We start from the raw sequence: 57,671 nt of genomic DNA on the forward strand, positions 1-57,671 counted from the left end.
TTACGTCGTCGAGGGCCTGGGCGCCGCCCAGTTCGCGATGGACGGCGCCGTGGACCGCCTCCGCGCGGTGTCCAACGCCCGCGAACGCAACGAGCCCGTTCCGAGCCAGACCCCGTACCCCTTCGCCGACGAGGCCCACCCCACGACACAGCCCCAGGACCAGACCCAGGACCAGGACCCGTGGGACACCTTCCCCGACGCCTCCGGCACCCCCTTCCCCGCAGTCGGCTCCGGACTTCCCGACCTCGAACCCGGTCTCGACTCCCCGTACACCCCGGACGACATCCCCGACGGCCACCACACGTCCGCCCAAGCCGACCCGTACGCCCGCACCGGCCGCCCCCCGCACCGCACCCGCCCCACGCCTTCCCCGCGAGCCGTCGTCCTGGCCGCCGCCGACCCCGCGAACGCCTACGGGGCCGCCCTCCCCTGGCCCGACCCGCCCACCGAGGCCGGACACAAACCGGGCCGCAAGGCGGGCTCCCTGGTCGTCCTGGTCGACGGCGAGCTGACCCTCTACATGGAACGCGGCGGCAAGACCCTCCTGGCCTGGCCCGCCGATCCCGACGCCAGACCGCTCGACGACCCCCGCCTGCGCCCGGCCGCCGAGGCCCTCTCCGCGGCGGCCCGCGCGGGCTCCCTGGGCACAGTCACGGTGGAACGCGTGAACGGCACCTCCGCCCTCACCTCCCCCCACGGCCCGCTCCTGGAGGGAGCAGGCTTCATCGCGACCCCCCGCGGTCTGCGCATCCGCGCGTGAACGACGACCCCGCTCTCAGGGAAGCATGACCGTCCGCCACACGCCCCCGCCACGAAGGCACGCCCAGCCAGACCCCACCCCCGACCCCCGACCCCCGGCCCACGTACGCCCCCACAACCAGACACCCCATCCCATCCGCCCCCAGGCACCCGATCCCACCGACATGCCACCCTTGACCCATGCCCGAAGGTGACACCGTCTGGCAGACGGCGAGACGACTCCACACCGCCCTCGCCGGCAAGGTCCTGTTCCGCTCCGACCTGAGGGTCCCGAGGTTCGCCACGGCCGACCTCACCGGCCGCACCGTCCTGGACGTCACCCCCCGGGGCAAACATCTCCTCACCCGTATCGAAGGGGACCTGACCCTCCACTCCCACCTGCGGATGGACGGCTCCTGGAAGGTGTACGCAAACGACGAGCGCTGGCGCGGCGGCCCGGCGCACCAGATCCGCGCCATCCTGGGCACCGTCGACCGCACGGCCGTCGGCTACCGCCTCCCCGTGCTGGAGCTGATGCGCACCGCCGACGAGCAGCGCGTGGTGGGCCACCTCGGCCCCGACCTGCTCGGTCCGGACTGGGACCCCGACCGCGCCCTCGCCAACCTCCTGAGCGACCCCGCGCGCCCCCTCGGCGAGGCGCTGCTGGACCAGCGCAATCTCGCCGGCATCGGCAACGTCTACAAGAGCGAGCTCTGCTTCCTGCTCCGGGTCACCCCCTGGCTCCCTGTCGGCGCCCTCCCGGAGGAGCTCGCCGCCCTGTTGCCCGGCCTCGCCAAGAAGCTCCTCGAAGCCAACCGCGACCGCCCGATCCGCAGCACCACCGGCCACCGCCACCACGACCTGTTCGTCTACGGCCGGGCCCCCCGCCCGTGCCTGCGCTGTCAGACCCCCGTCCGCGTGGCCGACCAGGGTGACGGCTCCCGGGAACGTCCCACGTACTGGTGCCCCACCTGCCAGTCGGGGCCGGCCCCGGCCCCCGGTAGCGCCAGAACGCCCCGCCCGAGCCCCCGTGGCCGCACGTCGAACCCGAGGTCGAACCCGAGGTCGTACCCGTAGGCCGTCACACCCGAGGCGACTCCACTAATTGACGGACCGTCAGAAACGCTCGTACCGTCGCCTCATGCCCATCCCGGCGTACGACCTCACCGGCCGCACCGCGTTCGTCACCGGCGCCGGCAGCGGTATCGGCCGCGCCTCGGCGGTACTGCTCGCCGAGGCGGGTGCCTCGGTGCACTGCGCGGACCGTGACGCGCAGGGCCTGCACGAGACGGCGACGCTGATCAAGGCCAGGAACGGAACCGCCCACGTCCACCACCTCGACGTCACCGACCGCGCCCAGCTCGCGCGGGCGGTGGCCGCCTGCGAGCGGCTCCATGTGATGGCGGCGATCGCCGGGATCATGCACAGCAGCCCGGTGCTGGAGACCCGCGACGAGGACCTGGAGCGGGTGTGGAGCGTCAACTTCAAGGGAGTGCTGCACGCCTGCCAGGAAGCGGCCCGCCGAATGATCACCGACGGGACGCGGGGCAGCATCGTCACCATGGCCTCCGGCGCCGTCGACACCGGCGGTCCGGGACTCCTCTGCTACGGCGTGACCAAGGCGGCGGTGGTCCAGCTGACGAAGACCCTGGCGACCGAGGTCGGCCCGCACGGCATCCGCGTCAACGCCGTGGCCCCGGGCTGGATCCGCACACCCATGACCGACCGCCACGACCACGAGGCACAGGCGCGGACCGAGTCCCTCATGGCCCGGCTGTCACCGCTGGGCCGGGTCGGCGAGCCCGACGACATCGCCCACGCCGTGCTGCACCTCGCCTCCGACGCCTCGGCGTTCACGACGGGCCAGATCCTCCGCCCGAACGGCGGGGTGGCCATGCCCTGGTGACCACGGCCCCCACCGCGCCCCCCAGAACAGGACCACCCCTCGCGCCCCCTGACGCGCCCCCCGACCGTTCGTGAGCCCGACCCTTCGGCACACAGTGGACAGGCAGGAGACTCAGCCCCCACCCCCCGGCCGCGACCGCCCCCTCCACCGCGCCGGCGTCCGGCACCAGCGCGAGTCGCAGCACACCCCACCACCACAGCGCACCGAGCCCCAGAGCCGCCCCCCAGCGAACTATTCGCATGGCCGCCACCTCCAAGGCCTTCGGGCCCCCAGAACGACGCTAGACGGCCCTCGTCACGGCCGGAGAGGGCGCATCACCGGCACAGGGACGCACGGCCCCCTCATACGGACCGCGCCCCCGGTGCGCCCGGTGCGCCCCGCAGCCACTCACCGCCGTCCTCACGCCCTCACCGGCCACCCACGCCGCACTACCCGTTCTCCGCCTGGAACATCCAGTGGTGCTTCTCGAGATCCGCCGTGATCTGGATGAAGATGTCCTGGCTCACCGGATCCGGCTCCGCGGTGCTCTCCACCCGCGTCCGCATCCGAGTGATCACCGCGCCGAGCGCGTCCACCAGGATCCCCACGGCGTCCGCGTCCTTGACCCAGCCGTCCGGCACCCTGCCGATACCGCTGCTCCCGGCGACCGTCCCGGCCCGCCCGTCCGGCGGGACACCGAGGGTGGAGGCACGTTCGGCGACCGTGTCGGAGTGCAGCCGTGCGGTGTCCACAACCTCGTCGAGCTGGAGATGGACGGAGCGGAAACGCGGCCCGACGACGTTCCAGTGGATCTGTTTGGCCACCAGGGAGAGGTCGACAAGATCGACCAGGGCACCTTGCAGCGCCTCGGAGACGGTCCTGAGATCGGCCTCGGACAGCGGGCTCTTCACCACGTTCATCAGCACGCTCCGGATTCTTGAGACGACCGTACGACCACCATGACCGCACACCGCCACCCCGGCAAACGGGAGCCCCAGGCAACACAAAAGCCCCGGCCGACGCCCCCCAGGTCTCCCTGGAGGCCCCGACCGGGGCTTCCGCTTCGCTTCTACCGCTTCACCGGCGCGTGCCGGTGCATGCACCCAGGTCGCGACAGGTCACGCCGCGACGACGTCCACCGCTTCGGCGGGCGCCTTGATCGTGACCCGCTCCGGTGGCACACCGGCCACCGAGACGGAGTTGAGCATGGGTCGGCGCACTGGTGCTGGCACCGGCTCGGTGGCCGCTGCGGACTGGGCCAGCTCGGCAAGGGCGAGCTCGTCACTCACTTCCCGCATGAGCTCGGACATCCGTACGTCCAGCGCGTCGCAAATGGCGGAGAGCAGCTCGGAGGAAGCCTCCTTCTGCCCCCGCTCCACCTCGGAGAGATAGCCGAGTGAGACTCGGGCGGACGAGGAGACTTCGCGCAGAGTACGGCCCTGGCGCTGGCGCTGCCGACGCAGCACGTCACCCAGCAGGCGACGGAGCAGAATCATCGGTGGCTCCCTCCTCGGACCGCGTAGCCGCATCCTTCACGCCCCACCGTACCGCCTTGCGCTGCGGCCGTGCGGGGAGCGCTGTTGTGTTCACTCAGGGCTGCAAACATCAAGTCCCCCCGTTCTGTTCCGTATCCTGTGCCCGCTCATTCCCGGTCTGTTCGCCCGCAAGCTCCTCAAGGAGCAGTGCGAGTACGCTCCGTACACTCTCCATACGGATTTCCGTCCGGCCGCCGTTCAACCGCAACGACGACACTTTCCCGCCACCTGATACGCCGGATTCGGCTGTGGAGGGTCCGGCGACGGCCACATAGACCGTGCCGACGGGCCGTCCGTCCTGGGGTTCCGGGCCCGCCACACCGGTGGTCGAAATCCCCCAGTCGGCGCCGAGCGCCGTGCGGACGCCCCGCGCCATCTCCACCGCGACCTGCGGATCCACCGCTCCCCGCTGGTCCAGGAGGGTGGCATCGACATCCAGCAAACTGTGCTTCAGCTCGGTGGCGTACGCGGTGACCGAGCCCCGGAAGGCCTGGGAGGAGCCGGGGGCCGCGGTGAGGGCGGCCGCGACCAGACCACCGGTCAGCGACTCCGCGACGGCGAGCGTCTCTCCCCTCACGGTCAGTAGTCGCAGCACTTCGGCGGCCGTGGAAGTCAACGTTCCGCTCCCTCCGCCGCGGCTTCGCGCTCGGCTGTTCCGCGCCGGCGCAGCACAATGGCCTGTCTCACATAGTCGAGCCCGGTGACCACGGTCAGGACGACCGCCGCGGCCATCACCCACCACCTCATGGTGGCCAGGGGCCCCTCCAGTACCAGCACGTACATCCCGACGGCGATGCCCTGGGTCAGGGTCTTCAGCTTGCCTCCCCGGCTCGCGGGGATGACTCCGTACCGGATGACGACGAACCGCAGGAGGGTGATGCCCAGCTCCCGGCCGAGGATGACGCCGGTCACCCACCACGGCAGATCACCGAGATAGGACAGACAGATCAGGGCGGCGCCCATGATCGCCTTGTCGGCGATGGGGTCGGCGATCTTCCCGAAGTCGGTGACGAGGTCGTACGTCCGGGCCAGATGGCCGTCGAAGACGTCGGTGATCATGGCGACGGCGAAGGCGGCCCACGCCCATGCCCGCCAGACCGGGTCGTATCCGCCGTCCATGAGCATCAGGACGACGAAGCCCGGCACGAGGACCAGGCGGACCATGGTCAGGATGTTCGCGATGTTCCAGAGGCTGGCCTGGTTGACGGCGGCAGCTCCCAGCTTCCCGCCACGGACGGGTCGCGTCTCCCCGGCAGCGCTGGGGGCGGCGGCGCTCGGGGCGCCGGGAACGCCTGGGGCGCTCGCCGCGCTCTTGGCGCCGGAGGTGCCGCCCGCCGCGGATGCCGGGACTCCCGTCATCTGGCCGCCTCCTCAGTACACGCGGGAGAGGCGAGCGAGCCCGGAAGCACCTCGGCCACCAGGTCGACGCCTTCCGTGCCGACCACCTTCGCCTCGACCATAAGGCCGACGCTCAGGTCCTCGCCGTTCGTGAACAGCACCTGGCCGTCCGTCTCGGGCGCCTGGTGCGCGCCGCGGCCGTAGGCACCCTCGTCGCCGTCGACCGACTCGACCAGGACACGCACGGTCTGTCCGACACGCTCCTCGGCGCGCTGCGAGACCAGTTCCTCGGCCAGTCGTGAGACCCGCGCGAGACGCTCGGCGACGACGTCCTCGGCCAGCTTGTTGTCGTACGTCGCCGCTTCGGTGCCCTCCTCGTCGGAGTACCCGAAGACGCCGATGGCGTCCAGTCTCGCGCCGTTCAGGAACCGCTCCAGCTCCGCGAGGTCCGCCTCGGTCTCACCGGGGAAGCCCACGATGAAGTTGGACCGGACGCCGGCCTCGGGGGCCTTGCCGCGGATGGTGTCCAGCAGCTCCAGGAACCGGTCGGTGTCGCCGAAGCGGCGCATCGAGCGGAGCACCGCGGGGGCGGAGTGCTGGAAGGAGAGGTCGAAGTAGGGCGCGACCTTGGGGGTGGAGGTGAGCACGTCGATGAGGCCGGGCCGCATCTCGGCGGGCTGGAGGTAGCTGACGCGCACCCGCTCGATGCCGTCGACCTCGGCGAGCTCGGGCAGCAGGGACTCCAGCAGCCGGATGTCGCCGAGGTCCTTGCCGTACGAGGTGTTGTTCTCGGAGACCAGCATGACCTCCTTGACGCCCTGCTCGGCGAGCCAGCGCGTCTCGTTCAGCACGTCCGAGGGGCGGCGCGAGATGAAGGAGCCGCGGAAGGAGGGGATGGCGCAGAAGGAGCAGCGACGGTCGCAGCCGGAGGCGAGCTTCACGGAGGCGACGGGCGAGCCGTCCAGCCGGCGGCGCAGCGGGGACCGCGGCCCCGAAGCCGGAGCGAGCCCTTCCGGAAGATCGACGGGGGCATGCCCCGGAAGCGCGACCTCGGCCGCGGACTCCTGCCGCTGGGCCGGGCTGATCGGCAGCAGCTTGCGCCGGTCGCGCGGGGTGTGCGAGGCGTGGATGCCGCCGTTCAGAATGGTCTGGAGTCGGTCGGAGATGTCGGCGTAGTCGTCGAAGCCGAGGACGCCGTCGGCCTCGGGCAGCGCCTCGGCCAGTTCCTTGCCGTACCGCTCCGCCATGCAGCCGACCGCCACGACGGCCTGGGTTCTGCCGTGTCCCTTGAGGTCATTGGCCTCCAGGAGGGCGTCGACGGAGTCCTTCTTGGCGGCTTCGACGAAGCCACAGGTGTTGACGACCGCGACGTCCGCTTCCTCGGCGTCCTCGACGAGCTCCCAGCCGTCCGCCTCCAAGCGGCCTGCGAGCTCCTCCGAGTCCACCTCGTTACGGGCGCAGCCAAGAGTGACGAGTGCGACGGTACGGCGTTCAGGCATGGGCTCAAGACTACTTCGTCCCGGTGACAGCCCACGTCGACGGGGTTGGCCGAACCCGGCCAACCCCGTACCCGCGTTTCCCTGTGCGTCGTGTGTACGTCCGCCCCGGGCGGACTGAAGGCTCAGCCGACCTCCGGGTCGCCCTTCGTGTACGTCAGACGTTCGACCTGGCCGGGCTGGAAGTCGTCCTTGATCTTCTTGCCGTTGACGTAGAGCTGGACGGCCCCGGCGTCACCGAGGACGAGGTCGATCCGGGAGCTGTCCTGGAAGGTCTTGGACTGCCCCTGCTTGAGCAGGCCGTCCCACAGGAACCGCCCGTTGTGGTCCTTGGCGGAGATCCAGCTGCGCCCGTCGGAGGCGCTGACCTGCACGGTCACCTTGTCACGGGGCGCGGCCGCGATGGCGCTGTCGGTCGGGTCGGGCTTCGGGTCGGCGTCGGGCTTGTCGGCCTTGGGCGTCGGCGAGGGGGACTTTCCGGTGGTCGGGGTGGAGCCCTCGGCGACCTGGGTGGTGGAGCCGTCGTCGTCTCCACCGTTGAACGCGGTGAAGCCGACGAAGCCGATCACCGCGACGATCGCGGCGACCATGGCGGCGGTCCAGTTGGGGCCGCGCCGTTCGGGACGGATCCGCTCCGCCTCGAACAGCGGGGCCGCCGGGGTCGGCGCGGGCCGCCCGCCGTGTGCCTCCGCGAACTGTTCGAGGAGCGGGGCGGGGTCGATGCGCACCGCGCGCGCGAGGGTGCGGATGTGACCGCGCGCGTAGACGTCGCCACCGCAGGGGGCGAAGTCGTCCTGCTCGATCGCGTGCACGATGGCGATGCGGACCCGGGTGGCGTTGCTGACGTCGTCGACGGTCAGCCCGGCCGCGATGCGTGCCTGCTGGAGGGCACGACCGATCGAGGGGCGTTCCGCCGAGCGTTCGTCACGGTCGTCTTCGAACGGACGCTCGTCTTCGGGGAAGTTGCCGTCAGGGGAGTTGCCGATGGACACGGGGGCGCCTTTCGAGCGTGTAGCCACCTGTGCTGGAGGTTCAGTCTAGGGGGGGTACGAAAGGGTGGGGCAACCGGGCGGTGGGACTTTGTACGCCATCAGAATGGCCGGACATCCTGCTGGTGGTGAGGGTGCGGGCACGGGGCTGTCCCCTCGTCCAACTTGACGTACGACGAAGGGAAACGGTTGCTCACCATTTCCTTACGGGTGAGTCACGTTCGAATACCCGGATGCCGTAATCCCACCCGTGTTCCGCCCGCCGGACAACCGGTTTTCTCCTGCCGTGCGCCTCTGTCGCGCCCCTCCGCGATACCGCTGCGGCCCTTACGCCTCAGTCTCCCCCCGGATCACGGCGAGCACGCCGTCCAGCTCATCGGGTTTCACAAGAACGTCACGCGCCTTGGAGCCCTCGCTCGGTCCGACCACGCCCCGGGACTCCATGAGGTCCATCAGCCGCCCGGCCTTGGCGAAGCCGACGCGCAGCTTGCGCTGGAGCATGGAGGTCGAGCCGAACTGTGTGGAGACGACCAGTTCGGCCGCCTGGCACAGCAGGTCGAGGTCGTCGCCGATCTCCTCGTCGATCTCCTTCTTCTGCTTGGTGCCCACGGTGACGTCGTCCCGGAAGACGGGCGCCATCTGGTCCTTGCAGTGCTGGACGACGGCCGCGACCTCGCCCTCGGTCACGAACGCGCCCTGCATACGGGTCGGTTTGTTCGCCCCCATCGGCAGGAACAGCCCGTCGCCCTTGCCGATCAGCTTCTCGGCGCCGGGCTGGTCGAGGATGACGCGCGAGTCGGCGAGCGAGGAGGTGGCGAAGGCGAGCCGTGAGGGCACGTTCGCCTTGATGAGACCGGTGACGACGTCCACGGACGGCCGCTGGGTGGCGAGCACCAGATGGATGCCGGCCGCGCGCGCGAGCTGGGTGATGCGGACGATCGCGTCCTCGACGTCCCTCGGCGCGACCATCATCAGGTCGGCCAGCTCGTCCACGATGACCAGCAGATACGGGTACGGCTGGAGCTCTCGCTCACTGCCCTCGGGCAGCTTCACCTTGCCGTTCCTGATGGCCTCGTTGAAGTCGTCGATGTGCCGGTAGCCGAACGCGGCCAGGTCGTCGTAGCGCAGGTCCATCTCGCGCACGACCCACTGGAGCGCCTCGGCGGCCCGCTTGGGGTTGGTGATGATCGGCGTGATGAGGTGCGGGATGCCCTCATAGGCCGTCAGCTCGACGCGCTTGGGGTCGACGAGGACCATGCGGACGTCCTCGGGCGTCGCACGGACCATGATCGACGTGATCAGGCAGTTGATGCACGACGATTTACCGGAGCCGGTCGCACCCGCGACGAGCACATGCGGCATCTTCGCCAGATTGGCCATCACATAGCCGCCCTCGACGTCCTTGCCGAGCGCGACCAGCATCGGGTGGTCGTCCTCGGCCGCGTCCGCGAGGCGCAGGACGTCGCCGAGGTTGACCATCTCGCGGTCGGTGTTGGGGATCTCGATGCCGACGGCCGACTTGCCGGGAATCGGGCTGATGATCCGTACGTCCGGGCTGGCGACGGCGTAGGCGATGTTCTTGGTGAGCGCGGTGATCCGCTCGACCTTGACCGCCGGCCCCAGCTCGACCTCGTAGCGGGTGACCGTCGGCCCGCGGGTGAAGCCGGTGACCGAGGCATCGACCTTGAACTCGGAGAACACGTTCGACAGGGAGGCCACTATGGCGTCGTTCGCGGCGCTGCGCGTCTTGCCGGGGCCGCCCCGCTCCAGGAGGTCGAGCGAGGGCAGCGCGTAGGTGATGTCGCCGGAGAGCTGGAGCTGCTCGGCTCGCGCCGGCAGCTCGCGGGGCTCGTCCGGTGCCTTCTTGGTCAGGTCCGGCACCAGGGCGTCCTGCCGGGCACCCTTGGGCGGCTTGGCGGCCGGGGGCTCCTGCTGGGTCGGCTTGCTGCGCGCGGCCGGGACGGGCGTGGTCTCCTCCCGGTCCCCCGCGGTGACGCCCTGTGTGAGGTCGGCGACCACCGGCGAGGGCGGCATGCCGTGCAGCACCGCCCCGTCGAGCGCGGCGGCTGCCGCCGCGGCCACGTCCACGGCGTCCAGCGGCCGGTCCGGATCGGGCTGCCGTACGGCGGAGCGCCTCGGGCGGCGCCGGGTGAGGGCCTCCTGCTCGGCGCCGTCGGGGTCGTACGCCTCGGGGGCGGAGCCGCGCCGGCGGGAGCGCGCGGGCAGGCTGTCGCGCCACTGCTCCTCGTAGCGTGCGTCGTCCTCGCCGTACTCGTCGTCGTCCTCGTCGTCGGCGATGATGCCCAGCTTCTGGCCGAGCAGCCGCAGTCGTTGCGGGATCGCGTTGACCGGCGTGGCGGTGACGACGAGCAGTCCGAAGACCGTGAGCAGCACCAGCATCGCCACGGCGAGGGCCTCGCCCATGGTGTACGTCAGCGGGGTGGCCGTGCCCCAGCCGATGAGTCCTCCGGCGTCCCTTATCGCCTGCATGCCGACACTGCGGGCGGGCGAGCCGCAGGCGATGTGGACCTGGCCGAGGATGCCGATGACGAGTGCGGACAGGCCGATGACGATCCGGCCGTTGGCCTCGGGCTTCTCGGGGTGCCGGATGAACCGCACGGCGATGACCGCGAGCAGTATCGGCACCAGCAGGTCGAGCCGTCCGAAGGCGCCGGTGACCAGCATCTCGACGAGATCACCGACCGGGCCGCGCAGGTTCGACCAGGTGCCGGCGGCGACGATCAGGGCGAGCGCGAGCAGCAGCAGCGCGACGCCGTCCTTGCGGTGCGCCGGGTCGAGATTCCGCGCGCCCTGCCCTATGCCGCGGAAGACGGCGCCGACGGCGTGCGCGGCACCGAGCCAGATGGCGCGTACCAGTCGGTACACACCTCCGGTCGGATTGGGCGCCGGCTTCGGAGGGGCCGTCTTCTTCGCCGTCGCCTTCTTGGCGGGTGCCTTCTTGGCGGCGGCTTTTTTCGCGGGGGCCTTCTTCGCCGGAGCCTTCGTCGTAGCGGCCGCCCTCTTCGCGGGCGGCTTCTTCGCTGCGGACTGACGTGAGGCCATGGGTGTGAGGTTACCGGTGGAGGCCACGGCCGACACGTGTGCCTACTGCTTCACCCGTTCGTGTCGCGCGCGCGTCGCCCTGAAGCTGACGCGACCTGACGGGCCGTCAACCGCGTGGGCGCACCAGTAGCGGCTGTCACCGTCACCGGCCCCGGCAAATGGCACCCGGTCGCAACGAGGCGCGGGCCCGGGCCACTTGCGTGACCGGGCCCGCGCCCTGATGTGTGCTCAGTTCTGTGACGGCATGGGCGAGGGTCCGCCCGTGCCCGGCTCCAACGCGTCCAGCGCCCTGCGCAGGCCGGTGAGTTTACGTTCGAGATGGGCCGCGGTGGCCACCGCCGCGGCGTCCGCGGAGTCGTCGTCGAGCTGTTTGGAGAGCGCCTCCGCCTGCTCCTCGACGGCCGCGAGGCGCGCCGAGAGCTCGGCGAGGATGCCGCCGGAGGGCTCCTTGGAACCGCCCGCCGTACCCTTGCCACCGCCCTCCAACTGGAGCCGCAGTAGCGCCGCCTGCTCCCTGAGCTGGCAGTTCTTCATGTACAGCTCGACGAAGACGGAGACCTTGGCGCGCAGCACCCAGGGGTCGAACGGCTTCGAGATGTAGTCGACCGCACCCGCCGCGTACCCACGGAACGTGTGGTGCGGTCCGTGGTTGATGGCGGTGAGGAAAATGATCGGGATGTCCCGGGTCCGTTCACGCCGCTTGATGTGCGCGGCCGTCTCGAAACCGTCCATGCCCGGCATCTGGACGTCCAGCAGAATGACCGCGAAGTCGTCCGTCAACAGCGCCTTGAGCGCTTCCTCCCCGGACGATGCCCGCACCAGTGTCTGATCGAGCGCGGAGAGGATGGCCTCCAGCGCCAACAGATTCTCCGGCCGGTCATCGACCAGGAGGATCTTGGCCTTCTGCACCATGGCCCGCCCTCCTCGCCCCGGCTTGGGGCCTCCCCTGTCCGCAGGACTCGGCATGACGCCGCTCGGCGTCACCCCAGGGGACGACTCCCTCGCGCCACCCGTCCTTGTGCCGGTCATCGTAGCCGCACCCCGCCCGTCGCCACACCCTGTCACCGTGATGTCACTGTGCTCGTAGCAGAAACGCAAGCGGAGACCAGAAGGTTCCCCGAATCCCGCGTTTCTACACGGCCTCGGGCACACTCCGTCAGCAACTCCGTGCGCCCCCCGACGGGTTGTGACCAGGGGCCGTACCGCCTGTCACTCATTCCGCATCCACTGCTCCATCACCGCCAGCAGATGATCCGGATCGACCGGCTTCGTCACATAGTCGGAGGCACCCGAGTCGATCGCCTTCTCCCGGTCGCCCTTCATCGCCTTCGCCGTCAGCGCGATGATCGGCAACCCGGCGAACTGCGGCATCCGGCGGATCGCCGTGGTCGTCGCGTACCCGTCCATCTCGGGCATCATGATGTCCATCAGCACGACCGTCACGTCGTCGTGCTGCTCCAGGACCTCGATGCCCTCGCGTCCGTTCTCGGCGTACAGCACGGACAGGCCGTGCTGCTCCAGGACGCTGGTGAGCGCGAAGACGTTACGGATGTCGTCGTCGACGATGAGCACCTTCTCGCCGTCGAACCTGGCCGCCGTCCGGCGCGCCCGCGACGCCGCCTCCTGAGCCGCCTGCTGCGCCCAGTGCTCCTGCGCCTGCCCGTTGCCCTGCGCGGAGGACGGGGAACCGGCCGACACGGACCGGCGGCGCCGCCTGAAGAGCGCGGCGGCCCCGTTCTGGGTCTCGCGGTAGGACTTCACCTCGGCCGGCGTCTCGGCGCGCTGGGCCAGCTCCTCCTCGGAGGCCAGCAGCTCGCCCGCCTCCAGCGCCGCGGGCGCGTTGTGCGCGTAGCCCTGCGGGGGCAGTTCGCTGGGGTGCAGCGGCAGGTACAGGGTGAAGGTGGAACCGCGTCCGGGCTCGCTCTGCGCGTGGATCTCGCCGCCCAGCAGCCGGGCGATCTCCCGCGAGATGGACAACCCCAGACCCGTACCGCCGTACTTGCGGCTGGTGGTGCCGTCCGCCTGCTTGAACGCCTCGAAGATGACCCGCATCTTGCTGGCCGCGATACCGATGCCCGTGTCCGTCACCGAGAACGCGATCATGTCGGCGTCCGCGTCCCGCAGCGAGCCCGCCTCCAGCAGCTGCTCCCGGATGGCCACCGGCACGTCCGCGCCCGCCGGCCGGATGACCAGCTCCACGGCTCCGGAGTCGGTGAACTTCACCGCGTTGGACAGCAGATTCCGCAGCACCTGCAGCAGGCGCTGTTCGTCCGTGTGCAGGGTGGCGGGCAGTTCCGGCGAGACCCGTACGGAGAAGTCGAGACCCTTCTCCGCCGTCAGCGGCCGGAAGGTGGCCTCCACGTAGTCGACGAGCTGGACGAGGGCGATCCGGGTCGGGGAGACGTCCATCTTGCCCGCCTCGACCTTCGACAGGTCCAGGATGTCGTTGATGAGCTGCAGCAGGTCGGAGCCCGCCCCGTGGATCGTCTCGGCGAACTCGACCTGCTTGGGCGTCAGGTTCGACTCGGCGTTGTCGGCGAGCAGCTTGGCGAGGATCAGCAGCGAGTTCAGCGGCGTGCGCAGCTCGTGCGACATGTTCGCGAGGAACTCGCTCTTGTAGCGCATGGACACCGCGAGCTGCTCGGCCCGCTCCTCCAGGACCTGCCGCGCCTCCTCGATCTCGGTGTTCTTCACCTCGATGTCGCGGTTCTGCCGGGCCAGCAGCTCGGCCTTCTCCTCCAGTTCGGCGTTGGACGCCTGGAGCGCCTTCTGCCGGTTCTCCAACTCGTCGGACCGCTCGCGCAGTTGCTCGGTCAGCTCCTGCGACTGCTTCAGCAGCACCTCGGTCTTGGTGTTGACGGAGATGGTGTTGACGCTCGTCGCGATCATCTCCGCGATCTGGCTGAGGAAGTCCTTCTGGATCTGGGTGAACGGCGTGAACGACGCCAGCTCGATCACACCGAGCACGGTCCCCTCGAAGAGCACCGGCAACACGATGACCTGCGCCGGGGGCGCCTCGCCGAGCCCGGAGGAGATCTTCAGGTAACCGCTCGGCGCGTTCTCCACCAGGATCGTGCGCTTCTCCTTGGCCGCCGTCCCGACCAGTGCCTCCCCGGGCCGGAACGACGTCGGCATGGAGCCCATCGAATAGCCGTACGAGCCGAGCATGCGCAGTTCGTACTGGTCGTCGTTGTCGGGGGCCAGGTCCTTGCCGTCGAGGAACGGCAGCGCGAGGAAGAAGGCGCCGTGCTGCGCGGACACCACCGGCGTCAGTTCGCTCATGATCAGCGAGGCCACGTCGTCGAGGTCCCGGCGGCCCTGCATCAGGGCGGAGATCCGGGCGAGGTTGCCCTTGAGCCAGTCCTGCTCCTGGTTGGCGATCGTGGTGTCGCGCAGGTTGGCGATCATCTTGTTGATGTAGTCCTGCAGCTCCTTGATCTCGCCGGACGCGTCGACGTCGATCTTGAGGTTCAGGTCGCCCCGGGTCACCGCGGTGGCCACGCGCGCGATGGCACGGACCTGCCGGGTCAGGTTCCCGGCCATCTCGTTCACCGACTCGGTCAGGTCCCGCCAGGTGCCGTCGACGTCCCGCACGCGCGCGAGACCGCCCAACTGCCCCTCGGTGCCCACCTCGCGGGCCACCCGGGTGACCTCCTCCGCGAACGACGACAGCTGGTCGACCATCGTGTTGATGGTGGTCTTCAGCTCCAGGATCTCGCCGCGCGCGTCGATGTCGATCTTCTTGGTCAGGTCGCCCTTGGCGATGGCGGTCGTCACCATCGCGATGTTGCGGACCTGGCCGGTGAGGTTGGACGCCATCGAGTTCACCGACTCGGTGAGGTCCTTCCACGTACCCGCCACACCCGGTACGTGCGCCTGACCGCCCAGGATGCCGTCCGTGCCCACCTCGCGGGCCACCTTGGTGACCTGGTCGGCGAACGAACTCAGCGTCTTCACCATGCTGTTGAAGGTGTCGGCGAGCTGCGCGACCTCACCGGCCGCCTCGATCGTCACCGTACGGGTCAGGTCGCCGTTGGCGACGGCCGCGGCGACCTGGGAGATGTTGCGCACCTGCATGGTCAGGTTCTTGGCCATCAGGTTCACATTGCCGCTGAGGTCCTTCCAGATGCCGGTGACGCCCGGCACGTGCGCCTGGCCGCCGAGGATGCCCTCGGTGCCCACCTCGCGGGCCACCCGGGTCACCTGCTCGGCGAACGACGACAGCTGGTCGACCATCGTGTTGACGGTGGTGACGAGCTCCAGGATCTCGCCCTTGGCGTCGACGGTGATCTTCTTCGACAGGTCACCCTTGGCGACCGCGGTCGTGACCTCGGCGATCTGGCGCACCTGGATGGTCAGGTTGTTCGCCATGAAGTTCACCGACTGCGTGAGGTCCTTCCAGGTGCCGGAGACGCCCTGCACCTCGGCCTGACCGCCGAGCTGGCCCTCCGTACCCACCTCACGGGCGACCCTGGTGACCTCCTCCGCGAACGACGACAGCTGGTCCACCATCGTGTTCAGCGTGTTCTTCAGCTCCAGGATCTCGCCGCGCGCGTCCACGGTGATCTTCTGCGAGAGGTCGCCCCTGGCCACCGCCGTGGCGACCTGGGCGATGTTGCGCACCTGGCCGGTGAGATTGCCGGCCATGCCGTTCACGGACTCGGTGAGGTCGCGCCACACACCGGCCACGCCGGGCACCTGCGCCTGACCGCCGAGGCGGCCCTCCGTACCCACGTCCCGGGCGACCCGGGTCACCTGATCCGCGAAGGACGACAGCTGGTCGACCATCGTGTTGATGGTGTTCTTCAGCTCCAGGATCTCGCCGCGCGCGTCCACGTCGATCTTCTGCGACAGGTCGCCCCGCGCCACGGCCGTCGTCACCTGCGCGATGTTCCGCACCTGCGAGGTGAGGTTGCCGGCCATCGAGTTGACGGAGTCGGTGAGCTCCTTCCACGTGCCGGACACACCGTCCACGCGGGCCTGACCGCCGAGGCGGCCCTCCGTACCCACGTCCCGGGCCATCCGCGTCACCTGGTCGGCGAAGCTCGACAGCTGGTCCACCATCGTGTTCACGGTGTTCTTCAGTTCGAGCATCTCGCCCGCGACATCGACGGTGACCTTCTGCGAGAGGTCACCGTTGGCCACGGCCGTGGTCACCGCCGCGATGTTCCTCACCTGTCCGGTGAGGTTGCGGAACGCGGTGTTGACGGAGTCCGTCAGGTCCTTCCACGTACCGGCCGCGCCCGGCACCTGCGCCTGACCGCCCAGCCGGCCCTCGGCACCCACTTCGTTGGCCACCCGTGTGACCTCGTCACCGAAGGACGACAGCTGGTCGACCATGCCGTTGACGGTGTTCTTCAGCTCCAGCATCTCGCCGGCCACGTCCACGGTGACCTTCTGCGAGAGATCGCCGTCGGCCACCGCCGTCGTCACGGCCGCGATGTCCCGCACCTGGATGGTGAGGTTCCGGAACACCGTGTTCACCGAATCGGTGAGGTCCTTCCACGTTCCCGCCGCGCCCGGCACCTGCGCCTGACCGCCGAGACGGCCCTCGGCACCCACCTCGTTGGCCACCCGTGTGACCTCGTCCGCGAAGATCCGCAGCGTCTCGGTCATCTGGTTGATCGTCTCGGCGAGCTTGGCCACCTCACCGCGTGCCGGCACGGTCACCTTCTGCGACAGATCACCGTTGGCGACCGCCGTGGTGACCTGCGCGATCCCCCGCACCTGCGCGGTGAGATTGCCGGCCATGGTGTTCACCGAATCGGTGAGCTCCTTCCACACGCCCGCCACACCCGGCACCTCGGCCTGACCGCCGAGCTGCCCGTCGGTGCCCACCTCACGGGCGACCCGGGTCACCTCGGAGGAGAACGCCGAGAGCTGGTCGACCATCGTGTTGACGGTCTCCTTGAGCTCCAGCATCTCGCCGGCCACATGAACCGTGACCTTCCGGGACAGATCACCCTTCGCGACCGCGGTCGTCACCAGCGCGATGTCCCTCACCTGGGCGGTGAGCCGGTGCGCCATGGTGTTGACGGACTCCGTCAGGTCCTTCCACGAACCGGACATGCCGCGCACCTTGGCCTGCCCGCCCAGCTTGCCCTCCGTGCCCACCTCGCTGGCCACCCGGGTGACCTCGTCGGTGAACGTGGACAGCTGGTCGACCAGGTTGTTGACCGTACGCCCGACCTTCAGGAACTCCCCGCGCAGCGGATGCCCGGTCCCGTCCGGCGCCTGCGTCCGCAGCTCCATCCGCGGCGACAGATCACCCTCCGCCACGGCCGACAGCACTCGGCTGACCTCGGAGACAGGCCGTACGAGGTCGTCGACCAGCGCGTTCGACGCGTCGATCGCCGCCGCCCAGGACCCCTCGGTGGCACCCGTCTCCAGCCGCTCGGTGAGCTTGCCCTCACGCCCGACGACCCGCCGCACCCGCGACAGCTCGCCGGTCAGATGCAGATTCCGGTCCGCCACCTCGTTGAAGACCGCGGCGATCTCGGCCATGACACCGTCGCCCGAGACGGTCAGCCGCTTGCGGAAGTTGCCGTCCCGCATCGCTTCCAGAGCCGTGAGCAGCCGGTTCAGGGCGGCCGTGTCCACGGTCGTGGTTCCATTGCGCGGTTTGCGCGACTTGCGCTGGTCACTCAGGGACTGTCCGCCTTTCGCGCGCGCTTTAGTGCCCCGCGTCGCTGCGCCAGACTCCACTGTGTCCCTCCCGCAAGGGTCGACCGTTCCTGCTGGGCGTACTTCGCCGTATTCGAACGCTTCGTACTGCTCATACTGCTCGTACCACTCGTGCTACTTCGTACTCGGAGTCGCCCGACCTCCTCCTGGAAGCCTGCCCAGTGTTTCACCATGGCTGAACCAGGCCATAACAGTTCGGCAGCTTCGCACACGGTCCGCACACCTCCGGACGGAAACACAGACGACCGGCATCCGCATGGACGGCGAAGGTAAGTAACCTTGCATGCGGCTGTCCAGCCACGCCGGTTCCTACCCGGCCTGGGCGGTGGCGCACGAGCACGAGCGGGCAGGCATCGGAGGGGCGGCCGCACCATGACCACCGGACTGCATCCCGGGGAGACCCCCCAGGACCCCAGGCCGACGGAGAACCAGCCTCTGCCACGGCAGGAGGCCGTCCTCGCACCCCCGCACGTAGAGAACCGGACAAGGAGTTCTGTGATCACCGCGCGCGCGGCCGCCAGCTTCGCTGCCGTCTCACGATCCGTCGCGACCGCCCGCTCGTTCGTCCGCGACACCCTCCAGGGCTGGGGCTTCGCCGACATCGTCGACGACGCGGTGGTCCTCACCAGCGAACTCGTCACCAACGCGGTCGTCCACGCCGGCACCTCCGCGGACGTCCTCTGCCTGCGCGCCGAGGACGGCGTCCGCATCGAGGTCGCCGACAGATACCCCGAACGTGAGATCCCTCTCCAGGGCAACCACATCAACATGGGCAGCCCCGACCGCGAAGGCGGCCGCGGCCTCCAGCTGTGCGCGGCGATGGCCACCCGCTGGGGCGTGGAGTACACCTCCACGCACAAGCAGGTCTGGTTCCAACTCGACCTCCCCGACCGCCCGGTGGGCACCCGCTCGGCCGGCCCGTACCTCCCCGCCGACCTGCTCCCGCTCGCCGACGGCCGGGTCCGCGTCGCGGTCGTCCAGATCGACCGCGTGGGCGCCATCGGCGCCTGGAACGAGGACGCCGAGGAACTCTTCGGCTACACCCCCGACCAGGTCATCGGAAAACCCCTCACCGACCTGGCCGCGTGGCCGCACACCCCCGGCACCAGCACGGGAGTGGCCGAGGCCCTCCGACTCTCCCGCTGGGAGGGCAGTTACGGCATCCGCGGCGCCAACGGCCGGGTGACCCCGGTCTACGCCTCCCACCTCCGGGTCCGCGACACGGCCGGGGACCCCTCCACGGTCTGCCTCCTCGTGCGCGACCACGAGCGCGCCGTCCTCCAGACCCCGATCCGTATGCCGTCCGGCGACACCTCCGGCTCCGGCGAGGGCCAGTCCACGGACCCCTTCGAGGTCTTCATCGGCTCCCCCGCCCCGGACGACCTCGACGGCCTCCTCCAGCGCACGGTCGAACGCGCCCGCGACATGCTCGACGGCGACTCCGCCTTCCTGCTCCTGGCCACCGACGACGAGACGGAACTGGAGGTCCGGGCCTCCACGGGACTGCCCTCGGCCCGCCAACGCTTCGCCCGCGTCCCCGTGGAGGCCGGCCCCGGCCGGTACGGCTCGGCCCGCATGCCCGCCGTCCACGACGACCTCACTGCCGTCCCCGGCGCCGTACCCCTGCTCAACGGCACGGGCATGCGCTCGGTCGTCACGGTCCCCCTCAAGGTCGAGGGCCGCCTCACGGGCTCCCTGGGCGTCGCCGCCGAGGCCCAGGGCCGGTACTCCAACGAGGAGGCCCTGCGCCTGCAGTTCGCCGCCGACCGCATCGCGCTGGCCGTCGAGTCGGCCCGCCTGGGCGAGCTGGAACGCCTGCGCCGCGGCTCGTTGAGCTTCCTGGTGGAGGCCTCCGACCTCCTCGCGGGCACCCTGGACCGTGACCAGACCCTGGCCCTGATGGCCCAGATGACCATCCCGACGCTCGCTACGTGGTGCGCGGTCTACACGATCGCCGACCAGGCCTCGGACCCGTACCTCAGCTACGTCCTGCACGAGGACGAGGACCTCATCGACGGCCTCAAGGCCCTCCTGGTCAAGATCCGCCCGCCGGAGCCCATCCCCACGCCGGGCGCCCGTATCTGGACGGCCCCCGCCGAGGCCGCCCACGAGGCGGCCCTGCGCACCTCCATGCGCAGCCTCGGCCTCGGCGAACCCGCCACGGTCAGCTCGGGCATCGGCACCACCCTGGCGACGGCCTCGGCGGTGGGCGGCGAGACCGTCGTCCTCCCGCTCGTCGCCCGCAACCGCGTCATCGGCATGCTGACCCTCGGCAAGCCCACCGACGAGCACTTCCGCCAGGAGATCCTGGAACTGGCGGAGGACCTCTCCCGCCGGGCCGCCCTCGCCCTGGACAACGCCCGGCTGTACTCGGAGCGCGTGGCCATCAGCCAGTCCCTCCAGCGCAGCCTCCTCCCGCCCGAGCTCCCCCAGATCGACGGCGTCGAGGTCGAGGTCATCTACCGCGCGGCCGGCGAGGGCAACGAGGTCGGCGGCGACTTCTACGACCTCTTCCCCATCCGCGACGGTGCGTACGGCTTCGCCATCGGCGACGTCTGCGGTACGGGCCCGGAGGCAGCCGCGGTCACCGGCCTCGCCCGCCACGCCCTGCGCCTGCTCGCCCGCGAGGGCTACGCCGGCCCGGCGGTCCTGGAGCGCCTCAACTCCGCGATCATCGACGAGGGCGCCCGCAGCCGCTTCCTCACGCTCCTGTACGGCGAGTTGTGGCCCCAGGAGGACGGCAGCGCGGTCCTGAAGGTCGTCTGCGCCGGCCATCCGCTCCCGCTGCGCCTGCGCCAGGACGGCACGGTCGAACCGGCCGCCGAGCCGCAGGCCCTGCTCGGCGTCATGGAGGACCTGGAGCTGTACGAGCAGACCGTCACCCTCGACCCCGGCGACGTCCTCCTCTGTGTCACGGACGGCGTCACCGAACGCCGCGAGGGCACCCGCATGTTGGGCGACGACGGCCTCACCGAGGTCCTCACCACCTGCACGGGTCTCACGGCCGGCGCGGTCGCGGCCCGTGTCATGCGTGCGGTCGAACGCTTCGCCTCCGACGCGCCCTCCGACGACATGGCCATTCTGGCGATGCGTGTCCCGGGCCTCCAGCAGGACTGAGCGGGCACGAGAAAGGCCCCGCCCAATGGGCGGGGCCTTCAAGTCTGAGCCCCCAAACGGAATCGAACCGTTGACCTTCTCCTTACCATGGAGACGCTCTGCCGACTGAGCTATAGGGGCCTGATCACCTGTTCGAGGTTTCCCTCGCGGCAACGAGATAGATCATACCCCGATTCGGCCGATGCTTCGAACCACCTGCGCACCGGCCGGCCCCGGGCGTCCCGGTCATGCCAAGCACCGCCGTCAGAAGGCCGGTTGCAGCAGCCCGCCGAGCGCATTGCAGGCCGACACCAGCCGCTGCAGCTGTCGCTGGGACATCTCGCCGCCGATGTGCAGTGCCAGCGTCTCGTCGGCGGCCCGCTCGGTCTCCGGCAGGCAGACGTCCCGCCGGAATCCGGGCATCCGGTGCACGGGCGTCTTCACCGGCACGCTGCACTCGACTCCCTTGGCCCGCACGGCCCGCGCGAAGGCGTCCCGGTCCGGCCGCCCGTTCCCGGGCACCCGCACGACGTACTGCTGGAAGGTGTGCCCGTCACAGCCTTCGGGGGTCCGTACACCCTTGAGCTTGGCATTGAGATACGCGGCCCGACGCCGACGCTCCCCGAGTTCGCTGTACGGCGTCTCCGACTCGCCCTGCTCCACCACCAACAGCCCATGGCGCTGGCCGACTTGACGCAGCGCCGCGATGTCGGCGGACCGCCCGAAGCGGTGTACGACGACCGCGGCCACCGTCCGCGACGTCACCGCGGCCTCGACGGCCGAGGCATCCAGGCAGTACGTCACCGGATCTATGTCGGCGAACACCGGCACAGCCCCGGCCAGACTCACCGCCTGAGCGACCTCCGGGTTGCCGAACGCCGGGACGACCACCTCGTCACCTGCGCCGACACCTGCGGCCCTGAGCATTCCAACGGTACCCATGCCGCGGATCCTGGTCGCGCAACGTGAACTCCAAGTAAAGCCCAACAAAAAAGAGCTGGTCCCCGAACCGAAATTCGGGAACCAGCTCTATCAATGATTGTTCGGCGGCGTCCTACTCTCCCACAGGGTCCCCCCTGCAGTACCATCGGCGCTGTAAGGCTTAGCTTCCGGGTTCGGAATGTAACCGGGCGTTTCCCTCACGCTATGACCACCGAAACACTATGAAACTGTGAATACCGCACCATCCCTCGTGACCATGAGGCATGGGGTTGTTCGTGGTTTCAGAACCAACACAGTGGACGCGAGCAACTGAGGACAAGCCCTCGGCCTATTAGTACCAGTCAACTCCACCCGTTACCAGGCTTCCATATCTGGCCTATCAACCCAGTCGTCTACTGGGAGCCTTACCCCATCAAGTGGGTGGGAATACTCATCTCGAAGCAGGCTTCCCGCTTAGATGCTTTCAGCGGTTATCCCTCCCGAACGTAGCCAACCAGCCATGCCCTTGGCAGAACAACTGGCACACCAGAGGTTCGTCCGTCCCGGTCCTCTCGTACTAGGGACAGCCCTTCTCAATATTCCTGCGCGCGCAGCGGATAGGGACCGAACTGTCTCACGACGTTCTAAACCCAGCTCGCGTACCGCTTTAATGGGCGAACAGCCCAACCCTTGGGACCGACTCCAGCCCCAGGATGCGACGAGCCGACATCGAGGTGCCAAACCATCCCGTCGATATGGACTCTTGGGGAAGATCAGCCTGTTATCCCCGGGGTACCTTTTATCCGTTGAGCGACGGCGCTTCCACAAGCCACCGCCGGATCACTAGTCCCGACTTTCGTCCCTGCTCGACCCGTCGGTCTCACAGTCAAGCTCCCTTGTGCACTTACACTCACCACCTGATTGCCAACCAGGCTGAGGGAACCTTTGGGCGCCTCCGTTACCCTTTGGGAGGCAACCGCCCCAGTTAAACTACCCATCAGACACTGTCCCCGATCCGGATCACGGACCCGGGTTAGACATCCAGCACGACCAGACTGGTATTTCAACGACGACTCCACCCGAACTGGCGTCCGAGCTTCACAGTCTCCCAGCTATCCTACACAAGCCGAACCGAACACCAATATCAAACTGTAGTAAAGGTCCCGGGGTCTTTCCGTCCTGCTGCGCGAAACGAGCATCTTTACTCGTAGTGCAATTTCACCGGGCCTATGGTTGAGACAGTCGAGAAGTCGTTACGCCATTCGTGCAGGTCGGAACTTACCCGACAAGGAATTTCGCTACCTTAGGATGGTTATAGTTACCACCGCCGTTTACTGGCGCTTAAGTTCTCAGCTTCGCCACCCCGAAGAGTGACTAACCGGTCCCCTTAACGTTCCAGCACCGGGCAGGCGTCAGTCCGTATACATCGCCTTACGGCTTCGCACGGACCTGTGTTTTTAGTAAACAGTCGCTTCTCGCTGGTCTCTGCGGCCACCCCCAGCTCACCGAGTAAATCGGATCACCAGGTGTGGCCCCCCTTCTCCCGAAGTTACGGGGGCATTTTGCCGAGTTCCTTAACCATAGTTCACCCGAACGCCTCGGTATTCTCTACCAGACCACCTGAGTCGGTTTAGGGTACGGGCCGCCATGAAACTCGCTAGAGGCTTTTCTCGACAGCATAGGATCATCCACTTCACCACAATCGGCTCGGCATCAGGTCTCAGACTCAATGGCGTGCGGATTTACCTACACACCGTCCTACACCCTTACCCCGGGACAACCACCGCCCGGGATGGACTACCTTCCTGCGTCACCCCATCACTCACCTACTGCAAGTCTGGTTCGTCGGCTCCACCACTCCCCTTCACCCGAAGGATCCGGGGCGGCTTCACGGACTTAGCATCGCCTGGTTCAATGTTTGACGCTTCACAGCGGGTACCGGAATATCAACCGGTTATCCATCGACTACGCCTGTCGGCCTCGCCTTAGGTCCCGACTTACCCTGGGCAGATCAGCTTGACCCAGGAACCCTTGGTCAATCGGCGCAAACGTTTCTCACGTTTGTATCGCTACTCATGCCTGCATTCTCACTCGTGAACCGTCCACAACTCGCTTCCGCGGCTGCTTCACCCGGCACACGACGCTCCCCTACCCATCCCAGCGGGCGTTGGCCCTCATGCTGGAATGACACGACTTCGGCGGTACGCTTGAGCCCCGCTACATTGTCGGCGCGGAATCACTAGACCAGTGAGCTATTACGCACTCTTTCAAGGGTGGCTGCTTCTAAGCCAACCTCCTGGTTGTCTCTGCGACTCCACATCCTTTCCCACTTAGCGTACGCTTAGGGGCCTTAGTCGATGCTCTGGGCTGTTTCCCTCTCGACCATGGAGCTTATCCCCCACAGTCTCACTGCCGCGCTCTCACTTACCGGCATTCGGAGTTTGGCTAAGGTCAGTAACCCGGTAGGGCCCATCGCCTATCCAGTGCTCTACCTCCGGCAAGAAACACACGACGCTGCACCTAAATGCATTTCGGGGAGAACCAGCTATCACGGAGTTTGATTGGCCTTTCACCCCTAACCACAGGTCATCCCCCAGGTTTTCAACCCTGGTGGGTTCGGTCCTCCACGAAGTCTTACCTCCGCTTCAACCTGCCCATGGCTAGATCACTCCGCTTCGGGTCTTGAGCGTGCTACTAAAACCGCCCTGTTCGGACTCGCTTTCGCTACGGCTACCCCACCCGGGTTAACCTCGCAACACACCGCAAACTCGCAGGCTCATTCTTCAAAAGGCACGCAGTCACGAGACACCAAGCAAGCTTGATGTCCGACGCTCCCACGGCTTGTAGGCACACGGTTTCAGGTACTATTTCACTCCGCTCCCGCGGTACTTTTCACCATTCCCTCACGGTACTATCCGCTATCGGTCACCAGGGAATATTTAGGCTTAGCGGGTGGTCCCGCCAGATTCACACGGGATTTCTCGGGCCCCGTGCTACTTGGGTGTCTCTCAAACGAGCCGTTGACGTTTCAGCTACGGGGGTCTTACCCTCTACGCCGGACCTTTCGCATGTCCTTCGCCTACATCAACGGTTTCTGACTCGTCCTGTTGCCGGCAGACAACAGAAGAGAGATCCCACAACCCCGTATACGCAACCCCTGCCGGGTCTCACACGCATACGGTTTGGCCTCATCCAGTTTCGCTCGCCACTACTCCCGGAATCACGGTTGTTTTCTCTTCCTGCGGGTACTGAGATGTTTCACTTCCCCGCGTTCCCTCCACACTGCCTATGTGTTCAGCAGCGGGTGACAGCCCATGACGACTGCCGGGTTTCCCCATTCGGACACCCCCGGATCAAAGCCTGGTTGACGACTCCCCGGGGCCTATCGTGGCCTCCCACGTCCTTCATCGGTTCCTGGTGCCAAGGCATCCACCGTGCGCCCTTAAAAACTTGGCCACAGATGCTCGCGTCCACTGTGCAGTTCTCAAACAACGACCAACCACCCATCACCCCGAACCAGCGGTTCGAGTGCACTGGGGCCGGCACTGAAGGAAGTTCATTCCCTCAGACACCCAACAGCGTGCCCGACCGGGTCCCGTCCGGAGATCATGTTTTCCACGCTCTTGCGAGCAGTACTAACAGCCTCCGGCCCGTGAAACCGGCCGAATAATCAACGTTCCACCCATGAGCAACCACCGTCGGACGTTCGCCGACGTTGTGGCCCTGGATCTCTTGCGAGATCTAGATGCTCCTTAGAAAGGAGGTGATCCAGCCGCACCTTCCGGTACGGCTACCTTGTTACGACTTCGTCCCAATCGCCAGTCCCACCTTCGACAGCTCCCTCCCTTACGGGTTGGGCCACCGGCTTCGGGTGTTACCGACTTTCGTGACGTGACGGGCGGTGTGTACAAGGCCCGGGAACGTATTCACCGCAGCACTGCTGATCTGCGATTACTAGCAACTCCGACTTCATGGGGTCGAGTTGCAGACCCCAATCCGAACTGAGACAGGCTTTTTGAGATTCGCTCCGCCTCACGGCATCGCAGCTCATTGTACCTGCCATTGTAGCACGTGTGCAGCCCAAGACATAAGGGGCATGATGACTTGACGTCGTCCCCACCTTCCTCCGAGTTGACCCCGGCAGTCTCCTGTGAGTCCCCATCACCCCGAAGGGCATGCTGGCAACACAGAACAAGGGTTGCGCTCGTTGCGGGACTTAACCCAACATCTCACGACACGAGCTGACGACAGCCATGCACCACCTGTACACCGACCACAAGGGGGCGACCATCTCTGGCCGTTTCCGGTGTATGTCAAGCCTTGGTAAGGTTCTTCGCGTTGCGTCGAATTAAGCCACATGCTCCGCTGCTTGTGCGGGCCCCCGTCAATTCCTTTGAGTTTTAGCCTTGCGGCCGTACTCCCCAGGCGGGGAACTTAATGCGTTAGCTGCGGCACCGACGACGTGGAATGTCGCCAACACCTAGTTCCCACCGTTTACGGCGTGGACTACCAGGGTATCTAATCCTGTTCGCTCCCCACGCTTTCGCTCCTCAGCGTCAGTAATGGCCCAGAGATCCGCCTTCGCCACCGGTGTTCCTCCTGATATCTGCGCATTTCACCGCTACACCAGGAATTCCGATCTCCCCTACCACACTCTAGTCTGCCCGTATCGAATGCAGACCCGGGGTTAAGCCCCGGGCTTTCACATCCGACGCGACAGACCGCCTACGAGCTCTTTACGCCCAATAATTCCGGACAACGCTCGCGCCCTACGTATTACCGCGGCTGCTGGCACGTAGTTAGCCGGCGCTTCTTCTGCAGGTACCGTCACTTTCGCTTCTTCCCTGCTGAAAGAGGTTTACAACCCGAAGGCCGTCATCCCTCACGCGGCGTCGCTGCATCAGGCTTTCGCCCATTGTGCAATATTCCCCACTGCTGCCTCCCGTAGGAGTCTGGGCCGTGTCTCAGTCCCAGTGTGGCCGGTCGCCCTCTCAGGCCGGCTACCCGTCGTCGCCTTGGTGAGCCGTTACCTCACCAACAAGCTGATAGGCCGCGGGCTCATCCTTCACCGCCGGAGCTTTCCACACTCATCGGATGCCCGAGAGTGTCGTATCCGGTATTAGACCCCGTTTCCAGGGCTTGTCCCAGAGTGAAGGGCAGATTGCCCACGTGTTACTCACCCGTTCGCCACTAATCCCCACCGAAGTGGTTCATCGTTCGACTTGCATGTGTTAAGCACGCCGCCAGCGTTCGTCCTGAGCCAGGATCAAACTCTCCGTGAATGTTTACCCGTGATCGGGTCGACACCACGAGAGCGGAACCACCGGAGGAATAATCCGATGGTTCACAGCATCCTCGCTGTGTTTGTTTCAAAGGAACCTCGTCCCAGCAGATGCTGGAGACGGGGTATCAACATATCTGGCGTTGATTTTTGGCACGCTGTTGAGTTCTCAAGGAACGGACGCTTCCTTTGTACTCACCCAAGCTGTTCTCGGGCTTTCCTCCGGGCAGTTTCCCTTCGGTCTTGCTGTCTTGCGTTTCCGACTCTATCAGATCGTTTTCCGATCCGATTTCCTCGGTGCTTTCCAGGTTTCCGCTTCCGCGTTTCCCTTTCCGGCGGCTCTGACTTTATCAGAAGTTCTGAGTCGGAATTTCCACCCGGTCCGGCGGGCTCCTGGCGCATCAGTTGCACCGGGTTCCCCCCTGGGCGGAGCCGTAAACGTACTGGAGCGGGGCGCCCCGATGCAAATCGAGGAGCCCCGCTCCGGCTGAGCGCTGACGGAGGGTCAGACCTCAACCACCACAGGCAGGATCATCGGCCTGCGGCGGTAGGTGTCGGACACCCACTTGCCGAGGGTGCGGCGGATGAGTTGCTGCAGCTGATGGGGCTCGACGACCCCGTCCTGTGCCGAACGCTCCAGAACCTCGGTGATCTTCGGGGCGACCGCGGCGAACGCGGAGTCCTCGATGCCGGAACCCCGAGCCTGGATGTGCGGACCGCCGGTGATCTTGCCGGTGGAGGAGTCCACGACGACGAAGACGGAGATGATGCCCTCGTCCCCCAGGATCTTGCGGTCCTTGAGCGCCGGCTCCCCGACGTCACCGACCGAGAGACCGTCGACGTACACATAACCGGCCTGGACCTTGCCCGAGATCTTGGCCTTGCCCTCGATGAGGTCGACGACCACGCCGTCCTCGGCGATGACGATGCGGTCGTGGGGCACACCGGTCAGCGCGCCCAGCTCCGCGTTGGCCCGCAGGTGGCGCCATTCGCCGTGCACCGGCATCAGGTTCTTCGGGCGACAGATGTTGTAGAAGTACAGCAGCTCGCCGGCCGAGGCGTGTCCGGAGACATGGACCTTGGCGTTGCCCTTGTGGACGACGTTGGCACCCCAGCGGGTCAGGCCGTTGATGACGCGGTAGACCGCGTTCTCGTTACCGGGGATCAGGGACGAGGCCAGGATCACCGTGTCGCCCTGGACGATGCGGATCTGGTGGTCCCGGTTGGCCATGCGGGACAGGGCGGCCATCGGTTCGCCCTGCGATCCGGTGCAGACGAGGACGATCTCGTGCTGCGGCAGGTCGTCGAGGGTCTTGACGTCCACGACCAGGCCCGGCGGAACCCTGAGGTAGCCCAGATCCCTGGCGATGCCCATGTTCCGGACCATCGAGCGGCCGACGAAGGCGACCCGGCGGCCGTACTCGTGGGCTGCGTCGAGGATCTGCTGGATGCGGTGGATGTGGCTGGCGAAGCTGGCCACGATGATCCGCTTGCTGGCGCCCGCGAAGACCTGGCGCAGGACGTTGGAGATGTCGCGCTCGGGGGGAACGAACCCCGGGACCTCCGCGTTCGTGGAGTCGGAGAGAAGGAGGTCGATGCCCTCTTCGCTCAACCGTGCGAACGCGTGTAGATCGGTGAGGCGGTTGTCCAGCGGGAGCTGGTCCATCTTGAAGTCACCCGTGTGGACCACCATGCCCGCAGGGGTGCGGATGGCGACGGCGAGGGCGTCCGGGATGGAGTGGTTGACCGCGACGAACTCGCAGTCGAAGGGGCCGATGCGCTCGCGGTTCCCCTCGACCACCTCAAGGGTGTACGGGCGGATGCGGTGCTCCTGGAGCTTCGCCTCGATCAGGGCGAGGGTCAGCTTGGAGCCGATCAGCGGGATGTCGGGCTTCTCGCGCAGCAGGTACGGGACCGCGCCGATGTGGTCCTCGTGGCCGTGCGTGAGGACGATGCCCTCGATGTCGTCGAGGCGGTCCCTGACGGACGAGAAGTCCGGCAGGATCAGGTCGATTCCGGGCTGCTCCTCCTCGGGGAAGAGCACCCCGCAGTCGACGATCAGCAGCCGGCCGCCGTACTCGAAGACGGTCATGTTCCGGCCGATCTCGCCGAGACCACCCAGGGGGGTGACCCGGAGGCCACCCTCGGGAAGCGGCGGCGGCGGGCCGAGTTCAGGATGCGGATGACTCAAAAGACTCTCCTCACCATGCGCGCCACGTACCTCTGTGGCACGTGGCGCGCATGACGTTCGTGCAAAAGCAGTTGTGGATGGGAACGCAGGCGCTTTCGTCCTGCCTATTCAGTTGTGAAGTCTCGGGTGTGTCAGATGTGTCAGGTCTGACATCAGGTGGTGCGTCGTACGAAGTCCGGTGCTAGAGCTGTACCCCGCCGGCACCAAGATCGATCTTGAGCTGGGCCGTCTCCTCGGGCGAAAGTTCCACCATGGGGGCGCGCAGCGGTCCGGCGGGCAGGCCCTGGAGGGCGAGCGCCGCCTTGGTGGTCATCACGCCCTGGGTGCGGAACATGCCGGTGAAGACCGGGAGCAGCTTCTGGTGGATCTCGGTGGCCTTCTGGACGTCACCGGAGACATAGGCCTCGACGAGGGCGCGCAGCTCGGGGGTGACGACGTGGCCGACGACCGAGACGAAGCCGACCGCGCCCACGGAGAGCAGCGGGAGGTTGAGCATGTCGTCGCCGGAGTACCAGGCGAGGCCGGAGCGGGCGATGGCCCAGCTGGCCCGGCCGAGGTCGCCCTTGGCGTCCTTGTTGGCGACGATGCGCGGGTGCTCGGCGAGCCGGACGATCGTCTCCGTGTCGATCGGGACGCCGCTGCGGCCCGGGATGTCGTAGAGCATGACCGGGAGGTCGGCGGCGTCGGCGATCGCCTTGAAGTGGCGGTACAGGCCCTCCTGCGGGGGCTTGTTGTAGTACGGCGTGACGACGAGGAGGCCGTGGGCGCCGACCTTCTCGGCGGCGCGGGCCAGCTCCATGCTGTGGTGGGTGTCGTTCGTGCCGACGCCGGCGATGATGTGCGCGCGGTCGCCGACGGCTTCGAGGACGGCTCGTACCAGGTCCGATTTCTCCGCGTCACCGGTGGTGGGGGACTCGCCGGTGGTGCCGTTGATGACCAGGCCGTCGTTGCCTGCGTCCACCAGGTGGGTGGCGAGCCGCTGCGCGCCGTCGAGGTCGAGTGCGCCGTCCGCCGTGAAGGGCGTGACCATGGCGGTGAGGACCCGCCCGAAGGGGGTCTGCGGAGTCGAGGTCGGAGCCATGGGTAACACGCTACTCGCTGCTCAGGGCGCGGTCTGCCCTCGGGGGGCGGGAAAAGTCCGGACAAATGCGGAGCCCGGCACTGCCTGCTCGGGGGTTCAAGCAGTGCCGGGTCCGTTTGATCAGGCTAGATGAACTTCGCGAAATGCCGCAATACGGACACTTCGCTCGGCTGACCCGCACATCTGTGCCTGGCCGAAAGTCGACGGCCCGCTACGGCGCCACACGGCCGTTCGCATTGAACGCGGCGTGCGTGAGGGGCATGAGCCGCGCCCACTCCGTCTCCATCCGCTCGCCCACCATCTCGATCTCCCGCTGTGGGAACGACGGGACCTTGGCGAGCTCGTGCTGGGTGCGCAGACCGAGGAAGTGCATCAGCGAGCGGGCGTTGCAAGTGGCGTACATCGAGGAGAAGAGTCCGACCGGGAGGACCGAGCGGGCGACCTCGCGGGCGACCCCGGCGGCCAGCATCTCCTGGTACGCCTCGTAGGCGTGGACGTACGAGTCCTCCATGACCCGCCCGACCAGCTCCTGCTGCGCCTGGGTGCCCTCCACGAAGACGTACTTGCCGGGACGCCCCTCCTGGACGAGCTTGCGGGCCTCGTCCGGGACGTAGAAGACGGGCTGGAGCTCCCGGTACCTCCCGGACTCCTCGTTGTACGACCAGCCCACCCGGTGGCGCATGAACTCGCGGAAGACGAAGATCGGGGCGCTGATGAAGAAGGTCATCGAGTTGTGCTCGAAGGGGCTGCCGTGCCGGTCCCGCATGAGGTAGTTGATGAGGCCCTTGGAGCGCTCGGGGTCCTTCTGCAGCTCCTCCAGGGACTGCTCGCCCGCGGTGGAGACGCGGGCGGCCCACAGCACGTCCGAGTCGGCGGCGCTGTGCTTCACCAACTCGACGGTGACATCGCTGCGGAAGCTGGGCTTGAGATCGTCGACGGGAGTGTCGGTCACGGCTCGGAGGGTCCTTCCCATGGCTGCTCTCGGGCGGCGCCCACTCTACGGGGCAGCACAGACAAGGGGCCGGATGCCCAGAATTGCGCACTCTTGTGCCCCTGTTGGACCCCCGAAAGTGGTGGGGAGGGGTTCGGCTCGGTAGCCTCACCCGGCGACAGCTGTGCGTGGATCGAGTGAGGATCAGCCGTGCCCCTGCCCTTCCTGACCGCCGACCGCGCCTTCGACCAGGCGGTGGACGAGGCGCTGCCGTTCGAGGACCGTGACCGCTGGCGGCGTCCCTACCGGCCCGGCCCGTGGCGGGTCGGCGCGGCCGCGCTCCTGCTGCTGCTCGCCTCGTACGTGCTGGTCGCTGCGGTCATCATCGCGGCTGCCGAGACACTCCAGGCGGGCGCGATCTGCTTCGGGGGCGCGCTGCTCATCATCATCTGCGCCCTGCGACTGCTGCGGGTCGGCATCTGGGTGAGCGCGCGCGGGGTGCGGCAGGTGAGCTTCTTCCGCACGCGTACGGCGTCCTGGGAGGCGAGCGTCTCCGTGCGTACCGTGCAGCAGCCGGTGCGCTGGCTCGGGTTCCCGCGGTCCGTGCAGGGGCAGGCGCTGCTCCTCGTCCGCAGGGACCGGGTGCAGGAGTACGTGACGCCGTTGATGACCACGCACAACGCCGACTTCCTGGCGCGTACGGAGGCCTTCGACCGGGCGGCCGACACGATCGAGGCGTGGGCCGCGGAGTACGGACGCGCCGCGTAGCCGAGCGTCCGAGGTCGCTGACAGCGATGAGGGGCCGGTCCGCGAGTGCGGACCGGCCCCTCATCGCTGTCAGCGGTACGGCGGGTCAGGCGGTCGGCGCCGGCCTGCCGTCGTGCAGAGCGATGGCGCGCTGCATGGCCTTGCGGGCCCTGGGTGTGTCGCGGGCGTCGTGGTAGGCGACGGCGAGACGGAACCAGGTGCGCCAGTCGTCGGGGGCGTCCTCGGTCTCCGCCTTCCGCTGGGCGAAGACCGCGTCGGCCGAGTCGCGGTCGATGCGGCCGCTCGGGGTCCGCTTCAACTCGTCGACGGGCAGGCCTCCTTCGGCGTCGAGCTCGGCGGCGAGCTGGTTGGCCCGGCGGACGAACTGGGTGTTCTTCCACAGGAACCACAGGCCGATCGCCGGCAGGACGAGCACGGCGACGCCGAAGGCGATCGCGACCGGTGTGCCCGTCTCTATGAGCAGGATCCCGCGGCTGCCGACCAGGACGAAGTAGACGACCAGGACGGCTGCCGTGACGGCGTAGGTGATCTTCGCGCGCATGACGTTGTCGGCCTGTCAGCCCAGGTCGAGGAAGTGTTCGAGGCCGAAGGTGAGGCCCGGGGTGGTCACCACGCGGCGGGCGCCGAGCAGGATGCCCGGCATGAAGCTGCTGTGGTGGAGTGAGTCGTGGCGGATGGTGAGGGTCTCGCCCTCACCGCCGAGGAGGACCTCCTGGTGGGCCAGCAGGCCGCGCAGACGGACGGAGTGGACGGGGATGCCGTCGACGTCCGCGCCGCGCGCCCCGTCCAGAGCCGTCTCCGTGGCGTCGGGCGCCGGGGCGGTGCCTGCCGCGCGCCGTGACTCGGCGATGAGCTGAGCCGTGCGCGTGGCGGTGCCCGAAGGGGCGTCGACCTTCTTCGGGTGGTGCAGTTCGACGACCTCCACCGACTCGAAGTAGGGGGCGGCGATCTGCGCGAACTTCATGTTCAGGACGGCCCCGATGGAGAAGTTGGGCGCGATCAGCACGCCGGTCTCCGGGGATGCGGCCAGCCAGCCGTTGAGCTGCGCGAGGCGTTCGTCGGTCCAGCCCGTCGTGCCGACGACCGCGTGGATGCCGTGGCGGACGCAGTAGTCGAGGTTGTCCATGACCGAGGCGGGAGTCGTCAGTTCGACGGCCACCTGGGCGCCGGTCTCCGCCAGCGTCTCCAGCTTGTCGCCCCGGCTCAGGGCGGCGACCAGCTCCATGTCCTCGGCGGCCTCGACGGCCCGTACGGCCTCGGAGCCGATACGGCCCCGGGCACCGAGGACCGCCACGCGCAGCTTGCTCATTGCTTGTTCCTTAACTGGGGTTAGGCGACGGCTTCGTGCAGACGGGACGCCTGTTTGTCCTTGAGCGGGCCGATCACCGACAGTGAGGGGCGCCGGCCCAGGATCTCGCGGGCCACGGCACGGATCTCGTCCGGGGTCACCATGGCTATCCGGGTCAGCATCTCGTCGACGGACATCTGCTCGCCCCAGCACAGCTCGCTCTTGCCGATGCGGTTCATGATCGCGCCGGTGTCCTCGAGGCCCAGGACCGTGGAGCCGCGGAGCTGGCCGATGGCGCGTGCGATCTCGTCGTCGGGCAGCCCGTGCTCGGCGACCTGGTCGAGTTCGTCGCGACAGATCTTGAGCACGTCGTGGACCTGGGACGGGCGGCAGCCGGCGTAGACGCCGAAGAGGCCGCAGTCGGCGAAGCCGGAGGTGTACGAGTACACGCTGTAGGCGAGGCCGCGCTTCTCCCGGACCTCCTGGAAGAGGCGGGAGGACATACCGCCGCCGAGGGCCGTGTTGAGGACGCCGAGGGCCCAGCGGCGGTCGTCGGTGCGGGAGAGGCCGGGCATGCCGAGGACGACGTGCGCCTGCTCGGTCTTGCGCCCGATCAGCTCCACGCGACCGGCCGTGCGCAGGCCCCGGGTGCCCTCGCGCGGGGCGATGGGGGTGGCGTCGACGCGGGTGAGGGCGCCGGCGCTCTCGAAGGCGGCGCGGACCTGGCGTACGACCTTGTTGTGGTCGATGTTGCCGGCGCAGGCGACCACGAGGTGGGTGGGGTCGTAGTGCTTCTTGTAGAAGCGGCGTATGCGGTCGGCGCTGAGGGCGTTGACCGTGTCGACCGTGCCGAGGACCGGGCGGCCGAGAGGGGTGTCGCCGAACATCGTGTGCGCAAACAGGTCGTGCACGCAGTCGCCCGGGTCGTCCTCGGTCATCGCGATCTCTTCGAGGATGGCGCCGCGTTCGACGTCGACGTCCTCCTCACGGATGAGCGAGCCGGTGAGCATGTCGCAGACCGTGTCGATGGCCAGCGGCAGGTCGGAGTCGAGCACACGCGCGTAGTAGCAGGTGTACTCCTTCGCCGTGAACGCGTTCATCTCGCCGCCGACCGCGTCGATCGCGGACGAGATGTCCAGCGCGCTGCGGCGGGCGGTGCCCTTGAAGAGCAGGTGCTCCAGGTAGTGGGTGGCGCCGTTCAGCGCGGGTGTCTCGTCGCGGGAGCCGACGTGCGCCCAGATTCCGAAGGTCGCGGAGCGGACCGAGGGCAGGGTCTCGGTGACGATGCGCAGGCCGCCCGGGAGGGTGGTCTTGCGGACCGTGCCGATGCCGTCTCTGCCCTTGATCAGGGTTTGGGTACGGGCGACGGCCCGCGCCTCCGTGGAGGTGCGGGCCGTCGCCTTGGAGCTACGGGACGTCACTTGTCGCCGTCGTCCTTCTTGTCCTCAGTACCTTCCTCGCCCTCGATCACGGGGATGAGGGAGAGCTTGCCGCGGGAGTCGATCTCGGCGATCTCGACCTGGACCTTCTGGCCCACGCCGACGACGTCCTCGACGTTCTCCACGCGCTTGCCGCCGGCGAGCTTGCGGATCTGCGAGATGTGCAGCAGACCGTCCTTGCCCGGGAGCAGCGACACGAACGCGCCGAAGGTCGTCGTCTTCACGACGGTGCCCAGGTAGCGCTCGCCGACCTCCGGCATGGTCGGGTTGGCGATGCCGTTGATCGTGGCGCGGGCGGCCTCGGCGGCCGGGCCGTCGGCGGCACCGATGTAGATGGTGCCGTCGTCCTCGATCGTGATCTCGGCGCCGGTGTCCTCCTGGATCTGGTTGATCATCTTGCCCTTGGGGCCGATGACCTCACCGATCTTGTCCACGGGGATCTTGACGGTGATGATCCGCGGGGCGTTCGGGGACATCTCGTCCGGCGTGTCGATCGCTTCCATCATCACGTCGAGGATGTGGAGGCGGGCGTCACGGGCCTGCTTGAGGGCGGCGGCCAGGACGGAGGCCGGGATGCCGTCCAGCTTGGTGTCGAGCTGGAGGGCGGTGACGAACTCCTTGGTGCCGGCGACCTTGAAGTCCATGTCGCCGAAGGCGTCCTCCGCACCGAGGATGTCGGTGAGGGTGACGTAGTGCGTCTCGCCGTCGATCTCCTGGGAGATCAGGCCCATGGCGATACCGGCGACGGGGGCCTTCAGCGGCACACCGGCGTTCAGCAGCGACATGGTGGAGGCGCAGACCGAGCCCATGGACGTCGAGCCGTTGGAGCTCAGCGCCTCGGAGACCTGGCGGATCGCGTAGGGGAACTCCTCGCGCGTCGGCAGGACCGGGACGAGGGCGCGCTCGGCGAGGGCGCCGTGACCGATCTCGCGGCGCTTCGGGGAGCCGACGCGGCCCGTCTCGCCGGTGGAGTACGGCGGGAAGTTGTAGTTGTGCATGTAGCGCTTGCGCGTCACCGGCGACAGCGTGTCCAGCTGCTGCTCCATGCGGAGCATGTTCAGGGTGGTGACGCCCAGGATCTGGGTCTCGCCACGCTCGAACACGGCGGAGCCGTGCACGCGCGGGATGGCCTCGACCTCGGCGGCGAGCGTACGGATGTCCGTCACGCCACGGCCGTCGATGCGCTTCTTCTCCTTGATGACACGCTCACGGACCAGGGTCTTGGTCAGCGAGCGGTACGCGGCGGAGATCTCCTTCTCGCGGCCCTCGAACTGCGGGAGCAGCTTCTCGGCGGCGAGGGCCTTGACGCGGTCCAGCTCGGACTCGCGCTCCTGCTTGCCGGCGATGGTGAGGGCCTGGGCGAGCTCGTCCCGGACGGCGGCCGTGAGGGCCTCCAGGATGTCGTCCTGGTAGTCGAGGAAGATCGGGAACTCGCCGGTGGGCTTGGCGGCCTTCGACGCGAGGTCGGCCTGGGCCTTGCAGAGGACCTTGATGAAGGGCTTCGCGGCGTCCAGACCGGCGGCGACGACCTCCTCGGTCGGCGCCTCGGCGCCGCCCTTGACCAGCTGGATGGTCTTCTCGGTGGCCTCGGCCTCGACCATCATGATCGCGACGTCGCCGTCCTCCAGGGTGCGGCCCGCGACGACCATGTCGAAGACGGCGTCCTCGAGCTCGGAGTGCGTCGGGAAGGCCACCCACTGGCCGTTGATCAGCGCGACGCGGACGCCGCCGATCGGGCCGGAGAAGGGCAGACCGGCCAGCTGCGTGGACGCGGAGGCGGCGTTGATCGCCACGACGTCGTACAGGTGGTCGGGGTTGAGCGCCATGATCGTGGCGACGACCTGGATCTCGTTGCGCAGGCCCTTCTTGAAGGACGGGCGCAGCGGGCGGTCGATGAGGCGGCAGGTGAGGATGGCGTCCTCGGAGGGACGGCCCTCACGGCGGAAGAAGCTGCCGGGGATCTTGCCGGCGGCGTACATCCGCTCCTCGACGTCCACCGTGAGGGGGAAGAAGTCGAGCTGGTCCTTGGGGTTCTTGGAGGCGGTGGTGGCCGACAGCACCATGGTGTCGTCGTCCAGGTACGCCACGGCGGAGCCGGCGGCCTGCTTGGCCAGGCGGCCCGTCTCGAAGCGGATGGTGCGGGTGCCGAAGGAACCGTTGTCGATGACGGCCTCGGCGTAGTGGGTCTCGTTCTCCACTAGTGATTTCTCCTCGTCTTCGTCCCGGATCCCGCCCGTGTGGCAGGGGGACGGTGGCGGAGAAGCGCGCCGTCTGGTGCGGGCCGGTCTTCGATCGAAGCCCTCGGGGTTCGCAATTCCCCGGGGACCACTACCGAGGACCGGCGGCGGCGAGGTGCGCTTCTCCTCGTTCGGTGTGCGTGCGGTCGCCCGTGCCCGGGCGTCCTCACACTGTGTCGTGTCTCTTGCGTTGTGCTACCACACTACAAAGGGGTGGTGACACTCTGCACGTTTCCGCCTGTACGTCCCGCGTACGGCGGGGCCGCGCGCCCCCTCCGGGCGAGGTCGCGCCGGGATCCGGCGGGTGCCGTGGAGGGCTTACGGCAAGGCGTCAAGTACAGCGAGTACCCGCGACTACCGCGAGTACAGCAAAAGGAGCGGTCCCCATTTCCCGGGAACCGCTCCCCTGCACGGCGTCTTACTTGGCGCCCGCCGCACCGCGGCGGATGCCGAGGCGGTCGACCAGCGTACGGAAGCGCTGGATGTCCTTCTTGGCGAGGTACTGCAGCAGACGGCGGCGCTGACCGACCAGGATCAGCAGACCACGGCGGGAGTGGTGGTCGTGCTTGTGGGTCTTGAGGTGCTCGGTCAGGTCCGAGATACGGCGGGAGAGCATCGCGACCTGGACCTCGGGGGAGCCGGTGTCGCCCTCCTTGGTACCGAACTCGCTGATGATCTGCTTCTTCGTAGCGGCGTCGAGCGACACGCGATACTCCTCATGAGTCTCATTGATGCCACCGAGTGCCCCTGGTCTTCGTCTCAGGGGGGCTTCTGTGACTCGGGTGGCGGGGTCCGTCGGCGCGGTCTCCGGGTCCCTGGAAGGAGCCCGGGTGCGAACACGGACGGCCGCAGTCAGGGTACCAGGCTGGTGAGACGCGCTGAGCCGGCCATTGGGGTACCCCTCAGCCGGTGAGCGACCGGACCTGGGTGAGGACGCCCAGCACCGCCAGGCACAGCGGGATCAGAGTGAGCAGCACGAACGCCTCGGCGAGGTCGAGGAGACGGCCCCAGAAGGGGGAGAGCCCCTTCTGGGGAATGATCAGACCGATCGCGGTGAGCAGCGCGGCTCCGGCGGTGAGGGCGGCTGTGAGCCAGATGGTGCGCAGGTCCAAGGCTCCCCGGTCCGCGTGGAGCGTGAACTCGGTCAAGGCCTCGGCCGGCGGGTTGAGCGCGAGGCCGATCAGCAGGAGGGCGAGGGCCGCGACACCGGCGAGGAGAGTGCAGGCCACCTGTGACGTGTAGCGGAACAGGCGGGCGCGGATCAGCATGGCGAGGCCGGCGGCAAGGCCCAGGAGCCTGCCCCACACGTCGTCCGAGAAGCCGAGGACGGCGGCGGAGGCGACCACCACGGCGGAGGTGCCACCGACGAGGCCCAGCAGCATCTCGTGGCCGCGCCGGGCCTGGGCGGCGATGCGCTCGGCGTCGAGGGGCTCGGTGTCCTGGCCCTGTGCGGGGTCGAGGTCGAAGTCCTCGTACACGACGGAGCGCGGGGAGGCGTAACCGATCGGCAGGCGGGCGAAGCGGGCCGACAGCCCGGGGAGGAAGGCAACCAGACCGATGGCGACCGGGGCGCACACCGCGGCGATGTCGGTCGCGGAGGCGTCGGCGAGGATCGCCACGAAGGTGGCCACGGTACCGACCGCGGCGGCGAAGGTAGTGGCCACGAACGCCGCGTCCCCACTGGGGGCGAGCGCGACAAGGGCGACGGAGGCGACCAGCACCGCCACGCAGCCCAGCATGAACTGCAGTTTGCCCGGCCCCTCTCCGGCAGCCGGGCCGACGATTCCGGAGCCCGCGATGAGAAGCAGGGGCACGGCGGCAAGTCCGATGGCCGCCGCGGCCACGCGATCGGCGTACACGCGCGCGCGCACGGCCGCGTAGGCGGTCAGGAGTAGGCCCAGACCACCCGCGATGACGCCGGGCAGCCCGTTCATGTCGTGGCGGATCGGGTCGGCGTACCAGAGCACGAGAGCGACGAGCAGGAGGAGCACGGCGCCACCGATCAGCCCGGCGACGCGCAACAGGTCGTCGCTCCACAGATGGCGGTCGCGAACGACCGCGGAGGCGACCGCGTCGGAGACGTCGTCGTGGACGGCGGGTGGCAGCGACTCGGCGAAGGGGCGGAGGCTGAGCACCTCACCGTCGAGCACCCTTTCCTCGGCGAGCGAGCGAGCGCCGTCGAGGGCTGCCCCGTCCCGGCGTACCAAGTGGTAGCCCGTCGGTGCGCCCACCGGCTGGGTCTGGCCCGTCAGGCGCAGGATCTCCGGATAGATGTCGGCGATGGTGATGTCCACCGGGAGGGCAACGTCGATGCGGCTGTCGGGTGCCACGACAGTGACTCGGCAGAACCCGGTCGTCGCGGTCGTACTCACCTTTATTGACCCCCTGCTTCGCGGATGCGCACGCTGCGGGCGTCACCCTACCGGTAGGTGCCGTCAGGGGTGACAAGTAGGATCCCCGCCTAGCGGAGGGCGACCGTCACCACGGGGGTGCCGGTGGGAAACTGCTTGTCCGCATAGGGGGATTGATGCACCGGTGAGCCAGATCGTCATCAAGCGCCCACCGCGTTCCCTGCCGCCCGACGTACCCACCGATGAGCTGCGCCTGGAGGCTCCTCCAGAACTGCCGCGGGGTCAGCAGGAGGGCATGCTGATGCAGATCCTGCCGACGCTCGGCATGGGCTCGTCGGTGGTGTTCTACTTCGTCTCCCCGAACGCCCATCCGTTCATGCGGATCATGGGTGTGGTGATGCTCGTGTCGACGGCCGCGATGGTGATCGCGCAGATCGTCCGACACCGTCGCGGTACGCAAGGGCAAATGGCCGATGTGCGTCGGGACTATCTCAAATACCTCGCGCAGACCAGGCGTACCGTGCGAAGGATCGGTTTGAAGCAGCGCGACGCCCAGCTGTATCTGCACCCCTCTCCCGAGCAGTTGTGGTCAGTGGTCGCCGAGGGCAGCCGCGTGTGGGAACGCCGTGTCGGGGACGCGGACTTCGGTCAGGCACGTGTCGGTCTGGGACCACAGCAGTTGGCCTCTCCCCTGGTGGCTCCCGAGACAGCGCCTGTGGACGAGCTCGAACCCCTGTGTGCCGGCGCCATGCAGCGTTTCCTCGCCGTGCACGGTCAATTGGACGGGCTGCCGGTCGCGGTGTCGATGCGGGCCTTCTACCACGTGACGGTCTCCGGCGAGCCGGAGCACGCCCAGGCCACGGCGCGCGCGCTGGTCGCTCAACTCACCACCCTGCACTCCCCCGACGATCTGCTGCTTGCCGTGGTCGCCGCCCCCGCCGCGGTCGGCCGCTGGGACTGGACCAAGTGGCTGCCGCACAGTCAGTTGGCCGGGCAGTTCGACGGCGCCGGCACCCGGCGGCTGTTCGGTGACGACCTCGGTGAGCTGGAACAGCTGCTGTCGGCCCAACTCGAAGGCCGCCCGCGTTTCAGCCGCGACGGCCAGCCGGTACTGGACCAGCCACACATCGTCGTCGTCCTCGACGGCGGGATCGTACCCCCGACCTCAGCGTTCGCGGCCGCCGAGGGCTTGCAGGGCGTGACGATCATCGAGGTGGTCCCGGGCGAGCTCGACCAGCCCCGGGGAGGTCTCTCCATCGTCGTACGGCCGGACCGGCTGTGGTTGGACACGGGTGCCCCACTCGCCTACGAAGGCACCCCCGACGGGCTGTCCCTGCCCGCCGCCGAGGCACTGGCCCGGCAACTGGCACCCCTGCGCATGGGCGGTGGGAACGACGACGAACCGCTGCTCGCCAACCTGGACTTCACCGAGCTGCTGGGCCTCGGCGACGCCGGCTCCGTGGACGTGGCGCGCACCTGGCGGCCGCGGTCGACGCCGGAGCGCCTGCGGGTGCCCATCGGTGTCGGCGAGGACGGGCGACCAGTGATGCTGGACCTCAAGGAGGCCGCGCAGGACGGTATGGGCCCGCACGGTCTGTGTGTGGGCGCGACCGGTTCCGGCAAGTCGGAGCTGCTGCGCACGCTGGTGCTCGGCCTCGCAGTCACCCACTCCTCCGAAACGTTGAACTTCGTCCTCGCGGACTTCAAGGGCGGCGCCACCTTCGCCGGCATGTCCCAGATGCCGCACGTCGCCGCCGTCATCACCAACCTCTCCGACGATCTGACCCTCGTCGACCGCATGGGCGACGCGATCCGCGGCGAACTCCAGCGTCGCCAGGAGCTGCTGCGCTCGGCGGGCAACTACGCCAACATCCACGACTACGAGAAGGCGCGGGCCGCAGGTGCTCCGCTGGAGCCGCTGGCCTCGCTCGTCCTCGTGATCGACGAGTTCAGCGAACTGCTGACGGCCAAGCCCGACTTCATCGACATGTTCATCCAGATCGGCCGCATCGGCCGCTCCCTGGGTGTGCACCTGCTGCTGGCCTCGCAGCGCCTGGAGGAGGGCCGTCTGCGCGGTCTGGACACCTATCTGTCGTACCGGATCGGTCTGCGGACGTTCTCGGTCGCGGAGTCGCGTGCGGCGCTCGGGGTTCCGGACGCCTACCACCTGCCGTCCGTGCCGGGTTCCGGGTATCTGAAGTTCGGCACTGACGAGATGACCCGCTTCAAGGCGGCGTACGTGTCGGGTGCGTATCGCTCCGGTGGCCCAGAGGTCCCCGGTGACCGGACACCGATCGAGCGCCGACCCGCTCTGTTCACGGCGGCCCACGTACCGGTCACGTACGCGGCCGCGGACCCCGCACCGACTCGAGCCCCCGCGCGTCCGGATGACGACGCCCTGGCGGACACGGTCCTCGACGTCATCGTGCAGCGTCTGGAGGGCCAGGGTGTGCCCGCCCATCAGGTATGGCTACCGCCGCTGGACCGGGCGCCGACGCTGGACCAGTTGCTGCCGGCGCTCGCGTCGACAGCCGAACGGGGACTGCAGGCCGCCGAGTTCACGCGACTGGGCGGGTTGACGGTTCCCGTCGGTCTGATCGACAAGCCGTTCGAACAGAAGCGCGAGGTGCTCTACCGGGACTTCTCCGGCGCGGCGGGTCACATGATGGTCGTCGGCGGCCCCCAGTCCGGCAAGTCCACGCTGCTGCGCACGTTGATCGGCTCCTTCGCCGTGACCCACACGCCGCACGAGGTGCAGTTCTACTGCCTCGACTTCGGCGGTGGAGGCCTGTCGTCCCTGTCGGACCTGCCGCATGTCGGCGGGGTCGCCTCCCGGCTGGACCCCGAGCGGGTCCGCCGCACGGTCGCGGAGGTGGCGGGCACCCTCAACCGCCGCGAGCAGTTCTTCCGTGCCAACGGCATCGACTCCATCGGCACGTACCGTCGGCGGCGTGCGGCCGGCGAGCTGCCCGGCGAAGCCTGGGGCGACGTCTTCCTGGTCATCGACGGCTGGGGCAACTTCAAGGGCGACTACGAGGGGCTCGAAGGCATCGTCCACGACATCGCCGGCCGCGGCCTCGGCTACGGCATCCATGTCGTTCTCTCCGCCTCGCGCTACATGGAGGTGCGGTCCGCGCTCAAGGACCAGATCCTGGGCCGACTGGAGCTGCGCCTCGGTGACGTCATGGACTCCGAGTTCGACCGCAGGGTCGCGGCGAACGTGCCGGCGGGCGTCCCGGGCCGCGGTCAGGTGCCGGAGAAGCTGCATTTCATGACGGCGCTGCCGCGTATCGACTCCTCGTCCGACGCGAACGACCTGTCGGAGGCCACGGCTCAACTGGTGCAGGCGGTCAAGGGCAACTGGCAGGGGCCCGCGGCCCCGACGGTCCGCCTGCTGCCCCGCAGGCTGCCGGCAGACCAGTTGCCCAAGGGCTTCGAGTTCCCGCAGCACGGCATCGCGATCGGTATCGACGAGGCCAACCTCGAACCGGTCTTCATCGACTTCGAGACGGACCCTTTCTTCCTGGTCTTCGGAGAGAGCGAGTCGGGCAAGACCAACCTGCTGCGTCTCATCGCGAAGCAGATCGCCGAGCGCTACACGCCCTCGGAGGCCCGGATCGTCGTCGGCGACTACCGAAGGACGATGCTGGAGGCGGTCTCCGAGGAGCATTTGCTGGAGTACGCGCCGATGGCGTCCGCCATGAACGTCCACATGGACGCCATCCGGCAGTTCATGGAGATGCGCGCGCCCAAGCCCGACATCACACCGCAACAGTTGCGCGACCGCAGCTGGTGGAGCGGCCCGCAGCTGTTCATCATCGTCGACGACTACGAGCTGGTCGCCACGAACTCCGGGAACCCTCTGTCGGCTCTCGTCGAACATCTGCCCTTCGCGCGTGACGTGGGCGTCAAGTTCATCATCGCCCGTAACGCGGCGGGGGCCTCGCGCTCCATGTACGAGTCGTTCATGCAGCGGGTGAAGGAGCTCGGCGCGCAGGGCCTCGTCCTGTCCGGCGACCCCATGGAGGGCGACATCCTCGGCAACGTCCGGGCGCGGCCCATGCCACCGGGACGAGGCACGTTCGTCTCACGGAAGCGCGGAACCCCTCTTATCCAGGTGGGCTTGCTTCCGCAACGCCATTAGAGTGATGAAGGGCATGACAACGAGCCTTGGGTGACATGGGTGAACGGGGAGGCGGCTGACGTGAGTTCGGACGGGGGCGGCAGCGGCGGGGGCGCGCCGGACACCGGCAAGGCCTTCGACACCTTGCACGGCGTGAACCCTCAGATGGCACTGGACATCCAGCACGACGCCATGAAGGACTTCAAGAAGCGTGTCGACAACCTGCTGATCGAGCTGGGCAAGTCCGAGGCATCCCCCGACAAGGTCGGTCAGGACCGTCTCTCCCGTGCCCAGCTGGGGTCCGCCGATTTCAAGGAAGCACAGTTCCTCTACGAGTCGTACGCCATCGTCCACGACGAGTTGGAGAACCTTTCCAAGGCCCTCAGCGCGCAGATCGAGGGAGTGGGACTGGCCGTGCACGCGTCACGGGTGGGCTACGAGAACCTGGACGAGGACATCAAGGCGCGGATGCGGGAGGTCAACGCGGAGGTCGACAAGTACTACGACGTCGACCGGGATCCGTATGTCCGGCGGCAGGGCGAGGAGCTGGGCCGACAGCAGGGCGAGCCGGTCGCGGAGGTCACGGAGTCGGAGAAGGGCCTGTAATGAGCGAGCAGCCCAGGCGGAAGCAACCCACGCCCCAGCACACCGACTTCGAGTCCATGACCCACGCCCAGCTCGCGGCGATGCTCGCCTCCGCCAACTCCGAGGGTGCCTACGACCTCGCGGCGAAGCTCTCCAAGGCCGCCTCGACGATCACCAAGATCGGTGACGACCTCATGACGTACGTCAAGGGCCTGGAGTGGCAGGGCGAGGCAGGCGACACCTTCCGTGAGTGGGGCGGGCAGACGGCGAGCGCGACGCTCCACCTCGGGGAGTACGCCGACGTGGCGTCCCGGTGGATGGGCATCGTCTCCCAGGCGATCGCGGAGGCGAAGGCGGTCATGCCGGACACGTCCGAGACGACAGCCGCGCAGGCAGACCTCCGCACCGCGGAGAAGTCCCTCGCGGCGACCAAGGAACCCGGCGCCCGCAACGACCCCGACTCCCGCAAGCTGGCCCAGACCGCCCAGTCCGACGCGACGGCGGCACAGGGGCGGATCGACGCGGCGCGGTATGAGGCCGTGCAGCAGATGCGGAAGCTGGCGCAGGCTTATCAGCAGTCGGCTGCGCAGGTTAATTCTGTGGAGCCGCCTACGTTTGTGCCGCCGGCTAGGAGCATGGACCCAGACAAGTGGGTCGGCGGTCGCGATCAATATGAGTCAATCACTATTCTATCTGGCGGAAGTGGCAATAGGACAGGTTCGTCCACCGCTTCTGGACTCAACGGCCGCGAACGCGAAACCACTTCGCAGCCGATCCCGACAGTGACCGAAAAGGGGCGAACTTCTCATTCCAACCCGGTCACCATGGGTCTTGACGGCCTGAACACCCTCCCGAAATCTCCAGGGCCAGACCTCATCCACCCCGCGGCTGTTCCCGGCGGCTCAGAGCGTCCCGAGCCACGTCTTCCCTCGCAACCGGTCGGGATCCCGCCCTTCAACGGCAACAGAAGCGGCACTGGTCCGACTGCCCCCGGCCGCGTTCCGTCGGCCACTCGGGCTCCGTTCCTGCCCGGTCAGGGCATGGCCAACGGCAGTGCTCGCATGCCGCGCGAGACCGGGATCGTCGGAGGCCGACCCGTGCCTCCCGCCTCAAGCCGTCCGACTGGGTCCCTTCCGAGGGGGACCGTCATCGGTGAAGGCACGCAGGGGCGTACGGCGATGGGGCGTGGCATCACCCCCGGCATGCCTGTCGGGGGCAATTCCGGTGGTGGGCACAGCAATGCTGCACCCACCGGCCGACGTCTGGCATCCGAGACCGGCGGAACGATCGGCAACCGTCCGAATCAGCCTGGCAATGGCGGAGCCCGTCCCTTCACCCCAGGAGGAACGGGTCTCACTCGGCATGCTGGCGGCGCCGCGCCCGCACAGGCATCCACGCAGCGCCGCGATGGGGTCACTGCACACGCACCCAATTCGCCATCACCGCGACGCGATCCCCGTCAAAGCGATCGACCCGACTACCTGACCGAGGACGAGGAGACCTGGCAGCGCGCCAACCGGCGCCCGCTGCCGCCGGTTGTGGACTGACTCCTCCTTCGGTTGCGACCCTGGAAGGCACATGCGAACCAGCAGTAAGCAAACATTGCGACCCGCGTCGGCAGTCGCAGGCGCCCTCGGCCTGCTGCTGGTGGGCATCACCGCAACTCCTGCGCATGCTGACTCGATTCGCTCCCGGCAATGGCACCTTGACGCCATGCACGCTGATGAGATGTGGAAGACCAGTACCGGGCGTGGACTGACTGTCGCCGTCATCGACTCCGGAGTCGATGACGGTTTGGCCGATCTCAAGGGCCAGGTTCTTGAAGGTAAGGACTACTCGAATCAGTCCGGCGACGAACACACAGACCTTGAAGGGCATGGCACCGGCGTGGCCGCGCTCATCGCGGCCACGGGTGCACGGGGAGAGCTCAACGGCTCCTACGGCCTTGCCCCCGGGGTGAAGATCCTCCCCATCCGTATGAAGTACGGCACCGAAGATTATGGAAAAGTGGATACAGGAGCCGAGTACTCCAGAAAGATGACGGAGGCCATCCGATTCGCGGCAGATTCCAAGGCACAAATCATCAACATTTCCATGGCCAGTGCCGACAGCCCAGGGATGCAGAACGTCGGTACCAAGGAACTCGCCGCAGCCGCAAAGTACGCCCTCGACAAGGGTAAGTTGATTTTCGCTGGTGTCGGCAACCGCGGAGACAAAGACAATCAGCCCATGTACCCAGCGGCTACACCTGGTGTCGTTGGTGTGGGATCGATCGATGAGGACATCGAACGAAGCTCCTTCTCCCAGTGGGGATCACAAGTAGACATCGCCGCCCCTGGTGAGAAGATGGTCCATGCGTGCCTCGGCGGCACTCAAGTCTGCAACTCCGACGGAACGAGCTACGCCACCGCCATCGCCTCCGCGTCCGCCGCCCTCATCTGGTCGCAGCACCCCACCTGGACGAACAACCAGGTCCTGCGTGTCTTGATCAACACGATGAAGGGCAACGAGAAGAAGTGGACCTGGAACAACGCCATCGGTTACGGCATTGTTCGTCCGCGTATTGCCCTGCAGAATCCTGGTGCCCCTGGGCCTGCGGCCGAGTATCCCCTGCCTGACCTCGCCGCGGGATCGAAGTCAGCATCCCCGTCTCCCGAGACTTCGAAATCCAGCAAGTCTTCCGAAACCGACAAGAAGGCCGACGAAGACGCGCCGACCACCGGTACCGCACCCACAGACGAAGACACAGTCCTTTGGATCAGTTTGGGCATCGGAGCAGCAGCACTGGTCGGCACAGCGATCGCCATAGCAATGATCCTCGCACGCCAGCGCACCACGATCCCACCGATCTCGACGCGTCTTCCCCCGTACGCGTCTCCGACCTCGCTGCCTGGCCGGGCCCACGGGACCTACGGCTCGCATCAAGCAGCCTCGAACTTCCCTGTCGGACCGCCATCTCCAGGAAATGGCCCGCCCTCTTGAACCGCCCGGCCAGGCAGCAATCGAACCCGGTCCGAGTAATGGTGAGCTGCCGTCATCCAAGATGCCTCTGCGTCCACGGTCGTTACTGAATTCTTGATCGCCGCAATGCTGCGGTCGCACGTTACATCAGCTCGTCGGCGCAGACGCCGGAGGAGAAACAAGGAGGGCATTGCGCATGGCCTGGAACGAGTGGGAGCAACTCAAAACCGCCGCAGTCGAGCGGCAGTCCGCGCAGATGCAGATCAACCACGTGGCGCCGGATCAGGGTGGCGGAGGTACGGAAATACTGAGCACCGACAAGCCTACGTGGACGAAGGCGGGATCTGGCGTCGGTGAACTGCGCGAGAACATCAGTAAGGCCTTGTCGAAACTGGAGGCAGGACAGGCAGGGCTCGGTAAAGTTTCTGGCTGCTTGACCGTCACGGCCCAGGGAGAGGTCTACGAGTCCTGGCAGCGCTACGCCAAAGACGTCAGCGACCGGTGCGGCTCTCTGGCTGCAGTGATGGAGAAGGCGGGAAACGACCTGCTGAAGACGGACGAAGCCATCAAGGCTGAAATCGCTAACCTGAAGACGCAGTACGAAGACACGCCGGCTGTCGGCGGCCCCTCAAAGGGCCGGTGACGAAAACCATGAATCTGACGACACTCAAGAACCTTGAGCCGTCGAAGTTCGCGGATGCGGCGGATGGGTACCGGGCGGTCAGCGACATGGCAAGTGCCGCCAAGGACCGCATCGCGAACCAGATATCCGCAGCCATGCGGGACACACTCGAAGGAAAAGCCGCAAGCGCGGCGCTCGGCCAACTCCAAGCGCTGGCCGAGAACTTTCACTACACCCAGGTCGAGTGCGGTCTCATCAGTACGGCACTCAACGGTTTCTCGTACGACCTGGAGGCCGCCAAGCGGCGGCTGGACGTTGCGCTCATTGGTGCGCGGTCCGAGAAGTACACGGTGAACTCCGACGGATCGATCACCTATCCTGCCGCCGGAGAAAAGACTGACGGCAAGCTCCCCGAGGGGGGCACGGTGTCCGGATACACCGACGAAACGGCAGCATCGGTGGGCCGTCAGGCGGCCAACTTCGACCCGAATCCCCACCGCCATCTCGCGCAAGAATACGCCAACCAGATCTCCACAGCTCTAAAAGAGGCCACCGAGGCCGATGAGAAGTGGGGACCAAAGATGCGAGCTTTGAAGGCCGACGACGACCTGACCGTCTCCGACCGGGACTGGGCGGACGTGTCTTCGGATAGCAGCGGTGTACAGACGGCGGGCGATGATTATCTCAACTCACTGCCCCAGCCACCCAAAGACGGCGATCCGAAGACCATCGCGGATTGGTGGAAGTATCTGACTCCGGAGCAGCAAGCCGCGTGGATCTCCATGCGGCCAGACACTGTGGGCGCGCTCGACGGGTTGCCTTCCGAGGTACGGGACGAGGCGAACCGCATGGTCCTCGCCGAGTCCCACGGCGTCGCAAAGGTCGAGTATCAGAATTGGCTGAGTAAGAACCCGGAGCCAACGCCGCGTTTCCAACCCTACATCGACCCCACAACCGGATCCGTTCTGGAAGGTGTCAATGTAGAAACGCGAGAGTGGAAGGAATGGGAAGAGGCGCGTCAAGAAGCCCACAAGCGTCTCGATGGTATGGACGCCATCCAGGATCGCTTCGATCAAACCGGGATCAACGGCCTCCCCGAGGCGTATCTGCTGGGGTTCAATGCCGAGGGGAACGGTCGCGCCATCCTGGCCAACGGGAACCCGGACACCGCGGACCATCAGGCGGTCTATGTGCCTGGGACGACCTCGAAGTTGAGCAGTGTTGAAGGCGATATCAACCGTATGGTCGAAGTCTGGCGTGCGGCCGATGACAAGGCAGATGGAAGATCCGTTTCCACGGTCACCTGGCTTGGCTACGACGCGCCGCAAAGCCTGGTCAAGGATTCACCCTTCGAGCACTATGCCTATGACGGAGCACCGGCCTTCAATCGGTTCTTGGACGGCCTCGAGACCTCACATGCGGGTGATTCCGAGGCTCACCGTACGGTGATCGCACACTCGTACGGATCGACGCTCGTCGGCGCGGCGGCCGAGACAGGTCGCCTCAATGCCGATGACGTCATCTTCGCCGGCAGCCCTGGCGTCAAGGTCTCTCATGCCGATGAGATGGATGTTCCCAAGGGGCATGTCTGGAACCAAGAGGCGGACGGCGACCCGGTTCCGGACATCGGTCGCTACGGCCATGGTGGCGACGGCTGGGTCGTCCCCAGTGACGAAAAGTTCGGCGCCAACCAGATGGGCACAGACACCGAAGGGCACAGCGATTACTGGGATGAGGGCACCGATAGCCTGTTGAATCAGGCCCTGGTCGTCGCAGGAAAGGGTGATGACGTGGAAATGAAGCCGTCGTACGACTGGTCGCGGGTGAAATAGAAGTGCTCGACCCCATGCACAGTGATGAAATGTTCACCCTGCAGCCAAAAGCAAAGAAGTAAGGATTGCCGTGAAGACCAGACTGAGCGCCTTCGGGCTCGCCGTACTCCTTACGCTCCCTACCATCACCGGATGCAGCATGACCGACAAAGAGTCTGATGGAATCCCCCTCGCCGGGACGAGCACGACGAGTGATGCCTCCGAAACTCTGGAAGGGGTGTCCAGCGGTATCTATGACCTGATCGGTATCAAGGGGAAGGCATCCGACAGCCGTCCTGGGGTGACGAGCTGCTCGGGAAAGGACCAGGATACCTATTTCCGCATTTTTCACTCATGGAGCTTTTATCCCGCCACCGCGGACGATCTCGACGTCGCGATGAAGCGGCTCAAAGAGGAGCTGCCCAAGCACGGGTGGGAAATCACCGAATTCGGGCCGGACACGAGCAAGAACAAGAATATCCGCATGATTGCCGATAACGACGAAAGGAAGTCCAGTGTGAAGATTGTTCAAATGTCGAAGAATAACCCGCCTAAATTGAGTCTCGATGTATTGTCAGGTTGCTATAAAATCCCAGACGGCGAGAAAATCGAACGCTTCTGATTGTGCTCCCGCAAATGTCTGCAAGTCCCATGACGCGACATCACGCTCTGGGGCTGACGCCGGTGGGATACCTGCGCACCGCAGAGGTGCGAGCCGTCGCCCGTTGATCTTCCCGCTTGAGCGGTGCGGAGGTCTCTACGGGCTCCGCGGGTTGTGAGTATCGTGTCGCCAACCATTGGTTTTCGGCGCCCCGGCAGCCGAACTCGTTGCGTCGAGGGGTTGATGCGAAGGCCAGGTTGTGCGCATGTGCGCAACGGCCTGAGATGCCGTCCTCCTCGCCCGGCAGCAGGGGCCGGGCGAGGGCGCTTCGGGGTGCGATACGACCATCCCGCAGTTGAGGTAGGCACCGCCGCCCGGCGGCGATCACAGGCGGATGTCGGCAACGACGATGACCTGCGCGTTTGCTGAGAACCGATAGTTACGTGACGACGAGCCGACGTTCCGGACGGGGACGGGGACCAGGGTGCCGCTCAGGTCGAGCCCGTCTCTGACACGTCCCATGCGGCGGACCGGTGTGGATCGCCCGCAGTAGGCCAAGCCGCTGGATGACCCGGCGCACGGCGGAGGTAAGACGCCGAATCGTGGGCCCAGCTGTCGCATGGTCAGATTCGTGCGGTAGTGCACCACTCCATGAGCACCCGCTCGGCCAACGGCAGCGACCACCACGGCCAGCCCGCTCCGGCACCACCTCAACAGACCCGAAAACTACGTCACCCGCAGCCCCGTTAGCATCTCCGCCCACGGCCACGCCCGCTCAGCCCTCGGCCGAGGCTCGCCTCCAGCCTCCAGAGTTGCGGGTGACCTTCGTCAGCACGACGAGGGAGGCAGCATACTCCGCTGTCTCCCCGCCCCTGCGGCCGTGTGTCAGCCCATCAGCATGCGGATGCGCTTCGCGCCGTCCAGGTCTGTGCCCTGGTAGCCGACGACGGACCTGTCCAAGAGGGTGGCGATGAAGTTGAGCTTTTCGGTCATCGCCTGCATTTCGGTGGTGTTCTTGCGCTGGATGTCTCCGTACGCCGTCTTCGCCTCACCCTCCCAGGTCTCGGCGACGCGCTTCACCTCTTGCATGAGGGCCTCGAGTTCTTGCGTGAGGTCCGTCGCGGTTTTGCGGACGTCGCTAGCCGCCTGAGTGACCGTGGCATAGCTGATCGCTGTGCGGTCGTAACCAGTGCTCATCGTGGGTCTCCTCCGTGGCTCAGGCGAGGTTGGTGATGCGGTCCGTGGTGTATGTCTGGCCCCGCATGCCGGCGTCGGCCTGGGCCTGGGACTCCGAGGAGTTGTCCACCTTCCGGATCTCCGCGATGCGCTCCTGCTCATGTTCATCGAACCCGTTGACGGCCATACGCATAACGTCTTCCAGGTCGACGAGGTTGTCCTGGAGCTTCTTGAGGTGGACGTTCACCTCGCGTTGCACCCTGTCGTACTCCTGGCTCGCCGCACCCTGCCAGCCGCCCTGAATCATGTCCACGACCGTGTTGAGTGACGTCACACGACGGCTCACCTCGACGTGGAAGTTCTGGATCTTGTTGGCCAACGCGATGAGTTGGTCGTTCTCGCGTTTCTGGTCCACAGCCCCACTCACAGGTTCCACCCTCCTCTTGATGTGACGGCGGTCTTTGACCGCCGCGACCCGTCCATCCAGGCAGAAACCCCAAATGGTCAAGGCGGGCAAGAATCACCGCGATCGCCGCGTCACGCGCTGTCGCAGTGCTACACCGCCCCCGTGTCGTACCACCCACGTGATACCGCATATCACTCTAGTCACTTGGCCTGGTGCTTCCAACTGCAAAGTTGTAACGGGGCAGTTCAGGCCCACTCAGAGGTCGGGCAGGTTCCGGACAAGACAGCATTCCAGGGGCGGGCGGGGGGATCTGAGGGGTGCGGGGGTGCTGTTCTGGTTTGTCGGCCATGGGTGTGTCACCGCACAAGTACTGTGAGTGCGTAGCTCGTTCGTACGTCGGGAAGGAACCGTGCCGTCATGGCCGATGAGCTGGACAAGGATGTCGAGAAGGCACTCAAGGAACGCAAAGAGCGCGAGAAGGACGAGCTGTACGCGCTCGACATCTCGGGGGTGGAGTGGCACAGCGCGCCGGGTACCGAGGAGCATGAGGAACGGGTGGAGATCGCGTACCTGCCCGAGGGTGCCGTGGCCATGAGGTCGTCGCTCGATCCGGACACGGTGCTGCGGTACACCGAAGCCGAGTGGCGGGCCTTCGTGCTCGGGGCTCGGGACGGGGAGTTCGATCTGGAGCCGACGCCTCACGACAGCGAACTCGATCAAGGGGCCGACACAGCCGCTCAGTGAGAGTGATGCGGTAACTGTGGCGCGTTAGGCGCCGAGAAGCGGAACGCCATCCGTCTGCTGGTGGTGCGAGGGGGCCTCTCGACCGTTTCCCGCACGTCGTCCCGGGTGCTGGGCGACGGCCGGCTTGGCGTCGGCGGGCGTAGCATTGTCCTCGGTCGCGGACGCCAAGAGTCCCGCGCCGACGCACAGCTCGGCGACCACGACGGCCTCCACGGATCCCAGCAGCCTCCTGCATCGTCGGCGCACCGTCCGTGCCGTGGCCGCGGACGCGGTGTAAAGGCGGGAGGCAGCCCGAAGTCCGTACTCAGGCGCCTCTTCCACGCCTCCGGCGGCGCAGATCACGTAGTGCGACCGCCGTGCCCGTGATGACCGTGACCACGGCGGCGGTGAGGCCGAGGGCGTACGTGGCGTAGCGCTCGTCGCGTTCGTGCGGGGTCTCGGCGAGGGAGAAGCGGGCGGTGTCGGGGGCTGCGGGCTTTGACACCCCGGGGTCCGGGGTCGGTGACGAGGGTGGGTCCTCGAGATCGGAGTCCTGGACGGCGCGGACCGGGTCCACGACACCCCAGCCGACGAAATTGTCGTGACCGTTGACGGAGCGTTCGGCCGTCTGCTCGATCTGGGTCACGATCTGGGCGGTCGACCAGTCCTCGTGCTTCTCCTTCAAGAGCGCGACGACGCCGGCGACGAACGGGGCGGAGAAGCTGGTGCCGTTGTCGGTGCACTGGCCGCCGCCCGGGACCGTGGAAACGATGTCGACACCGGGGGCCGCGACGTCCACGAAGTCGCCCGCCTGTGAGAAGGAGGCTCGTTCGTTGTTCCGGTCGGAGGACGCCACCGCGAGGACGCCGGGGAAAGCCGCCGGGTAGGTGTTCTTGTATGTGCCGTCGAGGCCGTCGTTGCCCGCGGAGGCGACCACGACGACGTTCTGGGCGATGGCGGCGCGTACCGCCTGCGCGAGCCGGGACGTGCCGGACAGGGGTTTCGTCGTGTCCTGGGAGACGTTGATGACGTCTGCCCCCTGCGACACGGCGTAGGTGATCGCCTCCGCCATGGAGTCCGAGTCGCCGCTGTTCTCGGCGTCGTTCTGGCGGATCGGGATGATCGTGGCGTTGGGGGCCAGGCCCACGAAGCCCGTGTCGTCGTGCGGCCGGGCGGCGATGATGCCCGCGACCTTCGTCCCGTGTCCCTCCCGGTCGTTCGTGGGATCGGCGCCCTTGCCGGTGGTCAGGAAGTCACGTCCGGCCGTCTTGTCGACCGCCGCCTTCAACTGTGGGTTCCTGTCGTCGACTCCGGTGTCGATGACCGCGATCCGAATGCCCTTGCCCTTGTCGGTACCCTGCCAGAGCTCGTCGAGGAGTACCCGCTGCAGTGCCCAGGGGGTGCCCCTGACCGGCTTGGCGGGGAAGGTGCACTCACCGCTGCCGTCCAGCCGCAAGGGCACACGTGCATCGGCGGAGACGTCGACTCCGATTTCAGGCGGTGCGGTGCTCAGCACAGCCAACAGCGCGGCCGCTGCCGCTGCCGGCAGCGATTTCTTGTTCGGCGACACCTGTACGTCGCTCCCGTCCTTCTGTCGTGTGAAGCCGTGGCAGAGGTGGTGGGCGGGCGCCCGTCCTCAGGAACCCTGTGGCTGTCGCGCGCTGTTGGTGTCGAGGCGGGGGCCCTTGGCCAGGAACTCCGACCAGATCAGCGGGACCTTCGCCGGCCGGACGTTCTCGTAGCCGAGCTTCACCTGGGCCTCGCTCGGCTCCGGCGTCCCGTCCGACGTCTTCTGCTTGCCGTCCGCGCCGACGCCGGACCGCTCGCTGTCGCTGTCGCCGTTCGCCTGGACGGCGTACCTGAGGCCGGTGTCCGTCACGAGGAAGAGTGATCCCGAGTCGGTGTCGGTGCCCTGGATCTGGGTGTAGAGCAGTCCCGTTCCGGGAGTGACGTACGTGCTCGCGCCGCCTGCGGCGATCTCGGCAGGGTACTCGCTGCCCGCCCAGGTGCTGAGCGTCGTGTCGTTGTCGTCGTCCACATCGCGCAGAACGCTGCAGACGGTGTTGCGGCCCGATTCCGCGGAGGCGGAGTTGACCATGGATGCGCGCCGTGCCGGCCAGTTCGCCGGCTGTCCGGCGAAGGGGCTGCTGTCGGCGGTGAAGTCCTGGAGGCCCACTTTGGCGGCCTCACTGTTCATGTTGAGGACGCCGGTCCTGGGCGAGGTGATCAGCAGCCAGGCGGTGAACTCGCTGACGGGCTTCACTTCGCCCGGCAGCACGACGTAGTACTTCTTGCCTTCGCCCGTCTCCGTCTCGAGTACCATGCCGACCCGGTTCTCGTCGTCCGAGAGCTGGCCCGGGACTCCGGCCGGAGAGCCGACACCTGCGGGGAGCTCGGGGAACGCGATCGGGTCGCCCTTGTGCAGGGTGTCGATCCACTCCTGCGTGACGAGCTGCGGCTGCTTGGAGCCCACGAGCGCGTCCGTCAGCTTCCGGTCGTCCTCTTCGGTGGCCGCCCCCGCGACGGGGTACGCCTTCCCGGCGGCGTCCACCAGATAGCGTTCCCCGGTACGGGTCTTGACGTACAGGACCTCGCCGCCGGAAAGGCGTTCGGAGCCGTCCGTCTTCTTCACGTCCCGGTCGGCCAGGACGAACGTCGCCTCCTGAACCGTGCTTCCCTTGCCGCCGGGCTGCTCGCAGACCGCCCACCGTTTGGCCACGCCCGCCTCGTCGGCCGTCGGCAGCCGGTCCGGCGCGTAGGGGATGCCAAGGATCGGACCGCGAGGCGGCTTCCCCGAGTCGAGGATCTCGTCACTGATCTGGACGACCTGGTAGTCGGCGCCGTTCATGAGCAGACGGGCGGAGGCCAAATTGAGAACAGGGTGCAGGCGGGTGGTCCCGTCCGTCTTGAGGACCACGTAGCGCGTCGTGGACTGCTTTCCCACGATGACCCGGGTGCCCGGCTGGTTCCACCCCTTGGGCGCGGTCGGCTGGAACATGCCCCAGGCACCGAAGACGCCTAGGACGAGGGCGCCTGCGATCAAGCTGGGTACGACGGCCCGCAACGGCTTGGGAGCGCCTTCTTCCGAACCCCAGGGGGACGGCTGGAGAAAGGCGGCCAGAGTGCGTCGCTTCGCGAACGTGTAGGCGTTGAGTTCGTCCCGCCGTGATGCCATGAGTGCCTGTTTCTCCCCGTACTGCGCGCCGGGGGCAACGCCCCCGCACTCCGCTGTCAGACCCGCCCCTACTATGCCTGTTGCGCCACTGCGCACGTGGGGCGGGTAGGGTTCGTTCCCCATCGAGGCCGCTGTCGAGTGGGGCGTTTCAGCTGACTACGGGGGGTTTGCAGCAATGGCTTCCGCACGCCGGACGCGATCACGATCGCGTACAGAAGCGGTCGACCCGCGTTCTGCTCCTTCCGCCGATTCCCTGGCCCCGCCCGCGGTGACGACGTTCGCTCCCGGTCCCTTCGCACCGCATCTCAAGGCGGGTTCCGGGCGCTTCGGCGCATTCCGGTTTCGGCAGGTCCTCCTCGTCGAAGCAGCCGCCGCCGTTCTGCTCGTCGGCTGGGCGGTGCACCCGCTCGTTCTCGTGCCCGCGGCCCTCGTCGCGAGCCTGCTGGTGCTGCTCGCAGTAGTACGTCGCCGGGGGCGCTCTCTGCCCGAATGGCTGGCCACGGCAAGGGCGTTGAAGGCACGGCAGCGAAAGGCAGCCGAGACTGTGATACCGCCCGGGACCGAGCCGGGGCTCGCGCCCGCGGTGGAGTGCGACCCAACGCTGCGGAGCTACACCTACCGCGGGCGGGACCGGCGTGCCGTCGGGATCATCGGGGACGGCACGTTCGTCAGTGCCGTGTTGCAGGTCGAGGCGGACGCCACGGCGCTTCGGGCGGACAGGAGCCGGCAGCCGTTGCCGCTGGGCCTGGTGCGGGACTCGCTGGCGGTCGACGGGATCCGGTTGGAGGGGGCGCAGATCGTGCTGCACACCCAGCCGGCGCCCGCGATCCAGTTGCCCCAGCAGTCGGTGGCCGTAAGCAACTACGCGCCGCTGCAGGCCCAGACGGGTACGCCGGCCATCCGGATCACCTGGATCGCGCTGAAGCTCGATCCGGAGCTGTGCCCGGAAGCCGTGGCCGCGCGCGGGGGCGGTCTCCTCGGGGCACAGAAGTGCGTGGTGCGGGTCGCGGACCATCTGGCCAGTCGGCTCACCGGGTCCGGATTCCGTACGACCGTGCTCGACGAGCAGGAGCTGATAACCGCCGTCGCCACCTCAGCTTGCGCCAACCCCCTGGTGACGGCCGAGGCGGGGCGTACGGAGACACCGCAGCGACGGACCGAGGAGTCCGGGCGCAACTGGCGGTGCGACAACCGTCGGCACACGACCTACTGGGTGCGGCGATGGCCGCAGTTGGGTGGCCGGGGTCCCTCCCTTCCGCAGCTCGTGGGACAGCTGACAGCCCTGCCCGCACTCGCCACCACGTTCAGTCTGACCGTGGCACGCGGAGTGCGACAGGAGATGACGGTCACCGGGCACGTTCGGGTGACGGGCCGCAGCGACGACGAACTCGTCGTCGCCCGGCGCGCGTTGGAGCACGCGGCCCGGCAGGCCGGGACCGGGCTCGCGCGGCTCGATCGTGAACAGGTACCGGGCGTCCTCGCCACGCTGCCCCTGGGAGGTGTTCGGTGATGACCATGACCGGTACGGGTCCCTTCGCACCCGGTTCCTCCATTCCGGAACCTTCCATGGGTGAGCGGATGCGTGAGCGGTTGCATTCCGGGTTCGGACTGATCGGGCCCCGGCACGGACGGCACGCTCTGTCAGTGGAGCAGTTCGACTCGCTCGCGCTGCCCGTCGGGGACGACGGCGTCGTCATCGGCGTCGACGCCGAGAGCCGACCCGCCGTCCTCGGGATCAACCGACCCACCCCCTATGACGTCGTCCTGATCGGCGGACTGTGGACCGCCCAGGTACTCGCGCTGCGCGCGGCGGCCACCGGGGCGCGGGTCGCCGTGGAGACCGGGCGGGCGCAGTCCTGGATGCAGTTGGTGCACGCGATGGGCGGCGGCCAGAACGGTCTGGCCGTGTACGACGTCGGTCGGGTGCCGCCGCAGGGTGCGTCAGCCGCCGGCCCCGTGCTGGTGGTGCGTGATTGCGGTATGCGGCCGCCGCGCGGTCGGGTCGTCGCCGGGCCCTGGCAGTCCGTACTCACGCTGTTGCCCTACCTCAGCCCGGTGGCTCCGCGGCTCATCAGACAGGCCCGTCTGGTCGGAGTGCAGCGGGTCTCGCCCGACGAGGCGGCGGAGTTGGGGCGCACCATGGCTCTGCCCCGGGCGGACGTCGAGTCGTTGCCCA

General features: G+C 67.5%; 39 protein-coding genes, 1 tRNA gene, 3 rRNA genes and 1 pseudogene (2 of these 44 cut by a window edge). 15 read left to right on the plus strand and 29 right to left on the minus strand.

Annotation, left to right across the window (positions count from 1 at the left end):
- The 3 genes from ACZ9QC_RS10590 to ACZ9QC_RS10600 form a co-directional block, all read left to right on the plus strand.
- Nucleotides 1-760, plus strand: the end of a protein-coding gene (locus ACZ9QC_RS10590) for an ATP-dependent helicase (protein ID WP_472919938.1). 4,154 nt of this gene lie to the left of the window's left edge; 760 of the gene's 4,914 nt are visible here — the last part of the coding sequence; its start codon lies beyond the left edge, outside the window; the stop codon is at nt 758-760.
- 179 nt (nt 761-939) lie between these two features.
- Nucleotides 940-1,815, plus strand: a complete 876-nt coding sequence (locus ACZ9QC_RS10595) for an Fpg/Nei family DNA glycosylase (RefSeq protein ID WP_472919939.1) — start codon at nt 940-942, stop codon at nt 1,813-1,815.
- 64 nt (nt 1,816-1,879) lie between these two features.
- Nucleotides 1,880-2,644, plus strand: coding sequence for an SDR family NAD(P)-dependent oxidoreductase (locus tag ACZ9QC_RS10600; RefSeq protein ID WP_472919940.1), 765 nt, complete (start codon nt 1,880-1,882; stop codon nt 2,642-2,644).
- Here ACZ9QC_RS10600 and ACZ9QC_RS10605 read toward each other — a convergent pair.
- From ACZ9QC_RS10605 to ACZ9QC_RS10650, 10 genes are all read right to left on the minus strand, one after another.
- Complete coding sequence (locus ACZ9QC_RS10605; RefSeq protein WP_472919941.1) at nt 2,592-2,885, minus strand: hypothetical protein; 294 nt, start codon at nt 2,883-2,885, stop codon at nt 2,592-2,594. The genes ACZ9QC_RS10600 and ACZ9QC_RS10605 overlap by 53 nt on opposite strands.
- Nucleotides 2,886-3,072: 187 nt before the next feature.
- The gene (locus ACZ9QC_RS10610; protein WP_472921653.1) at nt 3,073-3,543 is read right to left on the minus strand and encodes a Dps family protein; all 471 of its coding nucleotides are present in this window, start codon (nt 3,541-3,543) and stop codon (nt 3,073-3,075) included.
- A 198-nt stretch (nt 3,544-3,741) separates the two neighbouring features.
- Nucleotides 3,742-4,119: a helix-turn-helix domain-containing protein gene (locus ACZ9QC_RS10615; protein WP_005481441.1), complete on the minus strand. Its 378-nt coding sequence runs from the start codon at nt 4,117-4,119 to the stop codon at nt 3,742-3,744.
- A gap of 109 nt (nt 4,120-4,228) precedes the next feature.
- Nucleotides 4,229-4,774 carry a CinA family protein gene (locus ACZ9QC_RS10620; protein WP_472919942.1) on the minus strand — a complete coding sequence of 182 codons (546 nt, stop codon included), beginning with the start codon at nt 4,772-4,774 and terminating at the stop codon, nt 4,229-4,231.
- Nucleotides 4,771-5,517 (minus strand): CDP-diacylglycerol--glycerol-3-phosphate 3-phosphatidyltransferase, encoded by a 747-nt coding sequence (pgsA, locus tag ACZ9QC_RS10625; RefSeq protein WP_467337231.1) that lies wholly within the window; start codon nt 5,515-5,517, stop codon nt 4,771-4,773. Before pgsA ends, ACZ9QC_RS10620 begins: the two co-directional genes overlap by 4 nt.
- Complete coding sequence (rimO, locus tag ACZ9QC_RS10630; protein ID WP_472919943.1) at nt 5,514-6,995, minus strand: 30S ribosomal protein S12 methylthiotransferase RimO; 1,482 nt, start codon at nt 6,993-6,995, stop codon at nt 5,514-5,516. Before rimO ends, pgsA begins: the two co-directional genes overlap by 4 nt.
- 122 nt (nt 6,996-7,117) lie before the next feature.
- Complete coding sequence (locus ACZ9QC_RS10635) at nt 7,118-7,984, minus strand: helix-turn-helix domain-containing protein (RefSeq protein WP_316725415.1); 867 nt, start codon at nt 7,982-7,984, stop codon at nt 7,118-7,120.
- A 324-nt stretch (nt 7,985-8,308) separates the two neighbouring features.
- Nucleotides 8,309-11,044, minus strand: a complete 2,736-nt coding sequence (locus ACZ9QC_RS10640; protein ID WP_472919944.1) for an FtsK/SpoIIIE family DNA translocase — start codon at nt 11,042-11,044, stop codon at nt 8,309-8,311.
- A gap of 228 nt (nt 11,045-11,272) precedes the next feature.
- On the minus strand, nt 11,273-11,956 hold the full coding sequence (locus ACZ9QC_RS10645; RefSeq protein ID WP_086796453.1) for a response regulator: 684 nt from the start codon (nt 11,954-11,956) through the stop codon (nt 11,273-11,275).
- A 297-nt stretch (nt 11,957-12,253) separates the two neighbouring features.
- The gene (locus ACZ9QC_RS10650) at nt 12,254-17,749 is read right to left on the minus strand and encodes a HAMP domain-containing protein (protein ID WP_472919945.1); all 5,496 of its coding nucleotides are present in this window, start codon (nt 17,747-17,749) and stop codon (nt 12,254-12,256) included.
- Nucleotides 17,750-18,100: 351 nt separating this feature from the next.
- Between ACZ9QC_RS10650 and ACZ9QC_RS10655 the strand changes: the two genes are divergently transcribed.
- Nucleotides 18,101-20,845: a SpoIIE family protein phosphatase gene (locus tag ACZ9QC_RS10655; protein ID WP_472919946.1), complete on the plus strand. Its 2,745-nt coding sequence runs from the start codon at nt 18,101-18,103 to the stop codon at nt 20,843-20,845.
- A gap of 47 nt (nt 20,846-20,892) precedes the next feature.
- On the opposite strand, the gene ACZ9QC_RS10660 is transcribed toward ACZ9QC_RS10655, so the two are convergent.
- The 8 genes from ACZ9QC_RS10660 to thyX form a co-directional block, all read right to left on the minus strand.
- Nucleotides 20,893-20,965 (minus strand) — tRNA-Thr (locus ACZ9QC_RS10660).
- Nucleotides 20,966-21,088: 123 nt separating this feature from the next.
- A complete protein-coding gene (locus tag ACZ9QC_RS10665; protein ID WP_472921654.1) occupies nt 21,089-21,751 on the minus strand; it encodes a DegT/DnrJ/EryC1/StrS family aminotransferase in 663 nt (220 codons plus the stop codon).
- 114 nt (nt 21,752-21,865) lie between these two features.
- Nucleotides 21,866-21,982 (minus strand): 5S ribosomal RNA (gene rrf, locus ACZ9QC_RS10670).
- A 95-nt stretch (nt 21,983-22,077) separates the two neighbouring features.
- Nucleotides 22,078-25,201 (minus strand): 23S ribosomal RNA (locus ACZ9QC_RS10675).
- Between the two features lie 300 nt (nt 25,202-25,501).
- Nucleotides 25,502-27,027: ribosomal RNA gene (locus tag ACZ9QC_RS10680) — 16S ribosomal RNA — on the minus strand.
- Together the 16S, 23S and 5S rRNA genes form the textbook arrangement of a ribosomal RNA operon.
- A 504-nt stretch (nt 27,028-27,531) precedes the next feature.
- Complete coding sequence (locus ACZ9QC_RS10685; RefSeq protein WP_472919947.1) at nt 27,532-29,217, minus strand: ribonuclease J; 1,686 nt, start codon at nt 29,215-29,217, stop codon at nt 27,532-27,534.
- Nucleotides 29,218-29,398: 181 nt separating this feature from the next.
- Nucleotides 29,399-30,298, minus strand: coding sequence for a 4-hydroxy-tetrahydrodipicolinate synthase (gene dapA / locus ACZ9QC_RS10690; RefSeq protein ID WP_215449295.1), 900 nt, complete (start codon nt 30,296-30,298; stop codon nt 29,399-29,401).
- 211 nt (nt 30,299-30,509) lie between these two features.
- Nucleotides 30,510-31,250: an FAD-dependent thymidylate synthase gene (thyX, locus tag ACZ9QC_RS10695; RefSeq protein ID WP_220646241.1), complete on the minus strand. Its 741-nt coding sequence runs from the start codon at nt 31,248-31,250 to the stop codon at nt 30,510-30,512.
- A gap of 189 nt (nt 31,251-31,439) precedes the next feature.
- On the opposite strand from thyX, the gene ACZ9QC_RS10700 reads away from it, so the two are divergent.
- Entirely contained in the window at nt 31,440-31,997 is a 558-nt protein-coding gene (locus ACZ9QC_RS10700) for a hypothetical protein (RefSeq protein ID WP_472919948.1), read from the plus strand.
- A gap of 85 nt (nt 31,998-32,082) precedes the next feature.
- On the opposite strand, the gene ACZ9QC_RS10705 is transcribed toward ACZ9QC_RS10700, so the two are convergent.
- The 6 genes from ACZ9QC_RS10705 to eccD all read right to left on the minus strand — a co-directional run bounded on the left by ACZ9QC_RS10705 (nt 32,083) and on the right by eccD (nt 39,333).
- Complete coding sequence (locus tag ACZ9QC_RS10705; RefSeq protein ID WP_472919949.1) at nt 32,083-32,538, minus strand: tetratricopeptide repeat protein; 456 nt, start codon at nt 32,536-32,538, stop codon at nt 32,083-32,085.
- Between the two features lie 15 nt (nt 32,539-32,553).
- A complete protein-coding gene (gene dapB / locus ACZ9QC_RS10710; RefSeq protein WP_230218218.1) occupies nt 32,554-33,306 on the minus strand; it encodes a 4-hydroxy-tetrahydrodipicolinate reductase in 753 nt (250 codons plus the stop codon).
- Nucleotides 33,307-33,326: 20 nt separating this feature from the next.
- Nucleotides 33,327-34,706, minus strand: coding sequence for a M16 family metallopeptidase (locus ACZ9QC_RS10715; RefSeq protein ID WP_467335126.1), 1,380 nt, complete (start codon nt 34,704-34,706; stop codon nt 33,327-33,329).
- On the minus strand, nt 34,703-36,922 hold the full coding sequence (locus tag ACZ9QC_RS10720; protein WP_472919950.1) for a polyribonucleotide nucleotidyltransferase: 2,220 nt from the start codon (nt 36,920-36,922) through the stop codon (nt 34,703-34,705). Before ACZ9QC_RS10720 ends, ACZ9QC_RS10715 begins: the two co-directional genes overlap by 4 nt.
- 457 nt (nt 36,923-37,379) lie before the next feature.
- Nucleotides 37,380-37,667 (minus strand): 30S ribosomal protein S15, encoded by a 288-nt coding sequence (gene rpsO, locus ACZ9QC_RS10725; RefSeq protein ID WP_033529274.1) that lies wholly within the window; start codon nt 37,665-37,667, stop codon nt 37,380-37,382.
- 196 nt (nt 37,668-37,863) lie between these two features.
- The gene (gene eccD / locus ACZ9QC_RS10730) at nt 37,864-39,333 is read right to left on the minus strand and encodes a type VII secretion integral membrane protein EccD (protein ID WP_472919951.1); all 1,470 of its coding nucleotides are present in this window, start codon (nt 39,331-39,333) and stop codon (nt 37,864-37,866) included.
- A gap of 163 nt (nt 39,334-39,496) precedes the next feature.
- Between eccD and eccCa the strand changes: the two genes are divergently transcribed.
- The 7 genes from eccCa to ACZ9QC_RS10765 all read left to right on the plus strand — a co-directional run bounded on the left by eccCa (nt 39,497) and on the right by ACZ9QC_RS10765 (nt 50,036).
- Nucleotides 39,497-43,456, plus strand: a complete 3,960-nt coding sequence (gene eccCa, locus ACZ9QC_RS10735) for a type VII secretion protein EccCa (RefSeq protein WP_472919952.1) — start codon at nt 39,497-39,499, stop codon at nt 43,454-43,456.
- 60 nt (nt 43,457-43,516) lie between these two features.
- On the plus strand, nt 43,517-44,041 hold the full coding sequence (locus ACZ9QC_RS10740) for a hypothetical protein (RefSeq protein ID WP_472919953.1): 525 nt from the start codon (nt 43,517-43,519) through the stop codon (nt 44,039-44,041).
- Nucleotides 44,041-45,567: a WXG100 family type VII secretion target gene (locus tag ACZ9QC_RS10745; protein ID WP_472919954.1), complete on the plus strand. Its 1,527-nt coding sequence runs from the start codon at nt 44,041-44,043 to the stop codon at nt 45,565-45,567. The genes ACZ9QC_RS10740 and ACZ9QC_RS10745 overlap by 1 nt, the downstream gene beginning before the upstream one ends.
- 31 nt (nt 45,568-45,598) lie before the next feature.
- Nucleotides 45,599-47,002, plus strand: a complete 1,404-nt coding sequence (gene mycP, locus ACZ9QC_RS10750; RefSeq protein ID WP_472919955.1) for a type VII secretion-associated serine protease mycosin — start codon at nt 45,599-45,601, stop codon at nt 47,000-47,002.
- Nucleotides 47,003-47,177: 175 nt separating this feature from the next.
- Entirely contained in the window at nt 47,178-47,624 is a 447-nt protein-coding gene (locus tag ACZ9QC_RS10755; protein ID WP_472919956.1) for a hypothetical protein, read from the plus strand.
- 8 nt (nt 47,625-47,632) lie between these two features.
- The gene (locus ACZ9QC_RS10760; RefSeq protein WP_472919957.1) at nt 47,633-49,435 is read left to right on the plus strand and encodes an alpha/beta hydrolase; all 1,803 of its coding nucleotides are present in this window, start codon (nt 47,633-47,635) and stop codon (nt 49,433-49,435) included.
- A 70-nt stretch (nt 49,436-49,505) separates the two neighbouring features.
- Nucleotides 49,506-50,036 (plus strand): hypothetical protein, encoded by a 531-nt coding sequence (locus ACZ9QC_RS10765; protein ID WP_472919958.1) that lies wholly within the window; start codon nt 49,506-49,508, stop codon nt 50,034-50,036.
- Nucleotides 50,037-50,304: 268 nt separating this feature from the next.
- Here ACZ9QC_RS10765 and ACZ9QC_RS10770 read toward each other — a convergent pair.
- The 3 genes and pseudogenes from ACZ9QC_RS10770 to ACZ9QC_RS10780 all read right to left on the minus strand — a co-directional run.
- A pseudogene (locus tag ACZ9QC_RS10770) lies at nt 50,305-50,768 on the minus strand (helix-turn-helix domain-containing protein); the annotation flags it as partial.
- Between the two features lie 132 nt (nt 50,769-50,900).
- Nucleotides 50,901-51,212: a WXG100 family type VII secretion target gene (locus tag ACZ9QC_RS10775; protein WP_391009627.1), complete on the minus strand. Its 312-nt coding sequence runs from the start codon at nt 51,210-51,212 to the stop codon at nt 50,901-50,903.
- A gap of 19 nt (nt 51,213-51,231) precedes the next feature.
- A complete protein-coding gene (locus tag ACZ9QC_RS10780) occupies nt 51,232-51,618 on the minus strand; it encodes a WXG100 family type VII secretion target (protein WP_472919959.1) in 387 nt (128 codons plus the stop codon).
- A 396-nt stretch (nt 51,619-52,014) separates the two neighbouring features.
- Here ACZ9QC_RS10780 and ACZ9QC_RS10785 point away from each other — a divergent pair, with 396 nt between their 5' ends.
- Nucleotides 52,015-52,341 carry a DUF397 domain-containing protein gene (locus tag ACZ9QC_RS10785; RefSeq protein WP_472919960.1) on the plus strand — a complete coding sequence of 109 codons (327 nt, stop codon included), beginning with the start codon at nt 52,015-52,017 and terminating at the stop codon, nt 52,339-52,341.
- Nucleotides 52,342-52,645: 304 nt separating this feature from the next.
- On the opposite strand, the gene mycP (ACZ9QC_RS10790) is transcribed toward ACZ9QC_RS10785, so the two are convergent.
- Nucleotides 52,646-53,890: a type VII secretion-associated serine protease mycosin gene (gene mycP, locus ACZ9QC_RS10790; RefSeq protein ID WP_472919961.1), complete on the minus strand. Its 1,245-nt coding sequence runs from the start codon at nt 53,888-53,890 to the stop codon at nt 52,646-52,648.
- 66 nt (nt 53,891-53,956) lie between these two features.
- Complete coding sequence (gene eccB / locus ACZ9QC_RS10795) at nt 53,957-55,495, minus strand: type VII secretion protein EccB (protein WP_472919962.1); 1,539 nt, start codon at nt 55,493-55,495, stop codon at nt 53,957-53,959.
- Between the two features lie 175 nt (nt 55,496-55,670).
- On the opposite strand from eccB, the gene eccE reads away from it, so the two are divergent.
- Nucleotides 55,671-57,005 carry a type VII secretion protein EccE gene (eccE, locus tag ACZ9QC_RS10800; protein ID WP_472919963.1) on the plus strand — a complete coding sequence of 445 codons (1,335 nt, stop codon included), beginning with the start codon at nt 55,671-55,673 and terminating at the stop codon, nt 57,003-57,005.
- A protein-coding gene (locus ACZ9QC_RS10805; protein ID WP_472919964.1) for a hypothetical protein crosses the window boundary here: on the plus strand, nt 57,005-57,671 show its 5' portion. Its footprint extends 113 nt past the window's final position; 667 of the gene's 780 nt are visible here — the first part of the coding sequence; it begins with the start codon at nt 57,005-57,007; its stop codon lies off the right edge, out of view. Before eccE ends, ACZ9QC_RS10805 begins: the two co-directional genes overlap by 1 nt.

The sequence above is a fragment of the Streptomyces sp. HUAS MS02 genome (assembly GCF_055702265.1).

What these genes read in the sequence shown, in the direction of transcription:
- ACZ9QC_RS10595 (WP_472919939.1), top strand. Translation starts at nt 940, where the DNA reads ATGCCCGAAGGTGACACCGTCTGGCAGACGGCGAGACGACTCCACACC.
- ACZ9QC_RS10600 (WP_472919940.1), top strand. Translation starts at nt 1,880, where the DNA reads ATGCCCATCCCGGCGTACGACCTCACCGGCCGCACCGCGTTCGTCACC.
- ACZ9QC_RS10605 (WP_472919941.1), bottom strand. Translation starts at nt 2,885, where the DNA reads ATGCGAATAGTTCGCTGGGGGGCGGCTCTGGGGCTCGGTGCGCTGTGG.
- ACZ9QC_RS10610 (WP_472921653.1), bottom strand. Translation starts at nt 3,543, where the DNA reads ATGAACGTGGTGAAGAGCCCGCTGTCCGAGGCCGATCTCAGGACCGTC.
- ACZ9QC_RS10615 (WP_005481441.1), bottom strand. Translation starts at nt 4,119, where the DNA reads ATGATTCTGCTCCGTCGCCTGCTGGGTGACGTGCTGCGTCGGCAGCGC.
- pgsA (WP_467337231.1), bottom strand. Translation starts at nt 5,517, where the DNA reads ATGACGGGAGTCCCGGCATCCGCGGCGGGCGGCACCTCCGGCGCCAAG.
- rimO (WP_472919943.1), bottom strand. Translation starts at nt 6,995, where the DNA reads ATGCCTGAACGCCGTACCGTCGCACTCGTCACTCTTGGCTGCGCCCGT.
- ACZ9QC_RS10640 (WP_472919944.1), bottom strand. Translation starts at nt 11,044, where the DNA reads ATGGCCTCACGTCAGTCCGCAGCGAAGAAGCCGCCCGCGAAGAGGGCG.
- ACZ9QC_RS10645 (WP_086796453.1), bottom strand. Translation starts at nt 11,956, where the DNA reads ATGGTGCAGAAGGCCAAGATCCTCCTGGTCGATGACCGGCCGGAGAAT.
- ACZ9QC_RS10655 (WP_472919946.1), top strand. Translation starts at nt 18,101, where the DNA reads ATGACCACCGGACTGCATCCCGGGGAGACCCCCCAGGACCCCAGGCCG.
- ACZ9QC_RS10665 (WP_472921654.1), bottom strand. Translation starts at nt 21,751, where the DNA reads ATGCTCAGGGCCGCAGGTGTCGGCGCAGGTGACGAGGTGGTCGTCCCG.
- dapA (WP_215449295.1), bottom strand. Translation starts at nt 30,298, where the DNA reads ATGGCTCCGACCTCGACTCCGCAGACCCCCTTCGGGCGGGTCCTCACC.
- ACZ9QC_RS10705 (WP_472919949.1), bottom strand. Translation starts at nt 32,538, where the DNA reads ATGCGCGCGAAGATCACCTACGCCGTCACGGCAGCCGTCCTGGTCGTC.
- dapB (WP_230218218.1), bottom strand. Translation starts at nt 33,306, where the DNA reads ATGAGCAAGCTGCGCGTGGCGGTCCTCGGTGCCCGGGGCCGTATCGGC.
- ACZ9QC_RS10745 (WP_472919954.1), top strand. Translation starts at nt 44,041, where the DNA reads ATGAGCGAGCAGCCCAGGCGGAAGCAACCCACGCCCCAGCACACCGAC.
- mycP (WP_472919955.1), top strand. Translation starts at nt 45,599, where the DNA reads ATGCGAACCAGCAGTAAGCAAACATTGCGACCCGCGTCGGCAGTCGCA.
- ACZ9QC_RS10755 (WP_472919956.1), top strand. Translation starts at nt 47,178, where the DNA reads ATGGCCTGGAACGAGTGGGAGCAACTCAAAACCGCCGCAGTCGAGCGG.
- ACZ9QC_RS10760 (WP_472919957.1), top strand. Translation starts at nt 47,633, where the DNA reads ATGAATCTGACGACACTCAAGAACCTTGAGCCGTCGAAGTTCGCGGAT.
- ACZ9QC_RS10775 (WP_391009627.1), bottom strand. Translation starts at nt 51,212, where the DNA reads ATGAGCACTGGTTACGACCGCACAGCGATCAGCTATGCCACGGTCACT.
- ACZ9QC_RS10785 (WP_472919960.1), top strand. Translation starts at nt 52,015, where the DNA reads ATGGCCGATGAGCTGGACAAGGATGTCGAGAAGGCACTCAAGGAACGC.
- eccB (WP_472919962.1), bottom strand. Translation starts at nt 55,495, where the DNA reads ATGGCATCACGGCGGGACGAACTCAACGCCTACACGTTCGCGAAGCGA.
- eccE (WP_472919963.1), top strand. Translation starts at nt 55,671, where the DNA reads ATGGCTTCCGCACGCCGGACGCGATCACGATCGCGTACAGAAGCGGTC.